This is a genomic window from Pelovirga sp. C15f, assembly GCF_057178085.1.
In genome coordinates this window covers 56,515-114,185 of record NZ_JBXUCV010000006.1, presented here as the reverse complement: position 1 = coordinate 114,185, position 57,671 = coordinate 56,515, and the positions used below count along the sequence as shown (strand labels likewise).

The window sequence follows — 57,671 nt, the reverse complement described above, 5'->3', positions numbered from 1 at the left end:
ATTGTTGCAGCATTAAGAGGGGTTTTTGTCAATCCGGCCCTGACTGAACCTTTTGGCCTGACCCTGATTGAGGCAGCGGCTTCCGGCCTGCCGATTGTCGCCACCCGGGATGGTGGTCCCCGGGATATTATCGGCAACTGTGATAACGGTTTTCTGGTTGACCCCCTCGATCCGCAGGAGATTGCTGACCGCTTGCTGCAAATACTTCAGGACAACGATCGCTGGCAATCCTTTTCGCAGCACGGGCTCAAAGGGGTTCGTGAGCACTATTCGTGGCAGGCTCATGCCGACCGTTATCTGCGCCTGGTGATTCCGGTGATCAAGCGCTATGAACCGCTGGAGCGTGAACCCTTGAGCCGCAGAGAAGCCCTTTACAGTGACCGTGCCCTGGTCAGTGGCCTTGATCAGAACCTGATCGGTGACGCACCTGCGCTTAACGAGCTGATGGCGCGCTGGCGCCGTCAGCGTAAAAGTACGGCAGTTATCATTGCCACCGGACGACGCCTTGATTCGGCCCTGGCGCTGATGAATAAACATGGTATTCCCGAGCCCGACATCCTGATCACCAGTGGTGGCACCGAAATCTACTATGCTCCGGAACTGGAAGGGGATCAGGTCTGGGCTAAATATATCGATTTCCAATGGTCACCTCACAAGGTACGCGAGGTCCTGAGCGATTATCCCGGCCTGAAACGACAACCCAAGATTGAACAGAGCCGCTTCAAGGTCAGTTATTACATCGATCCGACGATTGCCGATGTTGACAAAATCCGGCGCCTGCTCCACCAGGAGGGTCTGGCCGTCAATGTTATTATGAGCTTCGGCCAGTATCTGGATATTCTGCCGGCACGCGCCTCCAAGGGGCTGGCTTTGCGTTATGTGGCCGACCGGCGTGGGATTGATCTGGAAAGGGTTCTGGCCGCCGGGGGAGCCGGAGCCGATGAGGACATGCTGTCCGGCAATACCCTGGCGGTGGTAGTGGCCAACCGCCATCACGAAGAGCTATCCGGTCTGGTGGATACCGACAGGATCTATTTCGCCCGTCAGCCACTGGCCGCCGGGATACTTGAGGCGATTGACTATTACGACTTTTTCGGCGCTTGTCGCGATCCCAAAGAGCAGGTCGATGGTACAGAATAAGCCGCGGCTGTTGTTGTGTACCGACCTGGATCGCACCCTGATTCCCAACGGTACCGCGCTGGAGGACAGGCGGGCACGGGAGCTGTTCAGCAAACTGTGCCGCCATCCCGGTGTGAGTCTGGTTTATGTTACCGGCCGGGATCACCGGCTGGTGGTGGATGCAATTAAAACCTACGATCTGCCGCAGCCCGATTACGCCCTGACCGATGTCGGCTCGACCATTTACCGCATCGTTGCCGGCGACTGGCAACAGCTGGAAGCCTGGAGCCACCATCTTTCCGCCTGTTGGCCGAAGACAACAAGCCGGCGCATCAGGTCTATCGTTGACAGGGTATCCGGCCCTTGTCTGCAGGAAGAAGCCAAGCAGAACACCTTCAAGGTCAGCTTTTACGTTCCGCTGCAGCTTGATGTTGAGCAGATTATTGGGGACATCAACAGGCAACTGCAGCGGGAAGGGATAGCCGCAAACCTGATCTGGAGCATTGATGAGCAGAAGGGCGTTGGACTGCTCGATATCCTGCCTGATGGCGCGGATAAACGTCAGGCCATCAGGTTTTTGCAGCAACAGCTGGGCTTCGCTGACGATGAACTCCTGTTCGCCGGTGACAGTGGCAATGATCTGCAGGTCATCAACAGCGATATCCGTTCGATCCTGGTGGCCAACGCGGCCATTCCGATCAAGGAGGCGGCGTTAACCTGGGCGCGGCAGAACAATCAATCCGCGACTCTTTATCTTGCCGGGGGAGGACTGCTCGCCATGAACGGCAATTACAGTGCCGGCATCCTTGAGGGGGTCTGCCATTTTCAGCCGGCCTTCAGGTCGTATTTGATCCTTTAGCAACACAGCAGTGAGTGGGTTGTGGCGACGCCATCTTATGTAACGAAAGAGACGGCATGAAAAATCGACAGATTATGGTTTTCGGTGAAGTATTATTCGACTGTTTTCCAACCGGAGAGCAGGTTCTCGGCGGGGCCCCCTTTAACGTCGCCTGGCACCTGGCTGCTCTGGGGACTGATCCCTGCTTGGTTTCGGCCGTCGGCGATGATGATCTGGGTCGGCAGATTCTGGCCGCCATGACCAACTGGAATATGCGCACAGATGGCGTTCAGAACAAGCGGGAACATCCGACCGGCCGGGTCGAAGTGCAGATTGCAGAAGGCCAGCCCTCCTATCATATCAGCGAAGGCGTGGCCTATGATCATATTTGCGCGGATCTGTTACCTGCCGGCGGTGATGATTTTATCCTTTATCACGGCACCCTGGCCCTGCGTCATCAGCAATCGCAACAGGCGTTTGATGCCCTCGCCGCACGGCAGGGTTGCCGGCTGTTTGTTGACGTTAACCTGCGATCCCCCTGGTGGGATAAAGGTACGGTACTTCATCGCCTGGTGCCGGCACACTGGGCCAAGATGAACACGGATGAACTGGCTGATCTTGGTTTTGATGACCCGAACATCGACCAAGCCATGGCCCAACTGATGGCGCAAACCACGCTCGAACAACTGATCGTTACCAGGGGTGCCGATGGGGCGCTGGTACGCACCCGGGCCGGGGAACTGATCGCGGTGCCGGCCCCCCCGATCAAGCGCAATATCGACACGGTTGGCGCCGGCGATGCTTTTGCCGCTGTTTATCTGCAGGGGCTCATGGTCGGCCGGCCAATTGAGAAAAACATTACCATGGCGCAACAGCTTGCTGCCGACATCATTGGTATGCGCGGGGCAATCTCCACCGACAGAACCCTCTACCACTCACTGACGACGACAGGCTGTAACCATGTATGAACAGATCTCCCATGCGCTGCTGAATGATATTCTCAATCGTCTCAACGAGGAGATCTGCGAAGAGGATCTGCGCCACTTCTATACCCGCCTGGGTGCCAACTTTTACGCCATTCATTCCCTCTTTTACCGTCTCTACGGTGATCGGCCTGATTTTTCCGATCAGGCTCAGCGCCTGGTTGAAACCATGGCCCGACAGTATATCCGCCGGCCGGCGGCATTGCGCGCTGTTGATATCGAGCGGGAACGCGATTTCAGCTGGTTTCTGCATCAGAAGTGGGTCGGAATGGCCCTCTACAGCGAAGGCTTCGGGGGCAACCTGCAGGGGGTCTGCGACAACCTGTCCTACTTTCAGGAGCTGGGCATCAATCTGATTCATATTATGCCGATCATGAAGTGTCCGGAAGGTCGCAGTGATGGCGGCTATGCCGTCAGTGATTTTCGTGCCGTTGATCCCCGTGTCGGTACCCTGGAAGATCTCCAGCAACTGGCCGGCCAAGCTCGTAGTCGCGATATTCTGCTGACCCTTGATGTGGTGCTGAATCACACCTCTGATGAGCATGAATGGGCCCGGCGCGCCCGTGCCGGTGAAAACCATTACCGTGATTTTTATTTTACCTACCCCAACCGTAACGTTCCCGACATGTTTGAACAAAGCATGCCTGAGATCTTTCCTGAAACCTCCCCCGGTAATTTCACCTGGAACGAGACCATGCAGCGCTGGGTGATGACGGTTTTTAATGACTATCAGTGGGATCTGAATTACAGCAACCCGGCGGTCTTTATCGAAATGCTCGATATTGTTCTGTATTGGGCGAATCAGGGGGCCGACATCCTGCGTCTTGATGCCGTCGCCTTTTTATGGAAGAAGATCGGCAGTACCTGTCAGAACGAGCGTGAAGCGCATCTGATTCTGCAATTGATGAAAGACTGCGCTCAGGTCACCGCCCCCGGAGTCCTGTTTATTGCCGAGGCGATTGTCGCTCCGGTCGAAGTCATCAAATACTTTGGGGAAGACGCAGTCATCGCCAAGGAGTGCGAAATCGCCTATAACGCGACCTTTATGGCACTGCTATGGGATGCGGTGGCGACCAAAAATGCCAAGCTCCTCAATCAGGGGATCAAGAGCCTGCCGGTCAAACTCGAGCGCGCCACCTGGCTGAACTATGTGCGCTGTCATGATGATATCGGCCTGGGTTTTGACGACCATGATATCGACCTGGCCGGTTATGATCCGGCCAATCATCGCCAGTATCTGGTTGACTATTTTACCGGCCGCTACGCCGGATCTCATGCCCGTGGTCTGCCCTTCGGTCACAATCATCGGACCGGCGACAGCCGTATCTCAGGGTCTCTTGCTTCTCTGGTGGGCCTGGAATATGCCCTGGAAACCAGTGATGAAAACGCCTGCCATGATGCCGTCAACATTATTTTGTTGCTGCATGCCATGATCATGTCCTTCGGTGGCATTCCCCTGCTGTACTATGGCGATGAAATTGGTACCATCAACGATGATGCCTACCTGAGCGATCCTCACAAAGCAACGGACACCCGCTGGGTGCATCGCCCCACCATCGACTGGGAAAAGGCCGCCCGCCGCAACCAGCCCGGCACCATCGAGTACCGGATCTTCACTGCCCTTAAACGGATGATTGCGGTGCGCACTGAAATCAGTGTCTTTGCCGACTTCAACAATCGCGAACTGATCGAAGTACAAAGCCCGCATCTGTTTGTCTTTGAGCGCTATAACTGGATCAGTCGCCGTGATTCGGTGCTGGTGGCGGCCAATTTCGACGGTCATCCACATTCATTGAACCTGGGCGAACTCGAAACCTGGGGGCGGATTGATTATGGAAGGTTGGTCGATCTGTACAGCGGTAGTCAGCCCGACATGGTCAACCAGACCCTGGTAATACCGGGCTTCAGTTTTTACTGGCTGACGGAAAAGTAATTCCGGCAGTCCCCGGACTTGATTATTTGAGCAGAAACTCACGGAATAAAATTGCGTACACCTGCTCTTCCTCATCCCTGGTGATTTCCATTCCACGGATCTTCATGCCGTGCATCACCTGGCGCCATCCTGCTTCAGTGCGCCGTGTCTGGTAGACGATCGTGGCGCTGTGGCAGGTGCCGCAGTGCTCTTCGATCAACGGGATCTTCTGCTGACCGCAGGAGGTCAACAACAAGACGAAGGTACAAGCACCAACAATCAGGAAGACCAAAAGAAGAAGCCGCTGTAGAAAAAAAACCCTCAGAACATTCATGCGTTACCCGTAGGTGGTGCGCAATTTGAAACGGTTGTTTACAGCCAGACTAAAACCCCGCCCGGAACAAAGAGCAATACCCCTCCCCATTTACCCGACAAGCTACTGTAGAATCGGGGCAAAGATCCTGTTTTGTCAAGATAAAATTATTTGACTTTTAATAGAATCGTGTTTTAATCGTACTGAAATGTGTCTTTTAGCCCAGGGTGCGGAGGTGTGACCTATGACTGATTTCAAACAGATGTTGGCTGCTCACAATATTTCGCGACGGAGTTTTCTGAAATATTGTTCCGCCCTCGGGGCAATGATGGCGGTTCCTGCCTCCATGACCCCACGCATTGCTGCAGCACTTGAGAGCGACAGCCGTCCGCCGGTGATCTGGATGGAGTTTCAGTCCTGCACCGGCGATACCGAGTCATTGCTGCGTGCCAACCGCCCCGCGGTGGGCGAGCTGATCCTCGATCATATCTCCCTGGATTATCACGAGACGGTCATGGCAGCGGCCGGTGATCAGGCCGAAGCGAGCAAGCACGCCACCATGGAGAAATTCAAGGGGCAGTACATCTGTATCGTCGAAGGTGCGATACCGGTCGGGGCAGATGGCGTTTACTGCACCATTGCCGGCCAGACTGCCGCAGATATCATGAAAAAAGTCGGTGGCGATGCCGGTGTCATCATTGCCGTCGGCAGCTGCTCCTCTTATGGCGGACTGCCTGCCGCCTACCCCAATCCGACCGGGGCCGTCGGCGTCAGTGAACTGCTGCCCGGCAAAACCGTGATCAACCTGCCCGGCTGTCCGATGAATGTCGATAACCTGACCGGCACCATCGTCCATTATCTGACCTTCGGCAGCGCCCCGGCGATGGATCGCTTTGGTCGGCCTAAATTTGCCTACGGCAAACGGATTCACGATAACTGCGAACGCCGCAGCCATTTTGACGCCGGTCAGTATGTGGAAAACTGGGGGGATCATGGCCATCGTGAAGGCTGGTGCCTCTACAAAATGGGATGCAAGGGGCCGGCCAGTTTCCACAACTGCCCGACCTTACGCTGGAACGAAGGACTAAGCTGGCCGGTCATGGCGGGACACGGTTGTGTCGGTTGCAGCGAACCGGGCTTCTTCGACACCATGATGCCCATGTACCAACGGCTGCCGAACATCCCCGGTTTCGGGGTTGAAGCCTCAGCCCTTAAAATCGGTGGGGCGATCGTCGGTGCTTCGGCCGCAGTGTTTGCCACCCACGGTGCGGTCACAATGACCCGCAACTGGAAACAGGTTAGAGAAGCCAAGGCCGAGACCCGTGAATTGACCAAAGAAACCACCGACGCTGACGAATAAAGGGAGATAAGCGATGGCAAACAAAATAGTCGTTGACCCGGTTACCCGAATCGAGGGGCATTTGCGGATTGAAGCAACCATTGAGAACGGCGTCATTACCGATGCCTGGTCCAGCGCTACCATGTTCCGCGGCGTTGAAACCATCCTGAAAGACCGTGACCCACGCGACGCCTGGTATTATACCCAGCGCTTTTGCGGCGTCTGCACCACCGTGCACTCCCTGGCATCGATCCGCGCGGTAGAAAATGCCCTCAACATCCAGATCCCATTTAACGCCGAAATGATCCGCAACATCATCATGGGGATCCAGAACGTTCAGGATCACATGATCCACTTTTATCACCTCCATGCCCTTGACTGGGTCGATGTGGTGTCAGCCCTCTCGGCTGATCCGAAAAAAACTGCCGCCCTGCAACAGAGTATTTCGCCATGGAAATTTTCCAGTGAAAAATACTTCCAGGGTGTTCAGAACCGTGTTGGTGCCTTTGTCAAAACCGGCAAGCTCGGCCCCTTCACCAACGGTTACTGGGGACACGCGGCGATGAAGCTGCCGGCGGAAGCCAACCTGATGGCAGTGGCCCACTATCTTGAAGCACTGCACATCCAGAAGGAGATTATCAAGATCCAGGCGATTCTCGGCTCCAAGAACCCCCATCCCCAAACCTTCCTGGTGGGCGGCATGTCGATTCCGGTCGACCCCAACAGCCAGAATGCCATCAACGCCGACAAGATTGCCCAGATCCGCCAGTACATCGCCATGGCCAGGGAGTTTGTCGAGCAGGTCTATATTCCTGATGTCCTCGCGGTTGCTCCCTTCTATCTGGAATGGGCAGGTATCGGCGGCGGGCACAAGAACTACCTGTCTTTCGGTGATTTCCCCGAAGGGCGAAGCGGCTACCCCAACGATTTCTGGATGCCGGCCGGGGTCATCTTAAATGGTGACCTGACCAATATCATGCCGGTGGATCAGCAGAAAATAACCGAATATGTCACCCACTCCTGGTACGAATACAGCGGTGGAGACAGCGTTGGCAAACACCCCTACGAGGGAGAAACCAACTGGAAATACACCGGACCCAAGCCGCCCTATGATTTTCTTGATACCGACAATAAATATTCCTGGGTCAAATCACCGCGCTATGACGATAAACCGATGGAGGTTGGTCCCCTGTCGCGAATGCTGGTCGCTTATGCGTCAGGCCACAAGGAAGTTACCGATACCGTCAACCTGGTCCTGGGTAAGCTCGGCGTCGGCCCGGAAGTGCTGTTCTCGACCTTGGGTAGAACCGCAGCACGGGCGGTTGAAACCCTGATCATGGTTAACAAGATGAGTGACTGGCTCGATCTGCTGGTCGCCAACATGAAAACCGGCGATTATGCTATTCACAACAACGAAAAGTGGGATCCGTCCACCTGGCCGACCAATGCGCGTGGTTACGGTTTTCATGAGGCGCCCCGAGGTGCCCTCGGCCACTGGGTTGTGATTGAGAACAAGAGCATTAAAAACTACCAGGCGGTGGTACCAACGACCTGGAATGCCGGCCCGCGCGATCCCGCCGGGGTGCGTGGGCAATATGAAGAGTCGCTGATCGGTACGCCGATCGCAGATCCGCAGCGGCCGCTGGAAATTCTGCGCACCATGCACTCATTTGATCCCTGCATGGCCTGCGCGGTTCATCTCTACGATGAGGGTGGCAACCCTGTATCCAAGGCAAAAATTCTTTAGAGAGGCATCGTTATGGCAGAGATCTCGGGAACAACTGTTGATAAAGCTGAACAACCCATTGAATGCGCTGCCCGTAGTTTTCTCTATATCTGGGAGGGGCCGGTTCGGATCATTCACTGGCTGAATTTTTTCTGTATCATCATTCTGTCGTTCACCGGCTATTTTATTCACGATCCCTTCATGAGCTCAGCGCAGCATCCCTACATCATGGGGCATATGCGCCATATTCATTATGTCACCGGTGTGGTTTTTTCCGTGAGTATCCTGGCACGGCTCTACTGGTTTCTCGGTGACAGTTACTTCGCCAGCTGGCGGGCTATTCCCAATCCGTTCAACAAAAGTGACAGAAAAACATTCTGGGCCTATATCCGTTTCTACACCTTTCTCGGGAAGGACACCCCGCATCTGCTGGGACATAATCCGGTGGCTTTTTGCGCCTATACCCTGTTGTTTCTACTTTTTTTCCTGCAGATCCTTAGCGGTTTTGCCCTCTGGGCACAGGCGGACCCCAATAGTGCTCTTTATGGCGCAACCGGCTGGATTTTCGGCCTGGTCAGCAACCAGTGGGTGCGCTGGTTCCATTTCATGGTGATGTTTCTGGTGGCGGGATTTGTGATCAACCACATTTACAGTGTTATCCTGTTCGACTTCAAAACCAAGTCGGGGGAGATCAGTTCGATCTTCTCGGGCTGGAAACCTGATCGCCGTGATTGATACCGGGCTGCTACCATTCCTTAACAGGGACCAGCCGTGAAAAACTTTCTCGTCCTGGGACTTGGCAACCTGTTGATGAACGATGATGGCGCCGGGTTACAGGCAATTTACGCCCTGCAGGAGCGTTATCCGGATCGGGAAAATTTTCAGATTGTCGATGGCGGTACCCTGGGCCTTGATCTGCTCGGACATGTAGCCTGGGCCGACAAGCTGCTGCTGCTTGATGCGATCAACATCAATGAAGCTCCCGGCACCGTAGCATTGATCGCCGGAGAGGATATCAATCCGATCCTGGACCAACGTGTTTCCCCCCACCAGGTCGGCCTCAAGGATCTGCTTGAAGCAGCGGAGCTGATTGGTGATCGTCCCCCCGATGTCGAACTGCTGGGCATCCAGTATAATAATATCAACATGGAAATGACCCTGTCTGAAGCTGTAGAGCAGGGGTTACCCAAGCTGATTGGTGCTGCAAGTGAGCGCATTGAGGCTTTTCTGTCCAGCCGGCCGGATCTCTGACCGTCGCTATGCAACCTGACCAGGTTAATTCCACTGACCCCGATACAACAGAAAGTTATCAACTGCTTGTTAAGGGAACCGTTCAGGGAGTGGGCTTCCGCCCCTTTGTCTACCGGATTGCCCGTGCCGGCAATCTTTGCGGCCAGGTCGCCAACAGTCCCGCCGGTGTCGTCATCGAAGTCTGCGGGACTTGTGCCGATATCCAACACTTCTGCCGACAACTAAGAACAGAGGCACCGCCACTGGCACAGATCGATTCGATTACCGTTGAAAAGGTTGCTGCCATCGACCATCCGCAGGATTTTCGTATTGTCACCTCAACTACCAACTGTGTCACGGAAACCCTGGTACCGGTTGACATCAGCATCTGTGCCGATTGCAGCCACGAGCTGACCAGTCCCGGCAATCGCCGTTACCAGTACCCGTTAAATAACTGCACCAATTGCGGCCCCCGCTATACCATTATCCGTGATCTGCCTTATGATCGCGCGGCGACCGCCATGGCGCCCTTTCCCCTGTGTGATCACTGCCGGCAAGAGTATGAGAATCCAGCGGATCGCCGTTTTCATGCTGAGGCGACGGCCTGTCCTGTATGTGGACCGCGCCTGATGCTGACCGCTGCCAAGGGACAGGACGTTGTTACAGAACAACCCCTGAAGGAGGTAACAAAGCGGATAGGTCAGGGGCAGATCCTTGCCGTCAAGGGTGTCGGTGGCTTCCACATTCTCTGCGATGCGACCAGCAGTGCTGCCATTGCTCTACTGCGTCAGCGTAAACAGCGGCCCCACAAGCCCTTTGCCGTGATGGTGCGGGATGTGCCGATGGCCGAAGAATATGGCCTGTTTGATGAACAAAGTCGTAGCCTTTTGACCTGCCCCCAGCGCCCGGTGGTGCTGGTGCCCGATCGGGGGAGATTACCTTTTGAGGTTCATGGTGAACTTGACCGGGTCGGCCTGTTTCTTCCCTATACCCCGCTGCATCTGCTGTTGTTTGATCATGTGGACGGTCCGCTGATTGCCACCAGCGCGAACATTGCTGATGAGCCCATTATCACTGACGCGACCATGTTACAACAGCGGTTAGGAACGGTGGTCGATGCGGTGCTGGATATCAATCGTGAGATCGTCAACGGTTGCGATGACAGTGTAGTGACCACTGCCGCGGGCCGGACCTTGATGCTGCGACGCGCCCGCGGTTTCGCACCGGCGGCCATCAAGCTACCGGCGCCATTACCGCAACCGGTACTGGCCGTGGGCGCCGGTCTCAAAAACACCATCGCCCTGGGGTTTAGCGGGCAGGCGATCCTGAGCCCGCATATTGGTGACCTTGATGGCGTCGCGGCAGAAGGCTATTTCCAACGCACCATTGCCACCTTCAAACGGTTGTATGATTTTACCCCGGAACTGATTCTGTGCGACAAGCATCCGCACTATCTGTCGTCACAGTGGGCACGGCAACAGGATGTTCCGGTGCAGGAGGTTCAACATCATCATGCCCATGCCTTATCCGCAATGGTCAGCTGTGGTATGGGGTTTGACACCGAAATGCTGGCTTTCTGCTGGGATGGTACCGGCTATGGTGATGATGGCACCCTGTGGGGAGGCGAGGTGCTGCAAGCCAGTTATCGTGCTTATCAGCGGCGTTATCATGTACGCCCCATCCTGTTGCTCGGCGGCGAACAGGCGATCCGTGAACCGCGGCGCGTGGCCCTGAGCCTGTTGTTTGACTACTATGGTGAAGAGACGCTGCAGCTTGATACCCCCTGCACCAATGCATTCACCGGCGCGGAGCTTAAGATTCTGTTGCGGATGCACCAGCAGCGCCTGAATACACCGCTATCCTCTTCCATCGGCCGCCTGTTCGATGCCGTAGCTGCGTTGCTGGGAATCTGCAACCGGATGAGCTTTGAAGGACAGAGCGGCATGTTGATGGAAAAATATTACGATCAAAGCCTCAACCTCTGTTATGGTTTCACTATCGAGGCGGGTGTCATCGATTTCCAACCCACGATTGAGGCTTTACTTCAGGAGCATGATCGCGCCCGCGGGGTGACCGGATTTATCAACATGCTCACCGAGCTGGCCATGACGATTATGGTGCGGGAAGGGCACTCGGAAGCCCTGTTGAGCGGTGGGGTATTTCAGAACAGCCGGCTGGTGGCCGCGTTGCTGAAACAAGCGCGACAACGCGGTATGCAGCTGCACATTCCGCAGAATGTACCGGTACATGATGGCGGTATCGCTCTCGGGCAGGTAGCGGCAGCACTGGCAAGAGACCGTTAAAAAGGCTATCTATCTTTAAGGAGACACCATGTGTGAAGAATCTTCCGGCCGCAGCCAGCAGCAAGACAGCACCAGGATTGTTGTTGAACCACAGCAGAACCTGCTCAGCAACAACGATCACCTCGCCGGCCATATCCGCAAGCGTCTCGATCATCTGGGGATTCGCGGCATCAACCTGATGGGGTCTCCCGGCAGCGGCAAAACCGCCCTGCTTGAGGCCCTGATCGATCAATATCCCGCCGACAAGCTGACTGAGCTGGCAGTCCTTGAAGGGGATCTGGCTACCAATCGCGATGCCGACCGGATTAATACCAAAGGTGTCAAAGCCCAACAGATCACCACCGGTAGTGCCTGTCACCTGTCTGCTTCGATGGTGGCTGAAGCCCTGATCGGGGTGTCGCTGGAGGGGGTGAGAACCCTGTTTATCGAAAATGTCGGCAACCTGGTCTGCCCGAGCAAGTTTGCTCTGGGCACCCGGAAGAATGTGGTTGCCGTGTCTATTCCGGAAGGGGACGACAAGCCGATCAAGTACCCGGTCATGATTCGGGTGGCGGATATTGTCGTTTTAACCAAGACCGATCTGCTGCCGCACTTTGATTTCAACGTGGAGCGCTGCAAACAGGAAATCCTCCAGATTAACCATCACGCCAGGGTGCTGTTGACCTCGGCGAAAACAGGGGAGGGGATCAGTGAGTTGTGGCAGGAATTGCAGCAATAACGTGGCTTACTGAAGATCCGAACTCCTTGTCGAAAAGTTTCCGATTAGCGGATTGATGTAATAAAAAGTCGTGACGACAGCTCCAGAGTCGGGATATTTGAAAGCAGCGGGGACTGTTTGAGGCGTCAGCCGAGTTTTTCCCGCAAGAGAAGATATCCCGACTCTGGGGCTTAACGAAAGGTAAGGGGGTAACACCTATGTGTCTGGCCATTCCATCAAAAATTATCAGTATTGATCGCGATACCTGCATGGGAGAGATCGATACCATGGGGGTATCGCGTGAAGCGAATTTTTCCCTGGTTGACGAAGAGCTTGCTGTTGGCGACTGGGTGTTGGTGCATGTCGGACTGGCCATCAGTCGCATCGATGCCGATGAGGCCCAAAAGACCCTCGACATGTATCAGGAGATTCTACAGCTGCAGGACGGAGAACTGAATGCCGGCGGCTGACACCCTGCTGCAGATGGTGCGCGATACCGCTGCGATTTGTGCCTTTGCCGGTCAAATCGGGCAGCAAGCCTCCCACCTGAAACAACCCCTGCGGATCATGGAAGTCTGCGGTGGCCATACCCACGCCATCCTCCAGTACGGTCTGGATCAACTGCTGCCTGACAGCATTCGCCTGGTTCACGGACCGGGGTGCCCGGTCTGCGTCCTGCCGCAACACCGGATTGATGCGGCGATCAACCTGGCCCGGCGGCCCGACACCATTCTGGTCACCCTGGGCGACATGATCCGTGTTCCGGGCAGTGGTGGTGTTTCCCTGCAGCAAACCCGCGCTGCCGGTGCCGATGTCCGCTATCTTTATTCTCCGCTTGACTGCCTTACCATTGCCGCCCAAAACCCCGATAAAACCGTTATCTATTTTGCTATCGGCTTTGAAACCACCACCCCCATGACCGCCCTGCTGCTGGAACAGGCATTTGCTCGGCAGCTATCCAATCTGTATATTCACAGCAACCACGTGCTGGTGCCACAGGCAATGGAACTGATTCTGGCCGGGGGTGGAGCCATTGATGCTTTTATTGCACCCGGACATGTCAGTGTCATGGCCGGTGCCGAGCAATACCGGTGCCTGGCGGAAAAACACCAGGCACCGGTGGTGATTGCCGGCTTTGAGCCGGTTGATCTGCTGGACGCCGTTCTACGGATTATCAATCAGGTCAACGACGGACGCGCTGAGGTGGATAACGCCTACAGCCGTTTCGTCAAAACCGCCGGCAATCGTAAAGCCCGACAACTGGTTGAAAAATATTTTGAACCCGACGATGATTTTCTCTGGCGCGGCATCGGCCGCATCCCGGGTTCGGCATTGAAACTCCGCGATACTTATGCCGAACGTGACGCCGAGATACAGTTTTCCCAATCCTGCCCGCCACCAACAGAAGAAAAACCCGGTAACTGTTTGTGCGGTTCCATTCTGATGGGGCTGGCCCAGCCGACCGACTGCCCCCTGTTTGCCGACGGCTGTACCCCGCAGAATCCGCAAGGGAGTTGCATGGTCAGTAACGAAGGTGCGTGCGCTGCTTACTACAAGTACCGGAGGGCTTGCTGATGGACACCATCGAGCTGGCCCACGGATCGGGTGGTCTGGAAAACCAGGAACTGATTCGGGAACTGTTCTTTGTCGCTTTTGACAACCCGATTCTTGCCGGTTGTGAAGATGCGGCCCGGATCGATGGCGGCGCGCTGGCCGTCAGCACCGACAGCTTTACCGTCAGCCCCCTGTTTTTCCCCGGCGGCGACATCGGCAAGCTGGCAGTCGCCGGAACCCTCAATGATGTCGCTATGCGCGGTGCCCGCCCGGAATACCTGACGGTCGCTTTTATTATTGAAGAAGGCTTAAAAATGAACACGCTATCCAGTGTTGTCAAGAGCATGAAGGAAGAACTGCGCGTCAGCGGCGCGCAGGTGATTGCCGGTGACACCAAGGTGGTGCCGCGCGGTGCCATCGATCAGCTGATGATCAACACCACCGGTTTCGGCAGCATCGTCAGTGATTGCAATACCCGCCGTATCGCAGCGGGAGACCAGGTGATTATTTCCGGGGATATCGCTCGCCACGGCGCCTGTATCTTTGCCGCCCGTGAAGAGATCGCCATCAAGGGTCTGACGTCCGACTGCTGCAGCCTGTGGCCGGCGATTGCACCTTTACTGGAAGCAGGGCTCGGCATCCATGCCATGCGTGACGCCACCCGTGGCGGGATCAGCGCCGTATTTAACGAATGGGCCCAGCAGACCGGACTGTCCTTTATCTTGCGTCAGGACGATATTCCGGTCAGCTCCGAGGTGCGCGGCTTTGCTGAAATCCTCGGGATTGATCCCTACGTTCTTGCCTGCGAGGGGGTGTTCGTCCTTGCCGTCACGCCACGGGACAGTGCTGCCGTGATTGACCTGCTTCACCGCCACGGACATCCGCAAGCGGCGTTGGTCGGTACAGTGGAAGTGGCGCACCAGCAACCAGTGGTGCAGCTGCATTCCGCCTACGGCACCAGACGCCGGATGGAATATCCGTCCGGAGAAATTCTGCCGAGGATCTGCTGATGCACGAATTTTCAATTGTTTCGTCGTTGCTTGATCTGGTTGAAGCCAACGTCCGTAAACACAATGCCGGCTCCGCCACCAAAGTGGTGGTGCGGGTTGGCGAGATGTCCGGCGTGGTTGCCGAGCTGTTGGCAGAGGCGTTCCACGTGTGTAAACGCGGCACTGTTGCCGAGCAGGCGGAGCTGGTGGTTGAAAAGCAGGAGGTGCTGATCCGCTGCAACTGTGGTTACCAGGGAGCGATCAAAGACAGGCGTTTTATCTGCCCCGTGTGTGGGGTTGCCGATGTCGACGTAACCGCCGGTGAGGAGATGATCCTGCAGCAACTTGAGCTGGATCTTGAATAGACAGATTCGTTGTAGATATTAAAAGGGAATGCGATCATCATCGTCGTGATACCGCATCATATCATTCACCAAGGCCAAAAACACCCCGAACACTTCACATAAGTTCTTAACAGTTTTGCTATAAGTCATCTTCTCATAAGGTTTTTTGTTTTTTCATAGCTTTAATGCCGCATCGATCTCTCTACAAGTCGCTCCACACCGGTGGAAAGCTCTTTTTGCTGACTTTTCGGAGCGTTTGCCAAAAGTATGGCGGCGGGCGGGGCCGCGACCCCGCGACTTAGTCTTTAATGTTGTTGTTGACTGGTCAGGACAGTTTCAACAACCATTAGAACCGGCGGTTCACGCCCTAAACATGGTTCTCAAAAACCGGGCATCTGCGCAGCAGGTGACAGTTGCTCCACCCCTTCAGGCACCTCAAACACAAACTCGCTATCAGCGGGATCGAGGTTCCAGCGCACATCAACAAAAGTGATCCGGGTGAGGTTATCCTGCGGATCGGTCACCTGGGTTGCCACCAGGGGAAACACCTGAGAGTTGCCCCCCTGGAGCGCCGCTACCGCCTGCTGATTGACGACCACCTCGATCTGCTTGAAAAATTGCGATGGCCGCTTCGGTGTCAGCAATAGGATATATTGCCCGTTTTCGTCCCGGCGACTCTTGCCCCAGGCGATGTCAAAGTTCTGCGCCAGATTCCCCAGGCCAGTAAAAAAAGCCGCCGGGTTGTCACCATATTCATCCTCAATTTCACCAACCTGGCTGACAATCACCTGACGGTTTTCGGGTACATACACCCACAGGCTGGTGCCATCGGACAGAATCTGCTGTTCATTAGGCAGCTGATAATCCCAACGAAACATGGGCATTGCTGAACTGCCCCGGGTTTCAGGAGGAAACTTGAACCATACCTGGCCTGCACCGCGCTGCACGCGATCAATAGCAACAACCGTTGATAACTGGACAAAATCGGCGGAAAAATCGCGTATCTGTTGCGTCGCCGGGGTCGTTACCCTGAAGGGTGTTTCCAACGCCGCGAGAACATTGGTTAGTTCTTCGTCCGCTATGGCAGGTACGGCCCCAGCGACCAGTAGCAGCCACGAAAACAACAGCACCAACAACTTCATATTGAGAGTTCTCCTTTAATAAACAATTCCGTCATATTAGCACTTTTTTCTTTCCTGCGCGCACCATCACACGTCAGGGAAAGTCTTGGTGCTGTCGTCGCTGTGCAGGCTGATAAAAACGCCCCCCCTGGCGGCATCCGGCCCAGCTGCTGGAGCGATAATAAACAGCGGCAACGCATACATCTGGTGGCTTTCTGCTGTTGCTCCAGGCCCTGCATGACACGGGTCGCCCAGGTGCAGATCAGGAACTCCGGGCAGGCCACCTCGGCCACACAATGATTCGAGTGCCCCGAGAAAAGCTGAAGCAACGATATTACCTGCTTCCTTTAATGCCGAACGGCCAATATCATTGAAAAACGGTGTGGTCACGCCTTCTCCGGTCAGAGCGGCGATCAGGTGCTGCGCAGCCTTCTTATCCAGCGCGAGGATAAAGGTCCCGGAAATTCTGCCGGACAGGCTCAAGGTCACCTCGGCGCCCTCGCAGCGCAGCTGTTGCAGGCAGGAACGGGCAGCAGCAGAGGAGGGGATAAAATCCTGACTTTTCAGTACCGGCCCGCCCCGCGGCAGCATCTGCCCGAGGCTTACCAGGGCAGAGCGTATCCCGGCCTCGATCAGACGACTGTCCGTGGATAATGTAATTGCATGGCCGGCAATCATCATACTCCTTTTTTTCGGCGCTCAAGCAGGGATTGTAAATCCAGCAAAAAAACCACTTGCCCATTACCCAGAATGGTTCCGCCGGCACACCCCGGGATCTGATCAAAGGGGTGCCCCAGGCGCTGGACAAAGACTTCCTGCTGACCGATCAGACGATCAACAACCAGGCCGATTCGACGCCCCATGACCTCTGTCACTACCAGGGGCAATGAATCATTTTTCGCGCCCTTCGGTTGTTTAAGTATTTTCCGCAGAGAGAGCAGCGGAATAAAAGCCTCCTGATATTGAACCATCAGCTGCTTACCGCTGCTGTGGATTTCCGCCGGACTGACTTCAACCGCCTGGATCACCCGCGTAATCGGAATGGCCATCCGCACGCCATCCGATTCAATCAACAGCACGCGGATAATCGCCAGCGACAGCGGCAGCTTAAGGGTGATACTGGTACCTTCACCCGGGGTCGAATCGATCAACACCAGGCCGCCAATCCCTTCTATCGCGGTCTTGACAACGTCCATACCAACACCACGACCGGAAATACCGGTGACGGTGTCGGCGGTCGAAAAACCGGGCTGGCAGATCAGCTGATACAGATCATAATCACGGACCGTCTTAACCTGGGCGCTGCTCAAGAGTCCACGCTCCCGGGCGATACGACGAATGGTCTGCGGATCAATCCCGCTGCCATCATCTGCCACTTGAACCAGAACCTGATCCCGATCGCGCCAGGCTCTAAGACTGATGACACCCTGCTCTTTATCCCTGAAGCCATGATCTACGGCATTGCGCACCATATGTGTCAATGGATCAACCAGTTCTTCAACAATTGCCCGATCTATTTCAATATCGGCACCGTCGGTCTGTAGCTCGATTTTCTTTGCACTGCTGCGTGCCAGATCGTGAACAAGACGTGACAACCGGGAAAACAGCGCCCGCAGTGACACCATTCGCACTTGCAATACCTGATGATGAAGGTTCTTGACCAGGCGTGACAATTGGCCGACACCATCGTCCAGATCAGACCAGTGCTGTTGTTTAAGGGCACTCTGCAACTGATAACGGATGGTAATCAATTCGCCGGTCAGATTAATCAGATGATCAAGACGCTCGGTACTGACCCGAACGCTGGCGCTCTTGGATGGACGCGCTTGGTTGCCGCTGTTGGGCTTCGGCTTGGGAAAAGAAATTTCCTCGACCTCACTATATTTTGCCAGCTGCGCATGAATATCTTGCAGTGCCAGTCGGGGGCGCAACTGCACCAGCAAACGCCCGTCCACCTTATCGTTCATAATCTGTTCGAGAGACGGCCAGGACTTCAGCACGGTGCCGAAATCACTGCACTTCTTCAGCAGCACCAGCAATCGTGGGGCGGTTACCGGGACCCTTTCAGCCAGGGCCATCTGTAACAGGACAGGCTCAGCAGCACCAGTCCGGCTACCCTCTTCTTTTTCCGGCTGCGCCTGATTCACAGGAAAATCGGATCGCACCCTTAAGGTCTGCATCTGCAGATACGACTCAACACTGCGCTCGTCGCGCCCTTGAGTGATATCATCATGCAGGGCCTCCAGCAGGTCGACTCCTGCCAGCAACTGATCAATTTCTGCGGTGTTGACAGAACCGCGCTTACGACACAGATCGAGATCATCTTCGAGACGATGGGCCAGGCGGGCGGTTTCGACATATTCCATCGTCGCAGCCATGCCCTTGATGGAGTGGGCCTCACGGAACAGGGCATCGATCTCCTGATGGTTTTCCGGATCGCTGTCAAGGCGCAGCAGTATCTCGGACATAGCCTGCAGATGCTCTGCCGCTTCAACCAGATACATGTTGCGGTATTTTTCTTTATCCATCTTTTTTATCCAGTGGTTTTAGACAACAGGATCAGCCCGCCACAACCCGTTCGGCAACTTCCAGAACCTGATCACTCTGAAACGGCTTGACAATAAAGTCCCGGGCTCCGGCTGTGATCGCATCGAGGATCAGATGTTTCTGCCCCAATGCGCTGCAAACAACAACCCGCGCCTGCGACTCCAGCTGCAGGATTTCTTTTAGTGCTTCAATCCCGCCCATAACCGGCATCACGATATCCATGGTGACCAGATCCGGGCGCTGCTGCTGATATAGAGCCACCGCCTGTTCCCCGTTTTCAGCTTCTCCCACAATCTCCCATCCCGCCTGGGAAAAAATATCAATCAGCATCTTGCGCATAAAAAGCGCGTCATCAACAACCAGAACGCGTCCGGGCATATCTGTCTCCTCAGTTGGTACATGTTGTTTCTATCGCTGCCACGACATAGTTGACATCGAGCAGACTGATCATATTGTTCTTCCAGGCGAACAGGCTGCGGACTGCGGACTCTTTTGTCCCCGCTTCATCATCTTTGACAAAGCTCTTGTCCAGCCCGATCAACGGTAGCAGGCGATCAACCGCGAGGGCGAAAGGGCCATGCTGGTTGGTCAGCACAATGATGCGAGGGCTCCCCTGAAGACCGTCAAAACCCAGCAACCGAGGCAGATCTACCACCGGTACGATGCGCCCATGGAAAGCAATAGCACCACTGACTGTTGACGGCGCAGCAGGGAAGGGATGCAGATGGGGCGTTTCGACAATCTCCTGGATATCAATCAGTTCCAGCGCATAGATTTCGTTGCCAACCTCAAAGGGGAGCAATTGAATCATTGTGCCGTCCGTTCATGGTCACTGCCCAGATTAAAACGTCGCACCGATGTCAGCAACTCCTCGGCCAGGCGCGACAGGCGCTGTGAGGCAAAGGACATTTCCTCCATCGACGCGGTCTGTTCTTCGGTTGCCGCAGACACCTCTTCCGTCGATGCAGCGTTATCTTCAGCGACCCGGGCAATCTCTTCGATGGCTTCAACAATAGCTTGCGCACCGCGGCTCTGCTTCTCGGTGAGGTCACGGATATCGATGGAGCGCTCCTGCGCTGCCTCCGCCTTGGAGATGATTGATTTGAAGGCATTGCCGGTAACATCTACCGCTTCGCGGCCGGCATCGATCGATTTGACACTCTGGGCCATGGACATCTGAACCTTGTGGCTCTGCTCGCGGGTTTTTTCAATCAGCCGGGTAATCTCAGCCGCAGAATTGCTGGTACTGTCCGCAAGCTTGCTGACCTCTTCAGCAACGACCGCAAAACCATGACCGTATTCCCCAGCGCGAGCCGCTTCAATCGTGGCATTAAGGGCCAGCAGATTGGTTTTCTGAGCAATGCCGGTGATGACATCGATAATAGAACCGATCTTTTGGACCTGCTCACTGAAATCAACGATCATGGCGCCGTTCTCTTCAATCTGACTGAGCACCTGCTTCATGTTATCCAGGGCCTTGCTGGTCAAACCTTCCCCTTCACGAGCAGAGAGGGTTGTTTCCTCCGCTGATTCCGTCAATTTACCGGACGAGCCGGCCACCAGCTCAATCTGCTCGGCCATTTCGCGCACCACCCGTGACACCCGCTCAACCATCTCCGCCTGGGTTTCGGCACCGCGACTGATCTGCTCAATCGAGCCGGCAACTTCGTGTGCGGTTGCCGTCATTTCCTCGGAGGTAGTCGCCAGCGCCATGGAGGATTCATTGACATTCAGGGCACTGCCGCGAATCTGGCCAACCAGGTTACGCAGACTGTCGACAACCAGATTCAGGGAATTGGACAGATCTTCTGTTTCGTCGCTTAACAACCCTTTGTGCAATCGTACTTTTCGGCTTAAATCACCGTGGCTGAGGCGATCAGCGCCATCGGTAAGAATCTTGATATTGGCGGTAAAGGCCCGTGAAAAAAGCCAGCCAAAGATCAGACCGACCAGCAGGGCACCGATCACAGTGATGAGTTGATGCGTCCATTCGGGGGCATCCAGTTTTGGAACCAGCATATTCAGCAGCACAACCGACGCCACCACAAAAATGAAGCCGATAACAAATTTATAACTGATCTCTACACGCATATTTTTCCTCCACCTTGACAACTACGAGTTTTCATTTGTTCTACAGTTTAACCACGGATGTTACAGATCAACCGTTCGTCGATAAATCCGCTCCGCCGGATCAACACAGAAGAACAGGTTACGACAATCAGGAGCCAGGGTTTCTGCTCGTCCGAGGACCAGATAACCACCGGGTGACAGGGCGCCTGCCAGCAACTTAATGACCTGCTGCTGTTTATCTCTGGAAAAATAAATCAACAGGTTGCGACACAGTATCAAATCCGCGCGGTAAAATATCTCCTCAGAGATAATGTCATGACGAAAGAATTGCACCAGCTGACGGATCTCTTCATTGATCTGATAGCGCTGGGTTTGTGCGCTAAAGTATTTCACCAGCATTTCCGGCGGCACCTCTTTAAGACGATCTTCCGGATAATAACCATTTTTTGCCCTCTTTAAGGCATCCGGGCTTAGATCCGTGCCGACAATCGCAAACTGATCGCCTGGTTGCAGCATTTCTTTTAGCAGCAACGCAACCGAGTAGGGTTCTTCACCAAGGGCACAACCAACACTCCAGATCCTCAGTTTGCTGTTCTGACGCCGCGACATGCGCAGCACTTCCGGCAAAATACGTTTTTCGAGGGCTGAAAAGGTGCTGGGATTGCGAAAAAAATGCGAAACATGAATGCCCATAGCGGCAATCAGCCGTTTTTGTTCATCTGCCCTATCTGCCAGTTCAGCACTGTACTGAAGTGGATCGGCACACCCACAGGAACGCAGATAGGCTGCCAACCGACGCTTCATATTCACCGACTTGTAACTTGTCAGATCAAAGTTCTGCTGTTTTTTCAGGACAGTAGCAATGTCAGCATAAGCTTCATCGGGAAATTCCTCACCAATCAGGGGACTGCGGGGACTGGCAGCATCAACCTGGTCGGGCGGGGAGGGGTCAGCTTGCAGCAAAATGGTCAAACCCCCGTTGCCGGCATTGATAGATATCGCCATTGTCCTGTCTTATGATGATCCCGGTTCCGGCCCTGATATGACCAATCTTCACCACCCCGGGAGCGGGTAAAGCCAGCTGCTCGAGATTATGGCGCGAAGAGCTGAACAGCAACTCGTAATCTTCACCACCAGCCAATGCCAGATCGATCAAGGCTGGATTCTGCTCCAATGCGCCGCGAAAGGTCTCCGACAAGGGCAGGGCCGCGAGTGTCAGCTCGGCACCGACCCCGGAAGCTGTCAGCAGATGATTCAAATCAGCCAGCAGACCATCAGAGATATCAAGCATCGCTGTTGCCAGTTCCTTTTCGCTCACATAGTGTCCCACATCAATCCTGGCGCTGGGGGTATGAAAGCGCAGCGCCAGGTCCGGCGGCGGTGTTTGCCCGGCCTGCAGCAGTTGCAGCGCCAGAGCACTATCACCAAGGGTTCCGGAAACGTAGATAGCATCACCACAGACCGCTCCCTGACGCGTCACCGCTTTACCTGCAGGCGCCAGCCCCTGGACGGTCACCGAAATCATCAAGGGACCCGGTGAGCCACAGGTGTCACCGCCGGCGAGAACGACATCATACTGCTTTGCTTCGTGAATAACTCCTCGAATAAAGTCCTTAAGATCCGCTTCTGTCTGCCGTTTTGAGCGTCCAAGCCCCAGATACAGGGCCCGTGGCTTTCCTCCCATGGCGGCGATGTCACTGAGATTCACCGCCACTGATTTGCGCCCCAGATCAAACATACTGGTCCAGGCGCGTTTAAAATGGATATCTTCAATCAACAGATCGTTACTGGTCAGCAACAGCTGGTCACCCGGCAACTGATCGATGGCACAATCATCACCGATACCACCCAGCAACGGGGAACAACTGCCCGCCTGCTCCTTTATCCAGCGGATCAATTCGAATTCACCGCTGCCGATATTGTTGGCTTTACCCATATGCTTACACCTAGATTTCTAAGTTTTTAATTATTATTTTTCTTTTATAATAAGTCAAGTCATCAGTTTGCACAAACAACAACGGCCAGCTGACGCTGGCCGTTGTTGTCTATCGCTGCAATGAAGGGATGTGTGGGCTTACACCTGCGGGCCCGCCTTGGTAAAATCGAAATCGTGATTGTCTTCATCGATATATTTTTTAAAGTTCTGAATAAACATGCCCGCCAGCTTGTTGGCAGTTCGATCAAAGGCGTCCTGATCTACCCAGGAATTGCGTGGATTCAGCAGCTTGGTATCTACGCCCGGCAGCTCTTTGGGGATGCTCAGTTTGAAAAAACGGGTCTGATCAAATTCAGCCTTGAGAATACTGCCATCGAGGATGGCATTGATACAGGCCCTGGTGGCCTTGATGCTCATCCGCTCGCCAACACCATAACCACCACCAACCCAGCCGGTGTTGACCAGGTAGGCATTGACATTGTGCTTTTCCATCTTCTCACCCAGTAACTTGGCATAGGCCGTCGGATGCAAGGGGAGGAAGGCTTCACCAAAGCATGCAGAAAATGCTGCTGTCGGCTCTGTGACCCCGCGCTCAGTGCCGGCGACCTTGGCGGTATAGCCGGAGAGGAAATAGTACATGGCCTGTTCTTTGGTCAGTTTCGATACCGGCGGCAAGACGCCAAAGGCATCGCAGGTCAAAAAGATGATGTTTTTCGGGTGCCCGGCACGCAATGTCGGCTCGAAATTGTCGATATGGTGAATGGGATAGGAGACACGGGTGTTTTCGGTTTTCTCCTTGCTGGTGTAATCGATAATACCATCTTCATCATACACCACGTTTTCCAGCAGGGCATCGCGGCGGATGGCGTTGAAAATCTCGGGTTCACTTGCCGGCGAAAGATCGATACATTTGGCGTAACAGCCCCCTTCGAAGTTGAAGATACCCTCATTGTCCCATCCATGTTCGTCATCACCAATCAGTTTACGCGACGCGTCGGTCGACAAGGTGGTTTTGCCGGTGCCTGACAAACCGAAAAAGAGACAGACATCCCCCTGTTTCCCGACGTTGGCACTGCAGTGCATGGATAAAATCTTGTTGAGGGGCAACCAGTAGTTCATCATGGTGAAGATCCCCTTTTTCATTTCTCCACCGTACCAGGTGCCCCCAATGATGGCGACTCGTTTTTCAATGTTGAAAATGACAAAAACATCGGAATTCAAGCCCATCTCTTCCCAACGTTTATTGCTGTAGCCGGCAGCATTGTAAACTGTAAAATCGGGCGCAAAATTCTCCAGGCCGGCATTATCGGGACGAATAAACATGTTTTTAACAAAGTGGGACTGCCAGGCAATCTCGGTCACAAAGCGAACCTGGCGTCGGGTTGTGGGGTTTGCTCCGGAGTAGCCGTCGGTCACATAAACATCTTTACCGGACAGGTAATTAATAACCTTGTTGTAGAGTTCATCAAAAAAATCAACCGAGATCCGCTGGTTAATCGTGCCCCAGGCGATGTTCTGCTTGGACGGGTCCTGTTTGACAAAATATTTGTCCTTGGGTGAACGGCCGGTGAATTTACCGGTATCAACCATCATGGTACCGTTTGCGGAAAGCTTGCCTTCCTGATTTTTTTCTTCGTGCTCATACAGGTCCTCATAACTCAAGTTATGAAAAACCTTGCCGACGCTTTTCAGTCCCAGCTCCGCAGCAGTCAAATTACTCATTAATTCTCTCCCCGTTTTCAGGTTTTGATGTGCCCGATTGTATCAGACAAATCGAGGCTTGGCCGAATAAAATAACGTTATTATACGCTTTATTATCCAGTCAATATAGCCCAAAGTCCCATTGATCGCAACAACTGCGGGAGACAATGCACTGGATTCTGTTGATTTTTTTGATTTGACCGCGATCACGCTCGGATGCGTGTCTTTACCGACGGGAAGCAGTACCCTTTGCTCCAGGTTCCATGCTAGTCTGGCATGTAACTTTATGGATCTCAAAGGACCTTTTATATGCGCGTTTTTTTAACTGGTGGTACCGGCTTTGTCGGCCGTCAAGTGATCGGCGAATTACTCCGGCAGGGTCATCAGGTCAGGGTGCTGGTTCGTGCAAGTGGCAAATCTCTGCCATCCGAGGTAGAGACGGTGATCGGAGACACTACCAACTACGCAACCCTGAGTGGTGCCGCCCGGGACTGTGATGCCATTATCAACCTGGTCGGCATTATTCGTGAGTTTCCAGCTAAAAACATCACCTTTGACCTGCTGCACACCCAAACCACCCAGAATCTGATCCGCCTGGCACAAGAAACCGGCATCAGGCGCTACCTTCAAATGAGTGCTAACGGTACCCGCGCTGATGCGGTAACCGGTTACCATCGCACCAAATGGGCAGCTGAACAGGCGCTGCGGGCAGCTGATCCGGACTGGACAATTTTCCGACCATCGCTCATCTTTGGACCCGATGATCTGTTTGTTAACATGCTTGCCGGTCTGTTAAGAACCCTGCCGGTGGTTCCGGTGATGGGGGATGGCCGTTACCGCTTGCAACCGGTCCATGTTAGCGATGTCGCATGCAGTTTTGTTCAGGCCCTTGAGCGTAAGGATACAATTCATCAAACCTATCATTGTTGTGGACCGGAGCAGTTCTCCTACGATCAGATTCTTGATCTCATCGGTCACGCCCTGGGACGTTCCAGATCCGTGGTTAAGTTGCATCATCCCTTATTTCTAATGAAGCCTTTGGTTTCCGTTTTCCAGCATTTTCGCCCGTTTCCCATGACCCGGGACCAGCTCACCATGCTTCTTGAAGAAAACATCTGCAGCAGTACAGGATGGCAGGAAGCGTTCAACCTGCAGTTGACCGATTTTAAGAGCGGCATTGATCAATACCTTTGATACCAGAGCGCCCCCGATGGCATGGCCGTCGGGGGCGCTCTGGCTGCTAGTCTGCCCATGGTTTCCTATGGAAGGTTGGCGGCATCTTCTCCCGCACGATTGTTCATCATACTCTCAAGCAGAACCTTACTGCCGATTAGCGCTGTTTTCTTTACCAGATTTTCAGCTGCCTCAGGATCCTTGCTGCGAAACGCATCAAGCAGCTTCTCGTGCTCATCCACAGAGATGTCCATCCGCCCGTTGACCGATAAGGACGCCATGCGTAAACGGTTGAATTTCATCCCCAGTTGGTGAATTAACTCGTACAGCTTGCTGTTGTCAGCGGCCTTGAGGAAAATTTCATGAAACTCATTATGAACACGATAAAAAGACCGGACATCACCCTCTTCTGCCAGGCTCCGCAATTTGCTGTTAACTGTCTCCAGGCGTTCAAGTTCCTTGTCCGTCAGGTTGCAGGCCGCAAGAGATGCTGCATAGCCTTCAAGGATACTTTTGATGGCATAAAATTCCTGAACATCGCGCTCCGACAGGGCGGCAACAACCGCTCCTTTGCGCGGAATGACGGTCAGGTAGCCTTCGGACTCCAACTGCCTGAAAGCTTCGCGGATGGGGGTTCGACTGATTCCAAAGCGCTCTGCCAACTCGGGTTCGGCAACCTTCTCCCCCGGCTTAAGCTGCCCTTTAAGGATGGCCTCACGGATGGTTTCGAGAATTTTTTCCCGCAGGGTCTGGTGCCGCTCCATATGCTTATTCTTCATAAAGATCTCCACTTTGAGTATGCAAATTGTATACAGTATACATACAGTGTCAATCTTTTTTTACACTGAAACGAACCCATTAAGGGTCTGCTCAAGTTTTTTTGTAGAGGTAACTGTCTGATGATTAAGTTAATTCAGGATGACCTGGCGTTTTATACTGGTGCCTGTGGTACAATTCAGCCACTAAACCCTAGTGCCGGAATGATCCTATGTCTGAACTTTTTGTCCATGTTCCTGTTGCGCTGTTCCCCGAACGGGTAGACTTTCTTCTTGCCCGCAAGTTGCAACCAGAGGTGGCCTGTCAGGATGCCAATATGGCCAAACTTGACATGGCGCAGCTTGCGGATAGTGCCGCAGCGCTGGCAGAGTCAGGGCTGATGACGGTCTTACATGCCCCCTTTGTCGACCTTCTTCCCGGCGCTGCGGATTTTCGCGGTCGCCAACAGACCATCAGGTTACTCGAACAGACACTGCTCCTGGCGGAACGGATCAAGGCCGTTAAGATTGTCTTTCATCCCGGTTTGAGCGCCAATGCCACCGAGCAGGAGGTCGACGATTGGCTTTCCCGCTCCTATGTCCTCTGGTCGAACTACATCTCCTGGGCCAAACTCAACAATTGTCTTTTTGGTATCGAAAATATCTACGAAACGTCCCCGACACCGCTATTACGTTTAATTACAGCGATCAAATCACCTTATTTCGGCCATGTTTTCGATATTGGTCATTGGAATATTTTCAGTAGCGGACCGCTATCTGCATGGCTGGGGGCTGTTGCCCCCTATATCCACCATCTGCATCTGCACGATAACCACGGCCGCATGGATGAACATCTTGCCATCGGCCTGGGAACAGCTCCCTTCGATCAACTCTTTACCTGGCTCGATGACTGTGACGCAGTCCCAACCATGACCCTGGAAAATCATAATCGCTATGCCCTGGATCAATCCCTCGATGTGCTCAAGCGCACAGCAATAGGCCACAAGTACTAATAAAAAAGGGCACCTCTTGGTGGGTGCCCTTTTTTTATAAACATCGTGTTGAACTGTATGCTCTATCAGCGCATTTTGCCGGCGACCTGAATACGGATCAGGGCGCGCTGCAGCGCGCGCTCCATAATGGCATAGGACTTATCTTCCTGTGACATGGTCTTAAGTGCCTCTTCAGCGCGTCCCATTGCGGCTTTCGCCCGGGCAAGATCAATCTCGTCAGACTTTTCTGCGGTATCAACCAGTACAGTTACAGCGTCCTCATCGATTTCTACATATCCCCAGTTAACCGCAACGTGAAAATGTTGACCGCCTTTTTTATAACTCATCTCACCGACACGCAGGGTTGTCAGCAAGGGGGTGTGACCAGGCAGAATTCCAAGTTCGCCAACCAGTCCGGGCAAGGTCAGTTCATCAACCTCCTCGGAAAGAACCTGCTTGTATGGTGTCACCATGTCAAGCTTGAGTTTTTCAGCCATCACGCTAATCCTTTATCTGACAATTCAGTGTTCCCTTAGGCTGCCATCTTGCGTGCTTTTTCGATAACTTCTTCGATGGTCCCGACCATATAGAAGGCTTGTTCCGGCAAGCTGTCGTGTTTGCCGTCAACAATCTCACGGAAGCCCTTGATCGTATCTTTGAGCTCCACGTACTTTCCTGGTGAACCGGTGAAAACTTCAGCGACATGAAAAGGCTGTGACAAAAAGCGCTGAATTTTTCGCGCCCGCGCAACGACCTGTTTGTCCTCTTCCGACAGCTCGTCCATCCCCAGGATGGCAATGATGTCCTGCAGGTCTTTGTAGCGCTGGAGAACGTACTGAACATCCCGGGCTACCTTGTAATGCTCCTCACCAATAACCTGTGGATCAAGAATCCGGCTGGTCGAATCAAGCGGATCAACTGCAGGATAGATACCCAGCTCGGCAATCTGACGGGACAGAACCGTGGTCGCGTCAAGGTGTGCAAATGCTGTTGCCGGAGCCGGATCGGTCAAGTCATCAGCAGGCACGTAAATGGCCTGAACCGACGTAATTGATCCTTTATCGGTGGTGGTAATACGCTCCTGCAGCTCGCCCATCTCGGTTGACAGGGTCGGTTGATAACCAACGGCTGAAGGAATCCGCCCGAGCAACGCCGAAACCTCGGAACCGGCCTGGGTGAAACGGAAGATGTTATCAACAAACAGCAGCACGTCCTGACCTTCTTCATCGCGGAAATATTCGGCAACGGTCAGCGCTGACAGGGCAACCCGGGCACGAGCTCCGGGAGGCTCATTCATCTGGCCGTAGATCAGTGATGCCTTGCTGAGAACACCAGAGTCTTTCATCTCTTCCCACAGGTCATTGCCCTCGCGGGTGCGCTCACCGACGCCGGCAAAAACCGAGAAACCTCCGTGTTGCTGGGCAACATTGTTGATCAGCTCCATAATCAGAACCGTCTTGCCGACACCGGCACCACCGAACAAGCCGATTTTCCCACCACGGGAATAAGGAGCGAGTAAATCAACAACCTTGATTCCGGTCTCGAAGGCTTCAACCTTGGTCGACTGGCTGATAAAATCCGGGGCAGGGCGATGTATCGGCCATGATAGTTCAGAATCAACAGGTCCGCCTTCATCAATGGGTTGGCCAATGACGTTGAGAATCCGTCCCAGGGTTTTAGGTCCGACCGGCATCAGAATCTGATCACCGGTATCAAGAACATCCTGACCACGAACCAAACCCTCAGTCGCATCCATCGCAATCGCGCGAACGGTATTTTCACCGAGGTGCTGGGCAACCTCACAAACCAGATTCCACTCATCATCGCCGAGGGCAGGGTTGGTGATTTTTACCGCATGATAAATCTCCGGCAATTTACCGGGCTCAAATTCAACGTCGACAACAGGGCCGATAACCTGTGTGATCTTACCTTTATTCATAACGCAACCTTTCCTCCTGATCCCGCGGGACAGTACCTGTTTCTATTTGAACTCTCGATATTATTTGATTGATTCAGCACCCGAGATGATTTCCATCAACTCTTTGGTAATAGCAGCCTGTCGGGCCCGGTTATACTGCAGGGTCAATTTGCCGATCATTTCAGATGCATTACGACTGGCACTGTCCATCGCCGACATTCTGGCTCCCTGCTCAGAAGCGCCGGATTCCAGCAGGGCACGAAACAGCTGAACTTCCACCATTTTTGGTAAAATGTCGGCCAGCACTTCAGCGCGACCCGGCTCGTAGAGATAGTCGACCGGGTCTGCCTCTACATTTGGCTCTGCTTCTGCCTTGATGGGCAATAATTGCTCGACCGTGACATTCTGGACAACGGCACTCTGAAAAGCGTTGTAAATCAGATAGACGGCGTCGTAAGTCTCCTCATCGTAAAGGGAGACAATTTCCTCGCCAATCAGCTGCGCGGTTTTGAAACTCACATTACCGGTAATATCTTCATAGACCTTGATAATTTTATCGCCGACACGACTTCTCAAGAAATCCCGACCTTTACGACCGATGATCATCAGATCGATATGGGCGTAACCTTCGGTGTTATTGCGGATAAAGCGTTCCGCCTCTTTAGACGGGTTGGCATTAAACCCCCCACACAAACCACGATCGGCGGTCAACAGCAATACCAGCGCCCGTTCTTTACCTCGCTGATTTAAGAATGGATGTCCATCAGCCTCTTCGCGCTTCGCAAGGTGCGATACCACCTTCTGCAGTTTCTCGGCGTATGGGCGGGCTGCTACTGCCGCTTCCTGGGCACGACGCAGTTTAGCCGCAGCGACCATTTTCATCGCCTTCGTGATCTGCTGGGTGTTTTTAACCGAGCCGATCCGCTTTTTTATGTCTTTCAGACTTGGCATCTGTTCAACCTTTTCTCAAGATCAGGCAACAAACTGGCTTTTGAATTCCTCGAGGGCCTGTTTGAGCTTGTTCTCCATCACCTCGTCAATCACCTTTTTTTCTTCCAGCTCTTTGAGAACATCCGCTTTCTGAGTTTCCATGAACGTCAGAAGTTCACCTTCATAGCGACTGATTGACCCAACCGGATATTTATCAACATAGCCATTGTTAGCGGCAAAGATGGAAACAACCTGCTTCGATATCGGCATGGGCACATATTGACCCTGCTTAAGGATCTCGACCAGACGTGCGCCACGATTCAACTGAGCCTGGGTTGCCGCATCAAGGTCTGAGCCGAACTGGGCAAATGCCGCCATTTCACGATACTGGGCAAGAGCCAGACGCAGTGTGCCGGCAACCTGTTTCATTGCCTTGACCTGGGCAGAGCCCCCGACCCGTGAAACCGATAAACCGACATTGATTGCCGGTCTTACCCCGGAATAAAAAAGATCGGTCTCGAGGAAGATCTGACCATCAGTAATCGAGATGACGTTGGTCGGAATATATGCCGACACATCACCGGCCTGGGTTTCAATAATGGGTAGAGCGGTCAGCGATCCGGCCCCCAGCTTGTCGCTGAGCTTGGCAGCACGCTCGAGCAGGCGACTGTGGAGATAAAAGACATCGCCGGGGAAAGCTTCCCGTCCCGGCGGGCGGCGCAGCAACAGAGAGAGCTGACGATAGGCTACGGCCTGCTTTGACAGGTCATCATAAATAATCAGCGCGTGACGGCCGCTGTCACGAAAGAACTCGCCCATGGTAACCCCGGTGTAGGGCGATATGAACTGCAGCGGTGCTGGGTCGGACGCGGTAGCGGCAACGACGATGGTATAGTCCATCGCGCCATGCTGTCTGAGCTTATCGACTACCTGTGCCACGGTCGAGCGCTTCTGACCGATAGCGACATAGATACAGATAACACCATTACCCTTCTGGTTAATGATAGTATCGATAGCGACGGCTGTTTTTCCGGTCTGACGGTCGCCGATAATCAGTTCACGCTGGCCACGACCAATTGGAACCATCGCATCAATCGCCTTCAGGCCGGTCTGCATGGGCTCATGAACAGACTTTCGAGCGACAATACCCGGTGCTTTGATTTCTACCTGGCTATAGGTATCGGTCGCGATCTCACCTTTGCCATCAATAGGAATACCGATCCCGTTGACAACCCGCCCAACCAGGGCTTCACCAACCGGCACCTGGACAATCTTCTCGGTCCTTTTGACCAGGTCGCCCTCTTTGATGTGCTCGGAATCTCCCAGGATAGCGGCTCCGACATTATCTTCCTCAAGGTTAAGCACCATACCCATGGTGCCACCTGGAAACTCCAGGAGCTCTCCGGACATGGCTTTATCGAGTCCGTGGATACGGGCAATACCATCACCAACAGAAATAATGGTACCGGTCTCACTGACTTCAACCTCACGACCAAAGTTTTCAATCTGCTTCTTGATGATCGCACTGATTTCTTCTGCTCTAATTTCCATAATCGTGTCCCGTTACCCCTTTGTTAAGGTATCAGCTATACGTTTCAGCTGGGTTTTTACGCTCCCGTCAAACAGCTTCCCGCCCATTTCCGCCTGCAGTCCACCGATTAACGCAGCATCTTTTTCCACATTCAGCACGACCGTCTTGCCGGTCTGCTGTTCTAATCCTTTACGTATTGTATCAACCCGTTCCTTTGTCAATTTATTCGCTGAACGGATATTCGCCCGGATCACCCCCGACAGTTCATCTGCAAATTGCCGATAGTTCAGATCGATCTGATTGACGTATGAAATTCGCCCTTTTTCCAGCAATAGACCAAAGAAACTGCGGATTGAATCGCTGAGGTTGAGCGCCTCGGCAACATCGTGAAGAATGGCCGCTTTTTTCTGCAGGGAAAAGGTCGGGCTATCCAGCAACAGCCGTAAAAGATCTTCCCTTTCCAGCAATTTTGCCATAGATGAAAGTTCAGTCCCAAACTGATCTACCTGCGTGTTTTCTTCAGCAAGTCTCAGCAGCGCTCTGGCATATCGGATAGAAATCGCACTGTTACTCAATGTAGCTCTCCTACCTTCTGCATGTATTCGTCGATCAGACGGCTGTCGTCATCTTTGGTAAAGTTCTTTTTGAGCAGATCTTCAGCGACACCTACGGCTAGCTGGACGGCCTCCTGCTGCAGGCTTAAACGGGCCTTTGCTACTTCAAGCGCTGCTGCTTTTTCTGCGTCCTGCTCAATCTTTGCTGCCTGCTCCCTGGCGTTTTCGATAATTTTATGTTTTTCCATTTCTGCCTCTTTACGGATCGACGCAGAAATGGTAGCTATCTCCTGGGTGGCCTGATTGAGTTTTTTATCGTATTCAGCAAATTTAGCCTCTGCCTCTTCCTTGACCTTCTTTGCTTCGGCCAGGGCTTTTTCAATATCGTCACGACGGCCGCTCAGGGCATTACGAACCGGTTTTTTAAGGAAATAGACAAGGATGGCAACGACAATGGAAAAATTAAGTAAGCGATAGAGAAAGTCTTTTAACAGGACGCCACTGTCGACATGGGCATCACCGGCTGCCATTGCAGTTCCACAGGACAGTACCACCAGCACCAGAGCCCCTGTCAGCATTTTGTTTTTCGCGTTCATCTTCAAACCTTCCTGCTTTATGTCAATGATCTGCCGAGGATTTTTGTTGCTATCTGTTGTGCAAGTGCTGAAGATTCCTTTTTTAACGTCTGACTTGCCCGGGCCGATTCCTGACCTACCAGTTCCCTGATCTGTTCCATCCTGACGCCGGCATTAGACTGTGCTGCAGCGATCATTTTGGATTCTTCTTCAACCGCCACCCTTCTCAGCTGTGCGCGTTCTTCATTGGCCTGTTTTTTTGCTTCGGAGAGTTGTTGCTGATAGCGATTCATTTTGTCATCGATATCAGCCTGTAGAGCGCGGGCGCGGGCATGAGATCCATCTATTGTTTCACGTCTTTTATCCATCACTGCACGTAGCGGTTGAAACAATATTCTATTTAATAGATAGAGCAGAACAATAAAATTTATGAACTGAAGTATGAGTGTCCAGTCAAGGCTAATCACCTAGCTCACCTCTTTTGTTGCGATAATTGCCAAGCTCGGCCCGTGTGTATACAGTATACAGTTTGTCCGGCTGGCGAACATGGATATGCTATGAAAGAACGGCATTGCTATCATATCTTTGCAACTCTTGTCAACACTCTGTTTGACTCTTGCAAGGTGGTACCCTGAGGCACCTACTCCGATAGCTTCTTTTCGTCCTTTGTTTTGTCATTTTCTGTTTTTTTAACGCTCTGCTGATGGGTGCCGCCGGTCATCTTGATCTCGCCATTGAACATCACTTTCTCATCAATTTTCAGACAGGGCGTCTCAATTGTACCCTCTACTTGAGCCGGGGCACGCAGTTCAACCCGGGTGGTCGCTTTAATTCCACCAACAAACCGGCCACTGAGAATCAGCGCGCCAACGTTGATCTGCCCTTCGATACTGCCGGTTTCACCGACAATCAGGGTGTCACTGGAGCTGATTTCTCCTGTAAAGCTTCCATCCAGGCGTACCAGTTCGTCAAAGTTCAGCTTCCCCTCGAAATGGCTTCCCTGACCCATAAAGGCCTTTATGTCTGCTTTATCGATATCTACAGGTTTTTTTATCTGTGGGTTTTCTTCTTTTTTTCCACCAAACATGATCTTCCCTTTTCATTTTGAGGTTGCTGATTATGATTTTTCGAAAAAACTTCGGATGGACAGCGGTGCTGATTTTTTGTTTCTGTAACACCCTTTTTCTAAAGGCAAACTAACTACCAGGCAATCTTCCGAACAGTTGCTCCACCAACCGGGACAGTTCAGAATCATCGTGATAATGAATTTCTATTTTACCCCCGCGACTCTTCTTCACTAATTTTACCTGGGTACCCAGGTGCATTTCCAGCTCATTCATCAATTCCACATTATCAGGATTGATCCCCGGCGTCTTTTTTTCCTTTATTACGCCGTCAAAGTTTTTTATTTTTTTGACAAGTTTTTCCGTTTCCCGTACTGACAGATTTTTTCTGAGAATCTCGTTGCTTGCCTCTAAGATATCTTCATCACGTTCCAGCGCCAAAAGCGCTCGTGCGTGTCCCATACTCAACTGGCTAGCGGTTACCATTTCCTTGATCTTTTCCGGCAGACGTAACAACCTGAGGGCGTTTGCCACGGTACTGCGATCCTTGCCGACGCGCTGGGCGACATCCTCCTGGGACAAATCAAAGGTATCAACGAGATAGCGATAGGCTCCGGCTTCTTCCAGGGGGTTAAGATCTTCACGCTGAATATTTTCAATCAGTGCTATCTCCAGGGCATGATTCTCACTGACATCCTGAATGACAACCGGAACCCTGTCCAGGCCCGCTTTTTGTGCTGCCCGCCACCGTCTTTCTCCGGCGATGATCTGATAGTGGTCCCCCTGTTGACGCACGACGAGGGGTTGAATCACTCCTTTTTCCCTGATTGAAGCAATCAGTTCCGCCATTTTTTTGTCGTTAAAATTTTTACGTGGCTGTTGCGAGTGGGGTTTCAACTCTTCGATAGGGCAGGAGAAGTATTTCTTTCCACCTTCTTGTGCTGCCGAACTTATCAGAGCGCCAATCCCCTTACCAAGCGCCGGCCTTTTAGACATGATTTCCTCCTGCTACCAACTCACCCGCTAATTCGATATAAGCCTGGGCCCCCCGGGACGCAATATCATAGAGAAGAGCCGGCTTGCCGTAACTAGGGGCTTCCGATAACCGGACATTGCGTGGCACCACTACAGTAAATACCTTGTTGCCAAAATGTTGCCGTATTTCCTGGCTGACCTGATGGCACAGATTGTTTCTGCCATCGAACATGGTCAGGAGAATGCCCTCCAATTCAAGATTTTTGTTTAATTCCTGCTGAACCAACCTGATCGTCCGGGTTAACTGGCCAAGACCCTCCATGGCATAAAACTCGCACTGCAGTGGAACCAGCACTGAATCAGCGGCAGCTAATGAATTGATTGTCAACAGTCCCAGCGATGGCGGACAGTCGATGATGATATATTCATAATGTGAACGAATTTCTTCCAATGCTGCTTTTAATTGTTGCTCACGGTTTTCGGTATCAATCAGTTCAATCTCCGCCCCGGTCAGGTCGGTATTGGACGGTAGCACATCCAAAAATTCCAGCGCTGTGCGGCAGACCACTTCCGAGGCCGTGCTTTCCCCCAGCAAAACACTATAAATAGTTGATATTACACTTGTTTTATCGATTCCAAGGCCGCTGCAGGCGTTTGCCTGTGGATCCATGTCTATAAGCAATGTGCGCTTTTCAGCTGCTGCCAGGGAGGCTGAAAGATTGACTGCAGTGGTTGTTTTACCCACCCCGCCCTTTTGATTTGCTATAGCGATAATCCGTGCCACGATCAATCTCCTTGGTTCATATCAGTACCAGCTCTGGCAATCTACCACATACTCTCGATCTTTTTTACCTCAAAGATCATAATAGTGACCATCTTTTCCGTAAACTCTTTATCAAATTGCTTTATTCATGAAGTTATAGCTGAAAGTCCTGCTATTCTTCTTTTCGCCTTATACTGATCAGACACCTTTTCGCCCCGGTAAACGGCAGCTGATAGGTCATCACCTGTTCAGATATTTCATACAATCCGTGCCACCGGTCCTGGATTGAAGCCAACTCCACTTCTCCTTCGGGGCCCTTCATCGCAATCACTATCCCTGCAGGTCTGATCACCGGTAGAGCCATCTTCAACAAGTCATTGGTATGGGCTAGAGCCCGTGCCAGCACGACATCAAAACCGCTCCAGACAGGCTCAACGTGGTGCAGCTCTTCTATGCGTCCACAGCGGATATCCAGATTTTTCAACCCAAGTAGTCGTTTTATATGCTGTTGAAAGTTTATTTTTTTGCCAACGCTGTCAACGGAAAAAAATGATTGGTGTGGCAGCGCCAGCGCCAGAGGTATGATGGGTATCCCGCCACCCGATCCCATATCCAGGATTCTGGACGGTTTATCAAGTAGTCGCGCTACCACCAGGGAGTCGAGTAAGTGCTTTTCTACGACCCCATCCAGTGTTCTGATCGACGTCAGGTTAATCCTGGCATTCCAGCGCAACAATTCTTTTGCGTACAGCAGCAGTCGCTCAGCGAGCTCATCGCTCAAACCGTCGACGCCAAGGATTTCAGCGCCCCGTTGCAGTTGTTTTTTCACGTGTTTTTTTTCTCAGATAGATATTCAACACCGCGACCGCTGCCGGTGTAACACCCTGTATACGTCCTGCTTGTCCCAGACTCTCGGGTCGATGCTTTATCAGCTTTTCCCTGACTTCAGCAGAAATACTTGTTACCTCTGTATAATCCACATTTTCCGGAATCTTTACCTTTTCCAGCTCGACAAAGCGCTCTACCTGTTCAATTTGACGCGCTATGTATCCTTCATACTTGATTGCTATCTCAACCTGCTCAAGAACCTTTTCAGGAAGGTCCTGTAGTTCCGGGATGTCGTGTTTAATCTCCTGAATTGAAATCTCCGGTCTTTTGATAATCTGTTCAAGGGTTACGCCACTCTTTAATCCACCAAGCCCAAACCTCGAACAAAACTCATCATTCCTGTTGGTTACTGTTATTTTACGACACACAGCAAATGCTTTCTCCATTAACTCGAGCTTTTGCTGATAGCGCAGCCAGCGATTTTCATCCACCAAACCAACACCTCTTCCCAACTGCGTAAGGCGCAGATCCGCATTGTCTTCGCGCAACAACAGCCGATATTCTGCCCGGGAAGTAAACATCCGGTAAGGCTCGGTCGTCTCTTGTGTTACCAGATCGTCAACCATTACACCAAGATAACCCTGATCCCTGGTTATGATTAATGGGTCACGTTGCTGACACTGCAGTGCCGCGTTTATACCTGCCAGCAAACCCTGACCCGCGGCCTCCTCATACCCTGATGTACCATTAATCTGTCCGGCATGAAACAACCCTGCCACCTCTCGCGTCTCGAGAGTTGATTTGATCTGCCGCGGCTCAACAAAATCATATTCGATTGCATAGCCTGGTCGCATAATTTCAACCCGCTCAAATCCAGCCATTGAACGAAAATATTGAAGCTGAACGTCCGCTGGTAGCGACGTTGACAACCCGCTAGGATACATCTCGGCACCCTTAATTCCCTCAGGCTCAATAAACGACTGATGACTTTTCTTGTCGGGGAAACGAACCACCTTATCTTCTATGGAGGGGCAGTATCGTGGTCCCACCCCCTCGATCACACCAGCATAAAGGGGTGATTTATGGATGTTATTACGTATGATTTCGTGGGTTTTTTCATTTGTATTGGCAATATAACAATCAACCTGATTCCGCTCTATTTTATCATTCACAAAAGAAAACGGGCGGATAATGGCGTCACCAGGCTGTTTTTCAAGCTTGGTAAAATCAATTGAGCGTGCTGACAGTCGCGCAGGTGTTCCTGTCTTCAACCTGCCCACATGAAACCCCAGAGACCGCAGACAACCCGAAAGTTTCTCTGCTGCCGGTTCGCCGGCTCTTCCTCCAGGATAACTATTCATCCCGACATGAATCAGTCCACGCATAAAGGTGCCTGCAGTAATCACCACAGTCCTACCGGCAAACTCGATACCCTCCCGAGTTCGAACTCCGACCGCCCGGTAATTCTGCACAATCACCTCTTCGACAACCCCCTGCTTCAAGTCTAGACCGTCAACCGACTCCAGTACCAGCTTCATTCTTGCGCTATAGGCCATCCGATCTGCCTGAGCCCTGCCCGCACGAACCGCCGGCCCTTTGCGCATATTCAAGCGTCGGAACTGGATACCGGTCTCATCAATATTCAACCCCATCTCTCCGCCCAGGGCGTCTATTTCATGAACCAGGTGCCCCTTTGCCAACCCACCAATCGATGGATTACACGACATCTGGGCGACAGTATCCAGCCCCATTGTCAGCAACAGAGTGACACATCCCATCCTTGCTGCCGCCAGGGCCGCTTCACAGCCGGCATGTCCAGCCCCCACCACTATCACTTCATATTGTTTGCCGTACCCTATCATCAGCTACCCACCCAAAATTGTTTCACGTGAAACAACACTACTTGCCGATACAAAAGGAAGAAAAGACACTGTCAAGGAGATCGTCCGTAGTAACAACACCGGTAATTTCACCAAGGACGTTAAGGGATGAACGCAGATCAATTGATAGAATATCAAGTTCGGCGGATCCAATATTTTTGATAAAAGAATTTAAACATTCAGAGGCGGTCAGCAGTGTTTCGTAATGACGCCTCTCGGTTATATAGGGAGATTCAGAGGACGGAAGATAATCATCAAACAAAAGAGAAGAAACCGTATCTACCAAATCCGTAATTCCATCACCATACTTTGCAGACAAACGAACAACGGGTCCAGAAAAAAAACTAAAATCATCCAGTGCCGAGGAAAGATCAGATTTATTAACAACCAAAACAACCGGCAAACCTGAAAAATCAGACAACAAGGCAAGAAATTGATCAGAGACAGGAACTGACCCGTCCAGAATTAGCAGAATCAAATCTGCAGTGGCGACAATATTGCGTGCACGTCGCACACCCTCCTGTTCGACAAAATCATCAGATTGACGTAAACCTGCAGTATCAACAAGGCGAATCTTCAACCCTGAAATTGATGTGCTCTGCTCAATTACATCCCGTGTTGTTCCAGGCATCTCAGATACTATGGAGCGGTCCTGCTGGAGCAAGGCATTCATCAAAGAGCTTTTGCCGGCATTAGGTAAACCAGCCAAAGCAATAATAGCACCCTCATGCACATGTTGACCGGAGCTATAGGTTGACAATAAGTCCAACATTCTCTCATGAACATTGTTACCAACTGTTGAAATTTGAATGATATTTTCTGCAGGCAAGTCTTCTTCAGGAAAATCTATCCAGGCCTCAATCTGTACCAGAAGGTCCTTGATGATATTTGAATAGTCATGGAGTTCACGGCTTAGACGGCCGTCAAGCTGCTGTAAGGATGATTTACGAGATAGTTCAGAGGTTGATTGAATCAAGCGAGAAACAGCTTCTGCCTGAACAAGGTCAATTCTTCCATTTAGATAAGCACGATAAGTAAATTCACCAGGTTGAGCTATACGAATACCAAAGGTTCCTGCCAACTCAATAATGAGACGAACTATCTGACGGCTGCCGTGACAATGTATTTCTGCTACAGCTTCAGTCGTATAGCTATGAGGAGGAGCCATATAAACAGCCATAACCTCATCAACGACAGAATCGTTATTGTCTACAATATGACCAAGATATAATTGATGCGAGTTGAACTCGTTAAATTTACCAGCGGGAAGAAAATACTTTTGTAAAAATAATAAAGATTTTTTTCCGGATATTCGTATAACAGCAATCCCTGATTCGCTCACAGCCGTAGCAGGAGCAATAATTGTATCTGCATCGTTGATCATGACAGCAAAATCATGCCTTTTGAGCCTGCCGGCGAATAAGAAACTGCTGGAGTATAGTAAGAAGGTTATTGACCAACCAGTAGACAACCAGACCAGCCGGGAAATTCAAAAAGAGGAAAGTAAAAATAATCGGCATCATCAACATGACTTTTTCCTGGGTTGGATCCAGATTAGTAGGGGTCATTTTTTGCTGCAAAAACATCGTGATGCCCATAACGATAGGAGTAATATAGTAAGGATCTTTCGCCGAAAGATCAGTGATCCACAAAATAAAGGGGGCGTGTCGCAACTCGATGGAATCCAGGAGGACCTTATAAAGAGAGAAAAAAACAGGTATCTGAATCAGAATAGGTAAACAACCGCCCAAAGGATTTACCTTGTTATCTCGATAAAACGTCATCATTTCCTGGTTCAGCCGCTGCTTGTCGTCAGCATATTTTTCTTTGAGTCTTTTCATCTCAGGTTGCAGTTTCTGCATGCCCTGCATGGACTTATAACTTTTTTGTGTCAGCGGCCAGAATATAAGTTTGATACAAACCGTCAACAAAATGATGGAAAATCCATAGTTGTTGATGAAGCCGTTAAAAAAGCGTAAAACATCAAAAAGAGGTTTTGCCAGAAAATGAAAAAAACCAAAATGAATAGCTTCATCAAATGAAGAATCACTGGAAGCTAAGGATTCAAACTCTTTAGGGCCGAAATAAGCTGTAAGTTGAAAAGATTCAGACTGACCAGGCAAAAGAATAAAGGAATCCGAAGAAAATTTATTTTGAATAAGATCAGGGCTATAACGAATCAACACCTGATTAAACCAATCACCTGGATTGATCGCCTGCAGAAAATATTTATCTGTAAAACCCGACCACACAGCATCATTATAAATAACAGGATTTTTTACCACATCCTTGGGTTTATCTTCATGTAGTTTTTGACCATCAAAAGTGAGAGGGCCGACAAAAGAATAAAGATCACTTTTCGTGTCAGTAGACCAGGGGTTAATAAGAGAGAGATTATATACACCTGAAAAATGTTGATTGTTTATATTTTCAATTTTAAATGCAATATCTATATGATAAGAATCACGATATATAGTATAAGTTTTATTTAAAACAAAACCATTATATTCAGCAACAAAAGAAATAGTACGTGTATTATCAGAATCAAAAGTATCAATTAAATCATTATCAATTTTAAAATCTATATCATCTGGAATATTCAAACCCTCTGAAAACGAAGTTTTAAGAGAATAAAATTTAAAATCTTCATTATTCAGAAGATCGAAATTTGATGAGTTACTTTTGTTATCTTCTTTAAACTCAAACAAATTAATACTTTTGATTGTTGCTCCCCTGGATGAAAAAATGACATCAAACTTATCATTTTTTACTTCGATGAGCTGTTCTTCTTGTAAATTTTGGCCATATTCGCGAGAAGACGCTATATTTTGATCAGGTTTCAAATCAGGTATAGGATCACGTTGAAGAGGTTGTTCAATATGATCTTGAGGAGGAGTAACGGGGGAAGAAGGCGCTAAAAAAATACTGTAGCCAGACCATAGCAGTATAATTAGAACGATAGCTATAATAGTTCTATTGTCCATTATTTCTTTTCCTGATTTTTTGAAGGAGGGACCGGATCAAATCCACCTGCGTGGAAAGGATGACACTTGCAGATCCTGATTATAGAAAAAAAAGAACCCTTTAAAAAACCATGATTGGTCAAGGATTCGCGAGCATAAGAAGAACAAGAAGGGTAAAAGCGACAACAATTTATTTTAAAGGGTGAAATAAAATATTTATAAAAATCTATAAAACAGATGAAAGGAAATATAAAATAATTACTGAATCGAAAAAAGTTCATCTAATTCATTTTTTATAAAAATTGAATTTTGTTTAGAAAAAGATTGTCGCACAATTATAATATAATCACCGCTTTTTATTTTATATCTATTTAATCTAAAAAATTCCCTTAAAAAGCGCTTAATAAAATTACGCCTTACGGCATTACCATTTTTTTTACTGGCGGTTATTCCAAGGCGAGAAAACTCATTAACACCTGGACTGACCAATAAAACAAAATGGGGTGATTTACGAGCACACCCCATCTTTCTCATATGCCTGAATTCACGCGCTTTGAGTATGCGATTTTTTTTTGGGAAAAAAAAATTCACTTACTTTTTAGGGATACCAGCTGCTAAAGATTTGCGCCCTTGGGCACGTCTTCTGTTAATCGTGGCCCGGCCACTTTTAGTTTGCATGCGTTTTCGAAAACCGTGAGTGCGTTTTCTTTTAATACGACTTGGCTGAAATGTTCTCTTTGACATATATAATCTCCTAAAACTGACAAAAGACTAATTTTAGATATATTCCATAAAAAGTCAATATTTTTTACAAAAGAAATAACTGGAAGGTGTAATAAAATAAAGATATAATAAAAAGTCGGCTTAAGTTTTTTTTAATTAAAAGAGTGGTTACAATGGAAAATTTCTGGAATGAAATTGTAAAAAGCGTAAGAGATGAGGTTGGTGATCAGAATGTCAAAACCTGGATTGATCCCCTTATTTATATAACAAGTACAGAAGATACAATAATTCTGGAAGCTCCTAATAAGTTTGTGAGAGACTGGTTTTACGATAATTATAAAAAAAAAATAACCATAAAATTACAAGAAAAAACAGGAAAAAATATAAATTTAGAAATCGAAGTAAATAGAAAAAATAATAAAAAAATAAATGTTAAAAATGAAGAATATGAAAAAGTTGAAGAAACAAAAAAAGTAAAAGAAAACAAGAATATTAAATCAATAAATGTTTCGAATATAAATAATTTGTATACATTTGATACTTTTGTGTCAGGCCCGTCAAATCAATTTGCGCATGCTGCTGCAATGGCTGTTGCAAAAAACCCTGCAACAACTTACAACCCACTTTTTATTTATGGGGGAGTAGGCCTAGGTAAAACTCACATTATACATTCAATAGGAAACGAGATAATTAAAAATAACAACAACTTAACTATTACCTATTATTCATCTGAAAAATTCACTAATGAACTGATAAATTCTTTAAGACATGGAAAGATGGAAGAGTTCAGAAATAAATTCAGATCTATAGATGTATTATTGATAGATGATATTCAATTTATAGCTGGAAAGAAAAGTACACAGGAAGAGTTTTTTCATACATTTAATGCACTATATGAATCTCACAAACAAATAGTTGTAACCTCTGATAAATTTCCTAAAGAAATTCCCGATTTAGAAGAAAGACTTAGATCCAGATTTGAGTGGGGTCTAATAGCAGATATACAAGAACCTGATACGGAAACTAAACAAGCAATACTGAAAATGAAATCAGAGATAAATAATATAAATGTGCCGGAAGATGTTATATCATTTTTAGCAAATTCTCTTACAAGCAATGTTAGGGAATTAGAAGGTTATTTAATACGAGTTGGAGCATATTCAAGTTTGACATCTACACCAATCAACGTAGAAATGGCAAAAGAAGTATTAAAAAATATCATTGTCGAAAATAATAAAGAAATAACAATAGACAGAATTCAAAAGACAGTTGCCGAATACTATCAGATAAAAACAACAGATATTAAATCTCAAAAACGATTAAAAAATATTGTTTTTCCAAGACAAATAGCAATGTACATAAGCAGAAATATGACCAACTTATCTTATCCGGAGATAGGTGATAAATTTGGTGGAAAAGATCATTCGACAATAATCCATGCAATAAAAAAAATAGAAGAAAAAATGTCAAAAGACATGAGTCTTAAAATGACTGTTGATAAGTTGATGGATAAATTGTTGAACTAAATCTAAAAATTTAAAAAAAAGAAAAAAGGGTGGATAATAATAAATTTGATATATTTCTTATTATTAAAAAATAGAAAAAAATCAGTCAGTTATAAAATTATCAACTTATAAACAGGACCTACTATTACTGGTTAAAATATATAATATATAAAAGAAGTAATACCTGTTGAGGAGAGTATAAATATGGAATTTAGAGTTAAAAAAGATATATTTTTAAATGTCTTATTTAAAATACAAGGAATAGTTGATAAAAAACATACAGTTCCAATTCTATCCAATGTATATATTGAAGCATTTGAAAATAAAATAACTTTATCAGCTACAGATCTTGAAATTGGACTAAAAACTTCTTTAGAATGTGAAATTATAAAACCAGGAAAAATAACAATTTCAGCAAAAAAATTATTTGAAATAGTAAAAGAATTTCCAAATAATCTGGTTAATATTAAAGAAAAAAACAATTATTGGGTAGAAATATCCTGTGATAAATCAGTTTTTAATTTAGTTGGGTTACCACCTGATGAATTTCCAAAATTTCCAGATAAGAGTAATGAACTTTTTGAATTTGATAGTCATTCAATTGATGAAATGATCGAATCAACAGTCTTTTCAGTATCAAATGATGAAGCTAAATTCAATTTGACGGGAATATTCATAAAATTGGACGAAGGAAAAATTAATTTTGTATCAACTGATGGTCATAGACTCTCAGTTATGAATAAGTCCCTGGATTTTGATTTAAATGAAAAATTCAAAACTGGTTTTATTTTACCAAAAAAAGGGATAATCGAATTAAATAAAATAATAGATTCAGAAAAAAGATTAATAAAAATTGGTGTTACAGATAATTTATTTAATTATGTTGATGAAAATACAACTTTTGTAATGAGAATGATTGATGGAGATTTTCCTGATTATAAAAGAGTTATTCCTGAAAAATCAGACAATTTTTCTATTATAAATATAAAATCACTAATTGATGTATTGAGAAGAATATCAGTTTTATCAAATGAAAAAACAAAGGGAGTAAAAATAAATTTAACTCATAATAAACTTACAGTTTCTTCTTCTAATCCAGATTTTGGTGATGCAAAAGAAGAAATGGACGTTATTTATAATGGTGATGATATAACTATTGGTTTTAATGCTAAATATATTCTTGATATTTTAAATATTTTAAAATGTGAGAAAATAAAGTTTTACATAAAAGATAATATTTCTCCAGGTATGATAGTTCCATTTGATAATGATGAATATTTATCTGTAATAATGCCAATGAGATTTTAGTTTAATGGCAGTAAAAAAAATAGAAATAGAAAATTTCAGGAATCTTGCTTCAGTATATTTTGAACCATCATCAACAAAAAATTTTATTATCGGTGACAATGCACAAGGAAAAACAAACCTTGTTGAAGCAATTTATTTTTTAGTTTTTGGTAAAAGTTTCAGAACAAATAACTTTAGAAATTTATTGAATGATAAAAAAAAATCAGTATTAAAGTTTCAAATAGTAAATAATAATGTTCATTACGATATAAAAATTCAGATTGATAAAGAAAAAAATATAGAAATAAATGGAAAAAAATCAAAAATAAAAGATATATCGGAATTTTTTAAAATTATTTTATATTATCCAAGTGAAATAAATTTTTTATTAAAAAACCCTTCACTTAGAAGAAGTTTGATAGATAAATCAATTTATCTTATTGATGTGAATTATATTGATTTACATTTGAACTATTTAAAATGTTTAAAAAATAGAAATATATGTTTAAAAGAAAATAAAGACAATTATATATGGACTGAAAAACTAATTGATTTATCCTATGAAATAGTAAAAAAAAGAGTAGTTTATATTCAGGAAATTAATGATATATTATTTGAATATAATGATTTAATTGAAGAAGAAACTTATCAAATAAATTATAAAAAAATAGATATATTTGATTATAAAGAAAAATTAAGATTAGATTTTGAAAAAATTGAAAAAAAAGAAAAAAGATTAGGTTATACACTTTTGGGACAACATACAGATGCTGTTTCCTTATCAATAAGTAATAATGATTTAGATACAATAGGATCAGAAGGACAAAAAAAGACTTTTTTACTTTTTTTTAAATTTGCTCAGATTATTCATTTAAAAAATAAAAATTCTTTTAGTCCTATACTTCTTATAGATGACGCAAACAGCGAAATTGATGAAAAAAGACAAAAAATTTTAATCGAGTATTTATTATCCAATTGTGGTCAATCATTTATCACTTCCCTTAAAAAACCTTCTTTTTATAAAGAAAAAGACAAAATTTTTTATATTAATAATGGAAATATTTTTGAGAATAAGGAAAATTCATGACAGAAGAATCAAACTATAGTGGTGATAGCATTCAAGTTCTTGAGGGACTAGAAGCTGTACGTAAAAGACCTGCAATGTATATTGGTTCAACATCAACACAGGGATTACACCATCTTGTATATGAAGTCATTGATAATTCTATTGATGAGACGTTAGCTGGTTACTGTGACGAGATTTTAGTAAATATTCATGAAGATAACTCGATTACAGTTGAAGATAATGGTCGCGGCATTCCGGTAGAAATCATCGAAAAATATCAAAAATCTGCTGCTGAAGTGGTTATGACCATATTACATGCAGGTGGCAAGTTTGATGACAAGGGAGAGGGTGCCTATAAAGTATCAGGTGGTCTCCACGGTGTTGGTGTATCTGTTGTTAATGCCTTATCAAGTCATCTGGAACTAGAAATAAGACGGGCAGGAAAAATTTACCGTCAACGATATAACAAAGGAATACCTGAAGCACCATTGGAAGAGTATGGTTCAACAATAAAAAGAGGAACAAAAATTACCTTCTGGCCTGATTCTTCTGTTTTTGAAACAGTCAACTTTAATTTTGAAACACTTTCTCAGCGTTTTCGTGAGATGGCTTTTTTAAACGCGGGAGTGCGTATCAAGGTTACTGATGAACGTTCCGATAAATTTTATGAATTTATGTATGAGGGTGGTATCCGCTCCTTTGTCGAATATTTGAATAGAGCTAAAAGTCCACTTCATCCGGCACCTATCTATTTTCATGGTAAAAAAGAAAATGCAGAAATAGAAATTGCCATTCAATACAACGATGGTTTTGACGAAAAAATATTTTCTTTTGCAAACAATATCAATACCCACGAGGGGGGAACACATTTAAGTGGTTTCAAAGCGGCATTGACACGAACAATGAATACCTACGCGACGGCTAATAATTTATTGAAAAATGTAAAAATTGCCATATCCGGTGATGATTTGAGAGAAGGTATTGCTGCTGTCATATCAATAAAAATTCCGGATCCTCAGTTTGAGGGGCAAACCAAAACCAAACTGGGAAATTCAGAAATTAAAGGCCATGTCGAAGCTTTGATGAACGAACAGTTGTCCACATTTCTCGAAGAAAACCCGCAAGTTGCCAGAAAAATTTTGGAGAAGGGGATTGAAGCAGCACGCGCCCGGGAGGCAGCACGCAAAGCGCGTGACTTGACCCGCCGAAAAGGTGCTTTAGAGGGACTTTCTTTACCTGGAAAGCTGGCTGACTGCCAGGAAAAGGATCCGGCGCTGTGCGAGATTTATCTGGTCGAGGGTGATTCCGCGGGTGGAAGTGCTAAACAGGGGCGAGACCGGCGTTATCAGGCGATATTGCCGCTTAAAGGAAAAATATTAAATGTAGAAAAAGCCCGTTTTGATAAACTCCTTACCTCTAACGAAATAAAAACGCTGATTACTGCCATGGGAGCAGGTATTGGTAAGGATGATTTTAATGTCAGTAAGCTCCGATATCACCGGATTATCATTATGACTGACGCCGATGTTGATGGCTCCCATATTCGTACCTTGCTGTTAACCTTCTTTTTCAGACAAATGCCTGAAATTATAGAACGTGGCCATTTGTATATCGCGCAACCACCGCTGTATAAAGTGAAACGTGGTAAAAAGGAAATCTATCTGAAAGATGACGATACTCTTCTTGATTATCTATTGGATACCGGAACGGAAGGTATTGCCCTTGAGATGGATAATGGCCAGAAGATTGTACGCGGTAAGCAGGTGATTCCGATGCTGCGCCATATTCTCGATTACAATACGCATTTTGATAAAATTGTTAACCGGGGTATACCAGCGCAAATTCTCAGTATCTTTTTACGTGGAAAAATCCGTAACGGCTTTGCCGATCAGCCCACCCTTGAACCCCTGGTTGAACAACTACGACAGATCGAGCCGATGGCCCGCTTCGATTTATTGGATGATCCTGACCGGATTATCGTTCGTTTGGGTAATTTGCATGCGCGTATCGATCGTCAAACCGTTGAGATACTTTCAACCCACGAATATAAACTGCTGACGCAGGCTTATCGCCAGGTAGAGGATATCTGTGCCGATCATCCAGCTGTTATTTCTGTTGAAGGAAAGCAGGAGCAGGAGGTGAATAACCGGCAGGATCTGCTGGATGCCATCCTTAACCGAGCAAAAAAGGGTCAATATATTCAGCGCTACAAAGGTCTTGGTGAAATGAACCCGGATCAGTTGTGGGAAACCACCATGAATGCAGAAAAAAGAATTTTGCTTCAGGTGGCCATTGAAGATGCCGTCAGGGCCGATGAAATATTTACAGTTCTGATGGGCGATCAGGTCGAACCCCGACGGGAGTTTATCGAAATGAATGCTCTTAACGTTGTAAATCTCGATGTCTAATAACGGATTTGGATTTAAAAAACTTCCGCAGGAAGTTCGGAGGAATAGATGATTTCGGAACAAAATAAGGTCACGGTTAATATCGTCGATGAGATGCGTAAATCCTATATGGATTACGCCATGAGCGTCATTGTCGGTCGAGCCCTGCCGGATGTTCGTGATGGGCTCAAACCGGTACATCGCCGTATTCTTTTTGCCATGCATGATCTCGGCAATGAATTCAATAAGCCTTACAAAAAATCAGCAAGGGTAGTTGGTGATGTTATCGGTAAGTATCACCCTCATGGAGACAGTGCGGTCTACGACTCTATTGTCAGGATGGCCCAGCAGTTTTCCATGCGTCACCCACTGGTGGATGGTCAGGGGAATTTTGGTTCGGTTGATGGGGATTCGCCGGCAGCCATGCGTTATACCGAAATTCGTATGGATAAAATGGCCCAGGAGCTGCTGGCTGATATCGACAAGGAAACCGTTGATTTTGGTCCTAACTACGATGAATCCCTCGAAGAACCCCTGGTATTACCCTGTAAATTTCCTAACTTACTGGTCAACGGTTCAGAAGGTATCGCCGTTGGGATGGCAACTAAGATTCCACCTCATAATCTCGGTGAGGTGATAGAAGGCTTGATTGCGGTTATTGATGACCCGCGCCTTGGTATCGAAGAGTTGATGGATGTCATTCATGGACCGGATTTTCCCACCGCAGGATTTATCAACGGCAAAGAGGGAATTCGCGAGGCCTATAGAACCGGGCGCGGGATTATTCAACTTCGTTCACGGGCCATGGTGGAAGTTGATCGCCGCAGTGGGCGCGAAGCCATTGTCGTGACGGAAATCCCCTATCAGGTGAACAAGGCCCGGCTGATAGAAAAAATAGCCGAGTTGGTAAAAAACAAGAAAATTGAAGGCATTTCCGACCTGCGTGACGAATCGGATCGGGATGGAATGCGGATTGTCATCGAGCTGAAAAAAGACATGGTTGCCGGCGTTGTTCTCAACCAGCTTTACAAGATGACGGCAATGCAGACCTCTTTCGGTATCATTATGCTGGCCATCGTCAAGGGGCAACCGAAAATTCTGACATTACGCGAGGTTCTCGATAATTTTATCGATCATCGTCGCGAAATCGTGACCCGGCGGTGCATTTTCGAACTGAAAAAAGCTGAGGCCCGCGCGCACATCCTGCAGGGGTTGAAAATCGCCCTTGATCATCTTGATGAAGTGATTGATCTCATCAAAAGCAGCGCCAACTCGCCGGAAGCCAAAGCCCGTCTGATGGAGCGTTTTGCTTTTTCTGATATCCAGGCACAAGCCATTCTGGACATGCGTCTGCACCGCTTAACCGGCCTTGAAAGGGAAAAGATTCTTGAAGAGTTGGCACAGGTGCTGGCGCAGATCGAGCGGCTTAAAGAGATTCTTGCCAGTGAGGTTGAAATCCTTGCTATCATCAAGCAGGAACTGATTGATGTAAAAGAAAAGTTTGCCAACGCCAGACGCACCGAAATTATTGATCGTACCGCTGATCTGACCCTGGAAGATATGATCGTTGAAGAGGACATGGTAGTAACCGTGACCCACAGTGGTTACATCAAGCGCAATGCGGTATCCCTGTATCGAGCTCAGCGCCGCGGCGGCAAGGGGCGCAGTGGCATGCGGACCAAGGACGAAGATTTTGTTGAAAATCTCTTCATTGCCTCGACCCACTCCTACATTCTGATTTTCACCAGTCTGGGCAAGCTGTACTGGCTGAAGGTGCATGAAGTACCGCAGGGTGGCATGGCTTCGCGTGGTAAAGCGATTGTCAACCTGCTCGACCTGGCACCGGATGAAAAGGTGACGACGATTCTGCCGGTGAAAAAGTTTGAGGAGGGGCGCTACATCGTTACTGCCACCGCCCGTGGTATCATCAAGAAAACCGACCTGATGGCTTATTCCAATCCTCGCAGTGGCGGTATTATCGCCCTGACTATCGACGAGGGGGATAGCCTGATTGAAGCACGTTTGACCGACGGCAACCGCGATCTTATTCTGGCCAGCAGCAACGGCAAGTCGATTCGCTTCCCGGAAGCCAATATCCGTTCCATGGGCCGGACAGCACGTGGGGTGCGCGGCATCACTCTGGATACGGATGATGAGGTTGTCGGCTTACAATCGGTAACTGACAGTACCGCCATGGCACTGGTAACGATTACGGAGAATGGCTACGGAAAACGTACCGACATTGCCGAATATCGCGTGCAGAGCCGTGGTGGCAAAGGGATAATTACCATCAAAACCAGCCAGCGCAATGGCCGGGTTGTAGCAATCAGGATGGTCGACGAAGATTCCGATCTGATGTTCATTACCAATCGTGGCAAAATGCTGCGGACCAAGGTTCGTAATATTCGCGCCATAGGGCGTAATACCCAAGGGGTACGGATGATGGTTCTGGAAGCAGATGAATTCATTGTTTCTGTGGCCATGCTGGCGGAAAAGGATTCAGTCGATGAGTCTGGAGAGATTGAAGAAACAATTGAAGCAGGACTTGAAACAGAACCAGAATCCACAAATGGTGACGAAGAGCAGGAATAGCCTGCTTAAATATGGAATCATTCTTCTGGTTTTGCTGTCAACGTTAGTTTTTGGCTACCCCATGTGGCAGGATTACCGCTTTGCTGAGCCACAACGTTTAATAGCAAAGGGATTAAAGCTGGAGAGCCTGGGACGAACCTCGGAAGCCCTGGAAAGCTATCGACAGATTGTTGCTGATTATCCCCAGGAGGTTGCTGCCCCTGAGGCGCTCTACCGGATGGCGCGACTGTGGCATTTTGATCTGCAGGATCCGCAGCAGGCGCTGCTTACCTACCTTAAGTTGGAGCGTGATTATCCGGACCACAGCCATATTCTGCAGGCGCGCGAGGCCGCCGCTCGGATTGTAAAAATTGATCTGGGAGATGATATGCTGGCGATTGGATATTACCAGCGCCTGCTTGACATCGAGCAGGGTAGTCCCGATCAATATCTGTACGAGGTAGCCGACAGCTACTTTCGCCTGCAAAATTATCCTCAGGCGCGGATTGAGTTCGAGAACCTGCTGTCAACATATCCGGATAGCCCTTTAATCCCGGAGGTTCTTCATCGTAAAGCCACGATTCTGATACTTGAAAATCGGGCTGAAGAAGCCAAGCGGGATTGGCAGCGGCTGGTCGACGATTTTCCAGAGAGTCGCTATGCCGGACGGGCCCGCTTTAATATGGCCGCCCTGCTGGAAGAGAGGGGTGAACTGGAGTTGGCTCTGGAGGCATACCGCAGCCTGCAGGATTATGCCCAACCACTGCTGCTGGAACAGAAGATCGATCATTTAACCAGGCGCATCCACAACAGAAAAGAGGGGTTGGAATGAATACCAGAATAGCGGTCATCGGTGCAGGTAGCTGGGGAACAACCCTTGCCAATTTATTGGCGGAAAAGAATCTGCCTGTTACCCTCTGGTGCTTTGAAAAAGATCTGGCACTGCGGATGCGGACAACCAGCATCAATGATCTCTACCTTGCCGGTATTTCCCTGTCGAAAAACCTCCAGATAACAGATGATCTTGCTAGTGCGGTGGAGGATGCTGCTTTTGTCGTTTACGTCACCCCATCACAAGTGACACGCCAGGTACTACGCCGGTCGCTGCCGGCCTTGAAATCAGATGCAGTGATCGTTTCCGCTTCGAAGGGAATAGAAAATGACAGCCTGCAGTTGCTCTCCCAGGTGTTTGACAATGAACTTCCTTCAGGATTAAAGCGCCGCGTGGTTTTTCTTTCCGGACCATCCTTTGCCCGTGAGGTCAGTCAGCACATGCCGACCGCAGTGGTGGCCGCCGGCTACGAACCGGCGGTTGCCGAGGCGGCGCAACAGCTCTTCAGTACACCGGTATTTCGGGTCTATACCCACGATGATATCGTCGGTGTTGAGCTGGGTGGTGCCATGAAGAATGTCATTGCCCTGGCGGCCGGGGTCGCCGATGGTTTAGGCTTTGGCTATAATACCCGCGCCGCGCTGATCACCCGCGGTCTGGCAGAGATGACGCGGATGGGGGTCAAGCTTGGCGCCAATCGGGAAACCTTTGCCGGTCTGGCCGGCATGGGAGATCTGGTTCTGACCTGTACCGGCGATTTATCGCGCAATCGCAGCGTTGGCATGGAGCTCGGCAAGGGGCGTTCCCTCGAGGAAATCCTGGACGGCATGAACATGGTCGCAGAGGGAGTGAAAACTACCCTGTCGGCCTACCAGTTGGCACAAAAGCTGGGGGTGGATGTCCCTATCATTGAACAAACCTACCAGATTCTCTACGAGGCTAAAGACCCGCGCCAGGCGGTAACTGATTTGATGCTGCGCGATCTCAAAGCAGAAAAAATTTGAGTTAATACAGGTTTCTGACAAAGGAGCAACCATGAGGATTCTGATAACAATCATGCTGCTGACGTGGCTTGGCAGTGGCAGCCTGTTTGCTGCGACCCTGGTTGAGATGAAAACCAGCCATGGAACGATTCAGCTTGAACTTTATCCGGAGAAAGCACCCAAAACAGTAGAAAACTTTCTTGCTTACGTTGATCGGGAATTTTACGATGGAACGATTTTTCATCGTGTTATCAGAGGTTTTATGATTCAGGGTGGAGGTTTTGACAAGAACGACCGCAGAAAGGAAACCGCAGCGCCCATTGTTAATGAGGCTGATAATGGCCTGAAAAATCGTACCGGCAGTCTGGCAATGGCGCGTACCAGCCAGGTCAACAGTGCCACCAGCCAGTTTTTTATCAACCTGACCGATAACGACTTTCTTAATCACCGGGGCAAATCTCCTAACGCTTTTGGCTATGCAGTTTTTGGGCAGGTCATCAGTGGAATGGATGTCGTTGAAACAATTGCCAGGCAAAGGACATTCAAGCGCAACAATCTTTTTCAAGACTATCCCGAACAGCAGATAATTATTGAAAGTATTCGCAGAATTGATACATTGTAGCGCAACCGGTTATTCATTCTGACCTCGTCTGGCAGATGACTGGTGACCCTGAGAAAGGTTGATAGATGGCACGATTCCGGGTCATGAGCTACGATCTCAACCATGAGCGCAGTCGTTCCGGCGAGGTGTGCGCAGACCTCTGTAGCCGGATGATTCGGAAACAGGGTGTTGATCTGGTGTTGTTGCAACGTGTTGGTTCACCGCTGGGTGAAACCTCCCTGCAGCGCCTGGCTGAGGCGACCGGTTTACCTGCTTATGGATCCGACCGCGAAGGAAGTTGCGCTTTTTTATCACGTTATCCCCTGCATAATTTGCAAACCATTCCTTTAGGTCATGACGACTTCTGTGTCAGGGCCGACCTGGACCCTGCTTCCGAACGCGTCCATCTGCTTAATCTGACTCTGAACTGGCATCCAGGCAAACGTCTCAAGCAAGTGTCCAGACTTCTTGGCGATGAACTGCTAGGCAGTCGCAGTTTTCCTTGTGCAACAATTATTGGCGGCGACTTTGGTTTGCCCCTGTGGGGCTGTGGACAAGTTGCTCTTAATCCACAGATTCAGCGGGCGAAATACCCGCTGTGGCGAGCAAATTACCCGGCAGTGCTTCCCCTCTGGGGGCGTGGGCGAATCTATTTTCAGGGTCCTATTGCTGCCATAAGCGGCCGGATTATTACCAGTAAAGAGGCAAAAAGTACGTTAATTCAACTACCTTTGCTTGTTGATGTAGAAACCCGTGATACCCGTAAAACCCTGCGCATCAAAGATCAGGTCACCCTCAATCCCAAGCACCCCAAGCCTGTCTGTGGATAAGTTGATGAAATGTGGAAAAGTTGTTTTGTGTGAAAAAGACAGGACATGAAAAGCCGCGAAAATGCGTTGAAACTGCTAAGATCCCTTGAGTTGATTTATCCTGATGCCCACTGTGCATTGAACTATAGTTCAGCCTGGGAGCTTCTCGTCGCTACGATCCTCTCGGCTCAGTGTACCGATGTGCGGGTTAATCAGGTGACGGTTGAACTATTCAGAGTGTATCCTGATCCCGCCAGCCTGGCGGTAGCACCACAGGAACAGGTTGAGGCGCTGATTCGTTCCACCGGGTTTTTTCGTAACAAGGCCAAAAACCTGATCAACTGTGCGGCTCAGGTGCTTGCAAAACATCAGGGAGAGGTACCACAGACCCTGGAAGAGCTGGTTGCCCTGGACGGGGTTGGACGTAAAACTGCCAACGTTGTTCTGGGTAATGCCTTTAACGTACCAGGCATGGTAGTCGATACCCATGTTAAACGTCTGGCGCGCCGTTTTGGCTGGACCCGTTCGGATAATCCCGATCAGATCGAAAAAGACCTGTGTCATCTGTTACCGCCAGATGAATGGACCCAGTGCGCCCATACCTTGATCTGGCATGGTCGTGCCTGTTGCAAGGCTCCTGTTCCATACTGCAGTCGCTGTGCAATCGTTGACTTATGTCCGCGTAAAGGGGCAGCGCGGGCGCATTGAGCAACGGCTGACAATGAAAAGGGAATCGGTCTTGTTGTCATCCCCGGGTGCTGCTGCCGGGGATCGAGAGCGGGGAGCTGGGCTCCGGCCAAAAGCATGCCGGAATAATGCCGGGAGCTGAGATCCGGCACAATGTTGACGGCTGAAGCCACCCTTCCATGGAGTTATAAAGGTTGTCGAAAAAGAAAAGCCCCGCAATGACTTGCGGGGCTTTCCGGTCTACCCTCAGAGACGTTCATAACTACAGTGATTGCTGTAGAAAACAGTTAAAAACAGATAAAATGTTAAATCTTTACGACATTTGCCGATTGTGGACCTTTTTCTCCCTGGATGACGTCAAAGCTGACTCGATCTCCCTCAGCGAGGGACTTGAAACCCTCAGACTGGATAGCAGAAAAATGGACGAAGACATCAGGACCATTGTCCTGCTCGATAAAACCAAACCCCTTAGAATCGTTGAACCATTTTACAGTACCTTCAGCCATGCTCTTACTCCTTATACATTTTGTCGAGGGTAACCGATTACTACAAATTGCTTCTAGCACAAGAAACACTGAAAAACAACGTTATTTTACAACGAAAGCATGAGTGACTGTCAATTTTTCTCTATGTTGGTTGCGCAACGCTGGTCTATTTATCAGTACAGGATGGTTTGGGATAAATGTCATGGGGTGGAGTTGGCAATTTGACGAAACACAGGGTAGACTAAAAAAAACAGAAAAAAATAACAACACAAGGAGGTCGCCGATGCTCGGCAATTCATTTGAAAGTAAAAAAAATCTGACGGTCAATGGTGTCGACTATTGCTATCACAGCTTAAGAACGGCATCGGGTTCGGGTTTGGGTGACCTTGACCGCCTTCCTTTCACCATCAAGATCCTGCTTGAAAATCTTTTGCGTAAAGAAGATGGCCAACTGGTCAAGCGCCAGGATATTGAAGCAGTCGCTGACTGGGGAACGGAGACAACCCAGGCAGGCGAGATTGCATTCAGTCCGGCGCGGGTGCTGATGCAGGATTTTACAGGTGTGCCGGCCATTGTCGATCTGGCCGCGATGCGTGATGCCGTGGCACAAAACGGTGGTAATCCTGCTGACATCAATCCGCAGATACCAGTTGATCTGGTGATTGATCACTCGGTCATGGTCGATCATTTCGGCAGTTCCGATGCCTACAGGGCCAATGTCGAGCGTGAAATGGAGCGGAACTTTGAGCGCTATGCGTTTTTGCGCTGGGGACAAAAAGCGTTCAACAATTTCCGCGTGGTACCGCCAGGTACGGGGATCTGCCACCAGGTCAACCTTGAATATCTGGCTCAAGGCGTGTGGACTGAACAAACGGATGGCGCAACCTGGGTTTATCCGGATACCCTGGTGGGTACCGACAGTCATACCACCATGATCAACGGACTCGGGGTTCTGGGTTGGGGGGTTGGTGGCATTGAAGCGGAAGCGGCAATGCTGGGCCAGCCGATCTCCATGCTGATTCCTGAGGTGGTGGGATTCCGTCTGAGCGGCAGTTTGTCAGAAGGGGTTACCGCCACGGATCTGGTTCTGACGGTGACCCAGATGTTGCGTCAACATGGGGTGGTTGGCAAGTTTGTGGAATTCTTCGGTGCCGGCCTTTCACAACTGCCTCTGGCCGATCGTGCTACGATCGGCAACATGGCACCTGAGTATGGCGCAACCTGCGGCTTCTTTCCGATTGACCAGCTTACTCTCGATTATCTGGCCCTGACCGGTCGGAGCCAGCAGACCATTGACCTGGTCGCAGCCTATTGCAAAGAACAGGGGTTGTGGCGTACCGATGATTTAGCTGATCCAGAGTACAGTGTCGTGCTGGAACTTGACTTAAGCAGCGTCAAACCCAGCCTTGCCGGCCCTAAACGTCCCCAGGACCGGGTTTTGCTTGATCAGATGCGGACTGCTACCGAGGCGGTGTTACCGGAAAACAACCGCGATCAGGCGGTTCCCATCCCCGGCAGCAAGAATCAGCTGCATCACGGTGACGTTGTGATTGCTGCAATTACCTCCTGTACCAATACGTCCAACCCGGCGGTGATGATGGCCGCCGGCCTGGTGGCTAAAAAAGCTGTTGAAAAAGGACTGAGCACCAGGCCCTGGGTTAAAACCTCGCTGGCTCCCGGCTCCAAGGTGGTTACCAGCTACCTGGCCAAAGCCGGATTGCAGGACTATCTTGACCGGTTAGGATTTAACGTGGTCGGCTACGGCTGTACCACCTGTATCGGTAACTCCGGGCCTTTGAGCGGACCGATCGCTGAAGCCATTGATGCTGGTGATCTGACCGTTTCGTCGGTGTTGTCCGGAAATCGTAACTTCGAGGGGCGGATCCACGCCCAGACCAAAGCCAACTGGCTGGCATCACCACCACTGGTGGTGGCTTTTGCCCTGGCCGGAACAACCCGCATTGACCTGGCTACTGAGCCGCTTGGCAGCGATTCCGAGGGAAAACCGGTCTATCTGAAAGATATCTGGCCGAGTAACGCCGAGGTTGCTGAAATGGTGGCCCTGGTCAATGCCCGGATGTTCCTGAAAGAGTATGCCGAGGTTTTTGATGG

General features: G+C 49.3%; 56 protein-coding genes (2 of these 56 only partly in view). 27 read left to right on the top strand and 29 right to left on the bottom strand.

Annotation, left to right across the window (positions count from 1 at the left end; all coding sequences use genetic code 11):
- The 4 genes in view from AC1931_RS13070 to AC1931_RS13055 are tightly spaced (at most 56 nt apart) and all read left to right on the top strand, a layout consistent with a single transcriptional unit that may run on beyond the window.
- Window positions 1-1,140, top strand: partial view of an HAD family hydrolase gene (locus AC1931_RS13070; protein ID WP_483877719.1) — the 3' portion only. Its footprint begins 1,026 nt before the window's first position; 1,140 of the gene's 2,166 nt are visible here — the last part of the coding sequence; its start codon lies off the left edge, out of view; the stop codon is at window positions 1,138-1,140.
- Complete coding sequence (locus AC1931_RS13065; protein WP_483877718.1) at window positions 1,127-1,978, top strand: HAD-IIB family hydrolase; 852 nt, start codon at window positions 1,127-1,129, stop codon at window positions 1,976-1,978. The genes AC1931_RS13070 and AC1931_RS13065 overlap by 14 nt, the downstream gene beginning before the upstream one ends.
- Before the next feature lie 56 nt (window positions 1,979-2,034).
- Window positions 2,035-2,925 carry a PfkB family carbohydrate kinase gene (locus AC1931_RS13060; protein WP_483877717.1) on the top strand — a complete coding sequence of 297 codons (891 nt, stop codon included), beginning with the start codon at window positions 2,035-2,037 and terminating at the stop codon, window positions 2,923-2,925.
- The gene (locus AC1931_RS13055) at window positions 2,918-4,873 is read left to right on the top strand and encodes an amylosucrase (protein ID WP_483877716.1); all 1,956 of its coding nucleotides are present in this window, start codon (window positions 2,918-2,920) and stop codon (window positions 4,871-4,873) included. The genes AC1931_RS13060 and AC1931_RS13055 overlap by 8 nt, the downstream gene beginning before the upstream one ends.
- Window positions 4,874-4,895: 22 nt before the next feature.
- Here the strand turns inward: AC1931_RS13055 and AC1931_RS13050 are convergent, their stop codons facing one another.
- Window positions 4,896-5,186, bottom strand: coding sequence for a hypothetical protein (locus AC1931_RS13050; protein WP_483877715.1), 291 nt, complete (start codon window positions 5,184-5,186; stop codon window positions 4,896-4,898).
- 223 nt (window positions 5,187-5,409) lie between these two features.
- Between AC1931_RS13050 and AC1931_RS13045 the strand changes: the two genes are divergently transcribed.
- The 10 genes from AC1931_RS13045 to AC1931_RS13000 all read left to right on the top strand — a co-directional run bounded on the left by AC1931_RS13045 (window position 5,410) and on the right by AC1931_RS13000 (window position 15,368).
- Window positions 5,410-6,525: a hydrogenase small subunit gene (locus AC1931_RS13045; RefSeq protein ID WP_483877714.1), complete on the top strand. Its 1,116-nt coding sequence runs from the start codon at window positions 5,410-5,412 to the stop codon at window positions 6,523-6,525.
- A gap of 13 nt (window positions 6,526-6,538) precedes the next feature.
- Window positions 6,539-8,251 carry a nickel-dependent hydrogenase large subunit gene (locus AC1931_RS13040; RefSeq protein ID WP_483877713.1) on the top strand — a complete coding sequence of 571 codons (1,713 nt, stop codon included), beginning with the start codon at window positions 6,539-6,541 and terminating at the stop codon, window positions 8,249-8,251.
- A 12-nt stretch (window positions 8,252-8,263) separates the two neighbouring features.
- Entirely contained in the window at window positions 8,264-8,965 is a 702-nt protein-coding gene (cybH, locus tag AC1931_RS13035) for a Ni/Fe-hydrogenase, b-type cytochrome subunit (RefSeq protein ID WP_483877712.1), read from the top strand.
- A 36-nt stretch (window positions 8,966-9,001) separates the two neighbouring features.
- Window positions 9,002-9,481, top strand: coding sequence for a hydrogenase maturation protease (locus AC1931_RS13030; RefSeq protein ID WP_483877711.1), 480 nt, complete (start codon window positions 9,002-9,004; stop codon window positions 9,479-9,481).
- Window positions 9,482-9,489: 8 nt separating this feature from the next.
- Complete coding sequence (hypF, locus tag AC1931_RS13025; protein ID WP_483877710.1) at window positions 9,490-11,763, top strand: carbamoyltransferase HypF; 2,274 nt, start codon at window positions 9,490-9,492, stop codon at window positions 11,761-11,763.
- Between the two features lie 28 nt (window positions 11,764-11,791).
- On the top strand, window positions 11,792-12,481 hold the full coding sequence (gene hypB, locus AC1931_RS13020) for a hydrogenase nickel incorporation protein HypB (protein ID WP_483877709.1): 690 nt from the start codon (window positions 11,792-11,794) through the stop codon (window positions 12,479-12,481).
- A gap of 197 nt (window positions 12,482-12,678) precedes the next feature.
- Window positions 12,679-12,930 carry a HypC/HybG/HupF family hydrogenase formation chaperone gene (locus AC1931_RS13015; RefSeq protein ID WP_483877708.1) on the top strand — a complete coding sequence of 84 codons (252 nt, stop codon included), beginning with the start codon at window positions 12,679-12,681 and terminating at the stop codon, window positions 12,928-12,930.
- Window positions 12,917-14,035, top strand: a complete 1,119-nt coding sequence (gene hypD, locus AC1931_RS13010) for a hydrogenase formation protein HypD (RefSeq protein WP_483877707.1) — start codon at window positions 12,917-12,919, stop codon at window positions 14,033-14,035. The genes AC1931_RS13015 and hypD overlap by 14 nt, the downstream gene beginning before the upstream one ends.
- A complete protein-coding gene (gene hypE, locus AC1931_RS13005) occupies window positions 14,035-15,024 on the top strand; it encodes a hydrogenase expression/formation protein HypE (RefSeq protein WP_483877706.1) in 990 nt (329 codons plus the stop codon). The genes hypD and hypE overlap by 1 nt, the downstream gene beginning before the upstream one ends.
- Window positions 15,024-15,368, top strand: a complete 345-nt coding sequence (locus AC1931_RS13000; protein ID WP_483877705.1) for a hydrogenase maturation nickel metallochaperone HypA/HybF — start codon at window positions 15,024-15,026, stop codon at window positions 15,366-15,368. The genes hypE and AC1931_RS13000 overlap by 1 nt, the downstream gene beginning before the upstream one ends.
- Before the next feature lie 359 nt (window positions 15,369-15,727).
- On the opposite strand, the gene AC1931_RS12995 is transcribed toward AC1931_RS13000, so the two are convergent.
- From AC1931_RS12995 to pckA, 9 genes are all read right to left on the bottom strand, one after another.
- A complete protein-coding gene (locus AC1931_RS12995; protein WP_483877704.1) occupies window positions 15,728-16,489 on the bottom strand; it encodes a LolA family protein in 762 nt (253 codons plus the stop codon).
- 66 nt (window positions 16,490-16,555) lie between these two features.
- Window positions 16,556-17,149, bottom strand: coding sequence for a hypothetical protein (locus AC1931_RS12990; protein WP_483877703.1), 594 nt, complete (start codon window positions 17,147-17,149; stop codon window positions 16,556-16,558).
- The gene (locus AC1931_RS12985; RefSeq protein ID WP_483877702.1) at window positions 17,146-18,996 is read right to left on the bottom strand and encodes a chemotaxis protein CheA; all 1,851 of its coding nucleotides are present in this window, start codon (window positions 18,994-18,996) and stop codon (window positions 17,146-17,148) included. Before AC1931_RS12985 ends, AC1931_RS12990 begins: the two co-directional genes overlap by 4 nt.
- A gap of 31 nt (window positions 18,997-19,027) precedes the next feature.
- Complete coding sequence (locus tag AC1931_RS12980) at window positions 19,028-19,393, bottom strand: response regulator (RefSeq protein WP_483877701.1); 366 nt, start codon at window positions 19,391-19,393, stop codon at window positions 19,028-19,030.
- Window positions 19,394-19,403: 10 nt separating this feature from the next.
- Window positions 19,404-19,826, bottom strand: a complete 423-nt coding sequence (locus AC1931_RS12975; protein ID WP_483877700.1) for a chemotaxis protein CheW — start codon at window positions 19,824-19,826, stop codon at window positions 19,404-19,406.
- On the bottom strand, window positions 19,823-21,106 hold the full coding sequence (locus tag AC1931_RS12970; protein ID WP_483877699.1) for a methyl-accepting chemotaxis protein: 1,284 nt from the start codon (window positions 21,104-21,106) through the stop codon (window positions 19,823-19,825). Before AC1931_RS12970 ends, AC1931_RS12975 begins: the two co-directional genes overlap by 4 nt.
- 60 nt (window positions 21,107-21,166) lie before the next feature.
- Window positions 21,167-22,090 (bottom strand): CheR family methyltransferase, encoded by a 924-nt coding sequence (locus AC1931_RS12965; protein ID WP_483877698.1) that lies wholly within the window; start codon window positions 22,088-22,090, stop codon window positions 21,167-21,169.
- Window positions 22,035-23,021 carry a thiamine-phosphate kinase gene (gene thiL / locus AC1931_RS12960; RefSeq protein WP_483877697.1) on the bottom strand — a complete coding sequence of 329 codons (987 nt, stop codon included), beginning with the start codon at window positions 23,019-23,021 and terminating at the stop codon, window positions 22,035-22,037. Before thiL ends, AC1931_RS12965 begins: the two co-directional genes overlap by 56 nt.
- 138 nt (window positions 23,022-23,159) lie before the next feature.
- Window positions 23,160-24,743 (bottom strand): phosphoenolpyruvate carboxykinase (ATP), encoded by a 1,584-nt coding sequence (pckA, locus tag AC1931_RS12955; RefSeq protein ID WP_483877696.1) that lies wholly within the window; start codon window positions 24,741-24,743, stop codon window positions 23,160-23,162.
- A gap of 288 nt (window positions 24,744-25,031) precedes the next feature.
- On the opposite strand from pckA, the gene AC1931_RS12950 reads away from it, so the two are divergent.
- On the top strand, window positions 25,032-25,916 hold the full coding sequence (locus AC1931_RS12950; protein ID WP_483877695.1) for a complex I NDUFA9 subunit family protein: 885 nt from the start codon (window positions 25,032-25,034) through the stop codon (window positions 25,914-25,916).
- A 65-nt stretch (window positions 25,917-25,981) separates the two neighbouring features.
- Here the strand turns inward: AC1931_RS12950 and AC1931_RS12945 are convergent, their stop codons facing one another.
- Window positions 25,982-26,674, bottom strand: a complete 693-nt coding sequence (locus AC1931_RS12945) for a GntR family transcriptional regulator (RefSeq protein ID WP_483877694.1) — start codon at window positions 26,672-26,674, stop codon at window positions 25,982-25,984.
- Between the two features lie 209 nt (window positions 26,675-26,883).
- Between AC1931_RS12945 and AC1931_RS12940 the strand changes: the two genes are divergently transcribed.
- Window positions 26,884-27,663, top strand: a complete 780-nt coding sequence (locus AC1931_RS12940; RefSeq protein WP_483877693.1) for a sugar phosphate isomerase/epimerase family protein — start codon at window positions 26,884-26,886, stop codon at window positions 27,661-27,663.
- A 65-nt stretch (window positions 27,664-27,728) separates the two neighbouring features.
- Here AC1931_RS12940 and AC1931_RS12935 read toward each other — a convergent pair whose 3' ends face one another.
- The 17 genes from AC1931_RS12935 to rpmH form a co-directional block, all read right to left on the bottom strand.
- Window positions 27,729-28,139 (bottom strand): F0F1 ATP synthase subunit epsilon, encoded by a 411-nt coding sequence (locus tag AC1931_RS12935; RefSeq protein ID WP_483877692.1) that lies wholly within the window; start codon window positions 28,137-28,139, stop codon window positions 27,729-27,731.
- Window positions 28,140-28,174: 35 nt separating this feature from the next.
- Window positions 28,175-29,581 (bottom strand): F0F1 ATP synthase subunit beta, encoded by a 1,407-nt coding sequence (gene atpD / locus AC1931_RS12930; protein ID WP_483877691.1) that lies wholly within the window; start codon window positions 29,579-29,581, stop codon window positions 28,175-28,177.
- 60 nt (window positions 29,582-29,641) lie between these two features.
- Complete coding sequence (gene atpG / locus AC1931_RS12925) at window positions 29,642-30,511, bottom strand: ATP synthase F1 subunit gamma (RefSeq protein WP_483877690.1); 870 nt, start codon at window positions 30,509-30,511, stop codon at window positions 29,642-29,644.
- Window positions 30,512-30,532: 21 nt separating this feature from the next.
- Complete coding sequence (gene atpA, locus AC1931_RS12920) at window positions 30,533-32,041, bottom strand: F0F1 ATP synthase subunit alpha (RefSeq protein ID WP_483877689.1); 1,509 nt, start codon at window positions 32,039-32,041, stop codon at window positions 30,533-30,535.
- A 12-nt stretch (window positions 32,042-32,053) separates the two neighbouring features.
- On the bottom strand, window positions 32,054-32,596 hold the full coding sequence (gene atpH / locus AC1931_RS12915; protein ID WP_483877688.1) for an ATP synthase F1 subunit delta: 543 nt from the start codon (window positions 32,594-32,596) through the stop codon (window positions 32,054-32,056).
- Window positions 32,593-33,171 carry a F0F1 ATP synthase subunit B gene (gene atpF / locus AC1931_RS12910; protein ID WP_483877687.1) on the bottom strand — a complete coding sequence of 193 codons (579 nt, stop codon included), beginning with the start codon at window positions 33,169-33,171 and terminating at the stop codon, window positions 32,593-32,595. Before atpF ends, atpH begins: the two co-directional genes overlap by 4 nt.
- A 17-nt stretch (window positions 33,172-33,188) precedes the next feature.
- A complete protein-coding gene (locus AC1931_RS12905; protein ID WP_483877686.1) occupies window positions 33,189-33,617 on the bottom strand; it encodes an ATP synthase F0 subunit B in 429 nt (142 codons plus the stop codon).
- 173 nt (window positions 33,618-33,790) lie between these two features.
- Window positions 33,791-34,237, bottom strand: coding sequence for a bactofilin family protein (locus AC1931_RS12900; RefSeq protein ID WP_483877685.1), 447 nt, complete (start codon window positions 34,235-34,237; stop codon window positions 33,791-33,793).
- 109 nt (window positions 34,238-34,346) lie between these two features.
- Window positions 34,347-35,210 (bottom strand): ParB/RepB/Spo0J family partition protein, encoded by an 864-nt coding sequence (locus AC1931_RS12895; protein WP_483877684.1) that lies wholly within the window; start codon window positions 35,208-35,210, stop codon window positions 34,347-34,349.
- Complete coding sequence (locus AC1931_RS12890; RefSeq protein ID WP_483877683.1) at window positions 35,203-35,973, bottom strand: ParA family protein; 771 nt, start codon at window positions 35,971-35,973, stop codon at window positions 35,203-35,205. Before AC1931_RS12890 ends, AC1931_RS12895 begins: the two co-directional genes overlap by 8 nt.
- 151 nt (window positions 35,974-36,124) lie before the next feature.
- Window positions 36,125-36,781 (bottom strand): 16S rRNA (guanine(527)-N(7))-methyltransferase RsmG, encoded by a 657-nt coding sequence (gene rsmG, locus AC1931_RS12885; protein WP_483877682.1) that lies wholly within the window; start codon window positions 36,779-36,781, stop codon window positions 36,125-36,127.
- Entirely contained in the window at window positions 36,753-38,642 is a 1,890-nt protein-coding gene (mnmG, locus tag AC1931_RS12880) for a tRNA uridine-5-carboxymethylaminomethyl(34) synthesis enzyme MnmG (RefSeq protein ID WP_483877681.1), read from the bottom strand. The genes rsmG and mnmG overlap by 29 nt, the downstream gene beginning before the upstream one ends.
- A 37-nt stretch (window positions 38,643-38,679) precedes the next feature.
- Complete coding sequence (mnmE, locus tag AC1931_RS12875) at window positions 38,680-40,044, bottom strand: tRNA uridine-5-carboxymethylaminomethyl(34) synthesis GTPase MnmE (RefSeq protein ID WP_483877680.1); 1,365 nt, start codon at window positions 40,042-40,044, stop codon at window positions 38,680-38,682.
- A gap of 10 nt (window positions 40,045-40,054) precedes the next feature.
- A complete protein-coding gene (gene yidC, locus AC1931_RS12870; RefSeq protein ID WP_483877679.1) occupies window positions 40,055-41,644 on the bottom strand; it encodes a membrane protein insertase YidC in 1,590 nt (529 codons plus the stop codon).
- On the bottom strand, window positions 41,644-41,904 hold the full coding sequence (yidD, locus tag AC1931_RS12865) for a membrane protein insertion efficiency factor YidD (RefSeq protein WP_483877678.1): 261 nt from the start codon (window positions 41,902-41,904) through the stop codon (window positions 41,644-41,646). Before yidD ends, yidC begins: the two co-directional genes overlap by 1 nt.
- Complete coding sequence (gene rnpA / locus AC1931_RS12860; protein WP_483877677.1) at window positions 41,882-42,214, bottom strand: ribonuclease P protein component; 333 nt, start codon at window positions 42,212-42,214, stop codon at window positions 41,882-41,884. Before rnpA ends, yidD begins: the two co-directional genes overlap by 23 nt.
- The gene (gene rpmH, locus AC1931_RS12855) at window positions 42,215-42,367 is read right to left on the bottom strand and encodes a 50S ribosomal protein L34 (RefSeq protein WP_483877676.1); all 153 of its coding nucleotides are present in this window, start codon (window positions 42,365-42,367) and stop codon (window positions 42,215-42,217) included.
- Window positions 42,368-42,519: 152 nt separating this feature from the next.
- On the opposite strand from rpmH, the gene dnaA reads away from it, so the two are divergent.
- The 10 genes from dnaA to nth all read left to right on the top strand — a co-directional run bounded on the left by dnaA (window position 42,520) and on the right by nth (window position 55,095).
- Window positions 42,520-43,872, top strand: coding sequence for a chromosomal replication initiator protein DnaA (gene dnaA / locus AC1931_RS12850; protein ID WP_483877675.1), 1,353 nt, complete (start codon window positions 42,520-42,522; stop codon window positions 43,870-43,872).
- Window positions 43,873-44,055: 183 nt separating this feature from the next.
- On the top strand, window positions 44,056-45,159 hold the full coding sequence (dnaN, locus tag AC1931_RS12845; protein WP_483877674.1) for a DNA polymerase III subunit beta: 1,104 nt from the start codon (window positions 44,056-44,058) through the stop codon (window positions 45,157-45,159).
- 4 nt (window positions 45,160-45,163) lie between these two features.
- On the top strand, window positions 45,164-46,225 hold the full coding sequence (gene recF / locus AC1931_RS12840) for a DNA replication/repair protein RecF (protein ID WP_483877673.1): 1,062 nt from the start codon (window positions 45,164-45,166) through the stop codon (window positions 46,223-46,225).
- Complete coding sequence (gene gyrB, locus AC1931_RS12835; RefSeq protein WP_483877672.1) at window positions 46,222-48,612, top strand: DNA topoisomerase (ATP-hydrolyzing) subunit B; 2,391 nt, start codon at window positions 46,222-46,224, stop codon at window positions 48,610-48,612. The genes recF and gyrB overlap by 4 nt, the downstream gene beginning before the upstream one ends.
- A 48-nt stretch (window positions 48,613-48,660) precedes the next feature.
- Window positions 48,661-51,183 (top strand): DNA gyrase subunit A, encoded by a 2,523-nt coding sequence (gene gyrA / locus AC1931_RS12830; RefSeq protein ID WP_483877671.1) that lies wholly within the window; start codon window positions 48,661-48,663, stop codon window positions 51,181-51,183.
- Window positions 51,098-51,994, top strand: a complete 897-nt coding sequence (locus AC1931_RS12825; protein WP_483877670.1) for a tetratricopeptide repeat protein — start codon at window positions 51,098-51,100, stop codon at window positions 51,992-51,994. The genes gyrA and AC1931_RS12825 overlap by 86 nt, the downstream gene beginning before the upstream one ends.
- Entirely contained in the window at window positions 51,991-52,998 is a 1,008-nt protein-coding gene (locus AC1931_RS12820; RefSeq protein WP_483877669.1) for an NAD(P)H-dependent glycerol-3-phosphate dehydrogenase, read from the top strand. The genes AC1931_RS12825 and AC1931_RS12820 overlap by 4 nt, the downstream gene beginning before the upstream one ends.
- Window positions 52,999-53,029: 31 nt before the next feature.
- On the top strand, window positions 53,030-53,599 hold the full coding sequence (locus tag AC1931_RS12815; RefSeq protein WP_483877668.1) for a peptidylprolyl isomerase: 570 nt from the start codon (window positions 53,030-53,032) through the stop codon (window positions 53,597-53,599).
- Window positions 53,600-53,664: 65 nt separating this feature from the next.
- On the top strand, window positions 53,665-54,408 hold the full coding sequence (locus AC1931_RS12810) for an endonuclease/exonuclease/phosphatase family protein (protein WP_483877667.1): 744 nt from the start codon (window positions 53,665-53,667) through the stop codon (window positions 54,406-54,408).
- A gap of 45 nt (window positions 54,409-54,453) precedes the next feature.
- Window positions 54,454-55,095, top strand: a complete 642-nt coding sequence (nth, locus tag AC1931_RS12805; protein WP_483877666.1) for an endonuclease III — start codon at window positions 54,454-54,456, stop codon at window positions 55,093-55,095.
- 284 nt (window positions 55,096-55,379) lie between these two features.
- On the opposite strand, the gene AC1931_RS12800 is transcribed toward nth, so the two are convergent.
- A complete protein-coding gene (locus AC1931_RS12800; protein WP_191155658.1) occupies window positions 55,380-55,580 on the bottom strand; it encodes a cold-shock protein in 201 nt (66 codons plus the stop codon).
- 262 nt (window positions 55,581-55,842) lie between these two features.
- Between AC1931_RS12800 and acnA the strand changes: the two genes are divergently transcribed.
- Window positions 55,843-57,671, top strand: partial view of an aconitate hydratase AcnA gene (gene acnA, locus AC1931_RS12795; protein ID WP_483877665.1) — the 5' portion only. 829 nt of this gene lie beyond the right edge of the window; 1,829 of the gene's 2,658 nt are visible here — the first part of the coding sequence; its start codon is at window positions 55,843-55,845; its stop codon lies off the right edge, out of view.

Bases quoted from the DNA above. Each gene is read 5' to 3' on its own strand.
- AC1931_RS13065 (WP_483877718.1), top strand. From the start codon at position 1,127: ATGGTACAGAATAAGCCGCGGCTGTTGTTGTGTACCGACCTGGATCGC.
- AC1931_RS13060 (WP_483877717.1), top strand. From the start codon at position 2,035: ATGAAAAATCGACAGATTATGGTTTTCGGTGAAGTATTATTCGACTGT.
- AC1931_RS13055 (WP_483877716.1), top strand. From the start codon at position 2,918: ATGTATGAACAGATCTCCCATGCGCTGCTGAATGATATTCTCAATCGT.
- AC1931_RS13050 (WP_483877715.1), bottom strand. From the start codon at position 5,186: ATGAATGTTCTGAGGGTTTTTTTTCTACAGCGGCTTCTTCTTTTGGTC.
- AC1931_RS13045 (WP_483877714.1), top strand. From the start codon at position 5,410: ATGACTGATTTCAAACAGATGTTGGCTGCTCACAATATTTCGCGACGG.
- AC1931_RS13040 (WP_483877713.1), top strand. From the start codon at position 6,539: ATGGCAAACAAAATAGTCGTTGACCCGGTTACCCGAATCGAGGGGCAT.
- cybH (WP_483877712.1), top strand. From the start codon at position 8,264: ATGGCAGAGATCTCGGGAACAACTGTTGATAAAGCTGAACAACCCATT.
- hypF (WP_483877710.1), top strand. From the start codon at position 9,490: ATGCAACCTGACCAGGTTAATTCCACTGACCCCGATACAACAGAAAGT.
- hypB (WP_483877709.1), top strand. From the start codon at position 11,792: ATGTGTGAAGAATCTTCCGGCCGCAGCCAGCAGCAAGACAGCACCAGG.
- AC1931_RS13015 (WP_483877708.1), top strand. From the start codon at position 12,679: ATGTGTCTGGCCATTCCATCAAAAATTATCAGTATTGATCGCGATACC.
- hypD (WP_483877707.1), top strand. From the start codon at position 12,917: ATGCCGGCGGCTGACACCCTGCTGCAGATGGTGCGCGATACCGCTGCG.
- hypE (WP_483877706.1), top strand. From the start codon at position 14,035: ATGGACACCATCGAGCTGGCCCACGGATCGGGTGGTCTGGAAAACCAG.
- AC1931_RS13000 (WP_483877705.1), top strand. From the start codon at position 15,024: ATGCACGAATTTTCAATTGTTTCGTCGTTGCTTGATCTGGTTGAAGCC.
- AC1931_RS12995 (WP_483877704.1), bottom strand. From the start codon at position 16,489: ATGAAGTTGTTGGTGCTGTTGTTTTCGTGGCTGCTACTGGTCGCTGGG.
- AC1931_RS12990 (WP_483877703.1), bottom strand. From the start codon at position 17,149: ATGATGATTGCCGGCCATGCAATTACATTATCCACGGACAGTCGTCTG.
- AC1931_RS12985 (WP_483877702.1), bottom strand. From the start codon at position 18,996: ATGGATAAAGAAAAATACCGCAACATGTATCTGGTTGAAGCGGCAGAG.
- AC1931_RS12980 (WP_483877701.1), bottom strand. From the start codon at position 19,393: ATGCCCGGACGCGTTCTGGTTGTTGATGACGCGCTTTTTATGCGCAAG.
- AC1931_RS12975 (WP_483877700.1), bottom strand. From the start codon at position 19,826: ATGATTCAATTGCTCCCCTTTGAGGTTGGCAACGAAATCTATGCGCTG.
- AC1931_RS12970 (WP_483877699.1), bottom strand. From the start codon at position 21,106: ATGCGTGTAGAGATCAGTTATAAATTTGTTATCGGCTTCATTTTTGTG.
- AC1931_RS12965 (WP_483877698.1), bottom strand. From the start codon at position 22,090: ATGGCGATATCTATCAATGCCGGCAACGGGGGTTTGACCATTTTGCTG.
- thiL (WP_483877697.1), bottom strand. From the start codon at position 23,021: ATGGGTAAAGCCAACAATATCGGCAGCGGTGAATTCGAATTGATCCGC.
- pckA (WP_483877696.1), bottom strand. From the start codon at position 24,743: ATGAGTAATTTGACTGCTGCGGAGCTGGGACTGAAAAGCGTCGGCAAG.
- AC1931_RS12950 (WP_483877695.1), top strand. From the start codon at position 25,032: ATGCGCGTTTTTTTAACTGGTGGTACCGGCTTTGTCGGCCGTCAAGTG.
- AC1931_RS12945 (WP_483877694.1), bottom strand. From the start codon at position 26,674: ATGAAGAATAAGCATATGGAGCGGCACCAGACCCTGCGGGAAAAAATT.
- AC1931_RS12940 (WP_483877693.1), top strand. From the start codon at position 26,884: ATGTCTGAACTTTTTGTCCATGTTCCTGTTGCGCTGTTCCCCGAACGG.
- AC1931_RS12935 (WP_483877692.1), bottom strand. From the start codon at position 28,139: ATGGCTGAAAAACTCAAGCTTGACATGGTGACACCATACAAGCAGGTT.
- atpD (WP_483877691.1), bottom strand. From the start codon at position 29,581: ATGAATAAAGGTAAGATCACACAGGTTATCGGCCCTGTTGTCGACGTT.
- atpG (WP_483877690.1), bottom strand. From the start codon at position 30,511: ATGCCAAGTCTGAAAGACATAAAAAAGCGGATCGGCTCGGTTAAAAAC.
- atpA (WP_483877689.1), bottom strand. From the start codon at position 32,041: ATGGAAATTAGAGCAGAAGAAATCAGTGCGATCATCAAGAAGCAGATT.
- atpF (WP_483877687.1), bottom strand. From the start codon at position 33,171: ATGAACGCGAAAAACAAAATGCTGACAGGGGCTCTGGTGCTGGTGGTA.
- AC1931_RS12900 (WP_483877685.1), bottom strand. From the start codon at position 34,237: ATGTTTGGTGGAAAAAAAGAAGAAAACCCACAGATAAAAAAACCTGTA.
- AC1931_RS12895 (WP_483877684.1), bottom strand. From the start codon at position 35,210: ATGTCTAAAAGGCCGGCGCTTGGTAAGGGGATTGGCGCTCTGATAAGT.
- mnmG (WP_483877681.1), bottom strand. From the start codon at position 38,642: ATGATAGGGTACGGCAAACAATATGAAGTGATAGTGGTGGGGGCTGGA.
- mnmE (WP_483877680.1), bottom strand. From the start codon at position 40,044: ATGATCAACGATGCAGATACAATTATTGCTCCTGCTACGGCTGTGAGC.
- yidC (WP_483877679.1), bottom strand. From the start codon at position 41,644: ATGGACAATAGAACTATTATAGCTATCGTTCTAATTATACTGCTATGG.
- yidD (WP_483877678.1), bottom strand. From the start codon at position 41,904: ATGAACTTTTTTCGATTCAGTAATTATTTTATATTTCCTTTCATCTGT.
- rpmH (WP_483877676.1), bottom strand. From the start codon at position 42,367: ATGTCAAAGAGAACATTTCAGCCAAGTCGTATTAAAAGAAAACGCACT.
- dnaA (WP_483877675.1), top strand. From the start codon at position 42,520: ATGGAAAATTTCTGGAATGAAATTGTAAAAAGCGTAAGAGATGAGGTT.
- dnaN (WP_483877674.1), top strand. From the start codon at position 44,056: ATGGAATTTAGAGTTAAAAAAGATATATTTTTAAATGTCTTATTTAAA.
- recF (WP_483877673.1), top strand. From the start codon at position 45,164: ATGGCAGTAAAAAAAATAGAAATAGAAAATTTCAGGAATCTTGCTTCA.
- gyrB (WP_483877672.1), top strand. From the start codon at position 46,222: ATGACAGAAGAATCAAACTATAGTGGTGATAGCATTCAAGTTCTTGAG.
- gyrA (WP_483877671.1), top strand. From the start codon at position 48,661: ATGATTTCGGAACAAAATAAGGTCACGGTTAATATCGTCGATGAGATG.
- AC1931_RS12825 (WP_483877670.1), top strand. From the start codon at position 51,098: ATGAGTCTGGAGAGATTGAAGAAACAATTGAAGCAGGACTTGAAACAG.
- AC1931_RS12820 (WP_483877669.1), top strand. From the start codon at position 51,991: ATGAATACCAGAATAGCGGTCATCGGTGCAGGTAGCTGGGGAACAACC.
- AC1931_RS12815 (WP_483877668.1), top strand. From the start codon at position 53,030: ATGAGGATTCTGATAACAATCATGCTGCTGACGTGGCTTGGCAGTGGC.
- AC1931_RS12810 (WP_483877667.1), top strand. From the start codon at position 53,665: ATGGCACGATTCCGGGTCATGAGCTACGATCTCAACCATGAGCGCAGT.
- nth (WP_483877666.1), top strand. From the start codon at position 54,454: ATGAAAAGCCGCGAAAATGCGTTGAAACTGCTAAGATCCCTTGAGTTG.
- AC1931_RS12800 (WP_191155658.1), bottom strand. From the start codon at position 55,580: ATGGCTGAAGGTACTGTAAAATGGTTCAACGATTCTAAGGGGTTTGGT.